Source organism: Pseudomonas sp. ICMP22404, from assembly GCF_006227205.1.
In the GTDB taxonomy this organism is placed as follows: Bacteria; Pseudomonadota; Gammaproteobacteria; order Pseudomonadales; family Pseudomonadaceae; genus Aquipseudomonas.
The window spans coordinates 345,412-395,628 of the sequence record NZ_VCNG01000005.1; the positions used below are offsets into that span (position 1 = coordinate 345,412).

50 protein-coding genes and 1 tRNA gene (1 of these 51 only partly in view) are annotated in these 50,217 nt (G+C 60.4%); 36 read left to right on the plus strand and 15 right to left on the minus strand.

Annotated features, from left to right (window positions below):
• On the plus strand, positions 1 to 647 hold the final stretch of the coding sequence (gene sbcB, locus FGE05_RS12185; protein WP_139645195.1) for an exodeoxyribonuclease I. The gene continues 781 nt to the left of window position 1, outside the view; the window shows 647 of its 1,428 coding nt (coding positions 782–1,428); its start codon lies off the left edge, out of view; its stop codon occupies positions 645 to 647.
• A gap of 91 nt (positions 648 to 738) precedes the next feature.
• Here the strand turns inward: sbcB and mvaT are convergent, their stop codons facing one another.
• Complete coding sequence (mvaT, locus tag FGE05_RS12190) at positions 739 to 1,119, minus strand: histone-like nucleoid-structuring protein MvaT (RefSeq protein ID WP_139645197.1); 381 nt, start codon at positions 1,117 to 1,119, stop codon at positions 739 to 741.
• Between the two features lie 294 nt (positions 1,120 to 1,413).
• Between mvaT and purU the strand changes: the two genes are divergently transcribed.
• Together purU and FGE05_RS29835 are read left to right on the plus strand one after the other, a co-directional pair.
• A complete protein-coding gene (purU, locus tag FGE05_RS12195) occupies positions 1,414 to 2,262 on the plus strand; it encodes a formyltetrahydrofolate deformylase (protein ID WP_041022929.1) in 849 nt (282 codons plus the stop codon).
• Between the two features lie 244 nt (positions 2,263 to 2,506).
• The gene (locus FGE05_RS29835; RefSeq protein WP_176563004.1) at positions 2,507 to 2,671 is read left to right on the plus strand and encodes a hypothetical protein; all 165 of its coding nucleotides are present in this window, start codon (positions 2,507 to 2,509) and stop codon (positions 2,669 to 2,671) included.
• A gap of 12 nt (positions 2,672 to 2,683) precedes the next feature.
• Here FGE05_RS29835 and FGE05_RS12200 read toward each other — a convergent pair whose 3' ends face one another.
• The 4 genes from FGE05_RS12200 to FGE05_RS12215 form a co-directional block, all read right to left on the minus strand.
• Positions 2,684 to 3,679 carry a lysylphosphatidylglycerol synthase transmembrane domain-containing protein gene (locus FGE05_RS12200; RefSeq protein WP_139645199.1) on the minus strand — a complete coding sequence of 332 codons (996 nt, stop codon included), beginning with the start codon at positions 3,677 to 3,679 and terminating at the stop codon, positions 2,684 to 2,686.
• Positions 3,676 to 4,443, minus strand: a complete 768-nt coding sequence (locus tag FGE05_RS12205; RefSeq protein WP_139645201.1) for a DUF2334 domain-containing protein — start codon at positions 4,441 to 4,443, stop codon at positions 3,676 to 3,678. The genes FGE05_RS12200 and FGE05_RS12205 overlap by 4 nt, the downstream gene beginning before the upstream one ends.
• Positions 4,444 to 4,459: 16 nt before the next feature.
• Positions 4,460 to 5,581: a glycosyltransferase family 1 protein gene (locus FGE05_RS12210; protein WP_139645203.1), complete on the minus strand. Its 1,122-nt coding sequence runs from the start codon at positions 5,579 to 5,581 to the stop codon at positions 4,460 to 4,462.
• Positions 5,582 to 5,774: 193 nt separating this feature from the next.
• The gene (locus tag FGE05_RS12215) at positions 5,775 to 7,664 is read right to left on the minus strand and encodes a methyl-accepting chemotaxis protein (RefSeq protein ID WP_139645206.1); all 1,890 of its coding nucleotides are present in this window, start codon (positions 7,662 to 7,664) and stop codon (positions 5,775 to 5,777) included.
• Positions 7,665 to 7,852: 188 nt separating this feature from the next.
• On the opposite strand from FGE05_RS12215, the gene FGE05_RS12220 reads away from it, so the two are divergent.
• Positions 7,853 to 9,334 (plus strand): helicase HerA-like domain-containing protein, encoded by a 1,482-nt coding sequence (locus FGE05_RS12220; RefSeq protein ID WP_139645209.1) that lies wholly within the window; start codon positions 7,853 to 7,855, stop codon positions 9,332 to 9,334.
• 113 nt (positions 9,335 to 9,447) lie between these two features.
• On the opposite strand, the gene FGE05_RS12225 is transcribed toward FGE05_RS12220, so the two are convergent.
• Entirely contained in the window at positions 9,448 to 9,903 is a 456-nt protein-coding gene (locus FGE05_RS12225; protein ID WP_024776505.1) for a DUF721 domain-containing protein, read from the minus strand.
• A gap of 307 nt (positions 9,904 to 10,210) precedes the next feature.
• Here FGE05_RS12225 and secA point away from each other — a divergent pair, with 307 nt between their 5' ends.
• The 4 genes from secA (at position 10,211) to FGE05_RS12245 (ending at position 16,018) form a co-directional block, all read left to right on the plus strand.
• Positions 10,211 to 12,952 (plus strand): preprotein translocase subunit SecA, encoded by a 2,742-nt coding sequence (gene secA / locus FGE05_RS12230; RefSeq protein WP_139645211.1) that lies wholly within the window; start codon positions 10,211 to 10,213, stop codon positions 12,950 to 12,952.
• A gap of 100 nt (positions 12,953 to 13,052) precedes the next feature.
• Positions 13,053 to 14,270: a bifunctional glutamate N-acetyltransferase/amino-acid acetyltransferase ArgJ gene (argJ, locus tag FGE05_RS12235; RefSeq protein WP_139645214.1), complete on the plus strand. Its 1,218-nt coding sequence runs from the start codon at positions 13,053 to 13,055 to the stop codon at positions 14,268 to 14,270.
• Positions 14,271 to 14,444: 174 nt separating this feature from the next.
• Positions 14,445 to 15,077: a glutathione S-transferase family protein gene (locus FGE05_RS12240; RefSeq protein WP_139645216.1), complete on the plus strand. Its 633-nt coding sequence runs from the start codon at positions 14,445 to 14,447 to the stop codon at positions 15,075 to 15,077.
• Positions 15,074 to 16,018, plus strand: coding sequence for a Nudix family hydrolase (locus FGE05_RS12245; RefSeq protein WP_139645218.1), 945 nt, complete (start codon positions 15,074 to 15,076; stop codon positions 16,016 to 16,018). The genes FGE05_RS12240 and FGE05_RS12245 overlap by 4 nt, the downstream gene beginning before the upstream one ends.
• A gap of 105 nt (positions 16,019 to 16,123) precedes the next feature.
• Here FGE05_RS12245 and FGE05_RS12250 read toward each other — a convergent pair whose 3' ends face one another.
• From FGE05_RS12250 to FGE05_RS12260, 3 genes are read right to left on the minus strand one after another with little or no spacing between them, the layout of a single operon-like run.
• Positions 16,124 to 16,705 (minus strand): cob(I)yrinic acid a,c-diamide adenosyltransferase, encoded by a 582-nt coding sequence (locus FGE05_RS12250; RefSeq protein WP_139645220.1) that lies wholly within the window; start codon positions 16,703 to 16,705, stop codon positions 16,124 to 16,126.
• Between the two features lie 2 nt (positions 16,706 to 16,707).
• Positions 16,708 to 18,744 (minus strand): HAMP domain-containing sensor histidine kinase, encoded by a 2,037-nt coding sequence (locus FGE05_RS12255; protein WP_139645223.1) that lies wholly within the window; start codon positions 18,742 to 18,744, stop codon positions 16,708 to 16,710.
• Between the two features lie 45 nt (positions 18,745 to 18,789).
• A complete protein-coding gene (locus FGE05_RS12260; RefSeq protein ID WP_139645224.1) occupies positions 18,790 to 19,707 on the minus strand; it encodes a putative 2-dehydropantoate 2-reductase in 918 nt (305 codons plus the stop codon).
• A gap of 126 nt (positions 19,708 to 19,833) precedes the next feature.
• Between FGE05_RS12260 and FGE05_RS12265 the strand changes: the two genes are divergently transcribed.
• Positions 19,834 to 20,319, plus strand: coding sequence for a YajQ family cyclic di-GMP-binding protein (locus FGE05_RS12265; RefSeq protein WP_055126711.1), 486 nt, complete (start codon positions 19,834 to 19,836; stop codon positions 20,317 to 20,319).
• Positions 20,320 to 20,405: 86 nt separating this feature from the next.
• Complete coding sequence (locus FGE05_RS12270) at positions 20,406 to 21,248, plus strand: mechanosensitive ion channel family protein (protein WP_139645226.1); 843 nt, start codon at positions 20,406 to 20,408, stop codon at positions 21,246 to 21,248.
• A gap of 161 nt (positions 21,249 to 21,409) precedes the next feature.
• On the opposite strand, the gene FGE05_RS12275 is transcribed toward FGE05_RS12270, so the two are convergent.
• Positions 21,410 to 22,735 (minus strand): OprD family porin, encoded by a 1,326-nt coding sequence (locus tag FGE05_RS12275; RefSeq protein ID WP_139645228.1) that lies wholly within the window; start codon positions 22,733 to 22,735, stop codon positions 21,410 to 21,412.
• 866 nt (positions 22,736 to 23,601) lie between these two features.
• Here FGE05_RS12275 and FGE05_RS12280 point away from each other — a divergent pair.
• Positions 23,602 to 24,027, plus strand: coding sequence for an HIT domain-containing protein (locus FGE05_RS12280; RefSeq protein WP_139645230.1), 426 nt, complete (start codon positions 23,602 to 23,604; stop codon positions 24,025 to 24,027).
• A gap of 3 nt (positions 24,028 to 24,030) precedes the next feature.
• On the plus strand, positions 24,031 to 24,237 hold the full coding sequence (locus tag FGE05_RS12285) for a SlyX family protein (protein ID WP_041021693.1): 207 nt from the start codon (positions 24,031 to 24,033) through the stop codon (positions 24,235 to 24,237).
• 70 nt (positions 24,238 to 24,307) lie between these two features.
• Here FGE05_RS12285 and FGE05_RS30220 read toward each other — a convergent pair whose 3' ends face one another.
• A complete protein-coding gene (locus tag FGE05_RS30220) occupies positions 24,308 to 24,913 on the minus strand; it encodes a cold-shock protein (RefSeq protein ID WP_139645232.1) in 606 nt (201 codons plus the stop codon).
• A gap of 454 nt (positions 24,914 to 25,367) precedes the next feature.
• Here FGE05_RS30220 and FGE05_RS12295 point away from each other — a divergent pair, with 454 nt between their 5' ends.
• The 5 genes from FGE05_RS12295 (at position 25,368) to FGE05_RS12315 (ending at position 29,585) form a co-directional block, all read left to right on the plus strand.
• Positions 25,368 to 25,841: a Dps family protein gene (locus FGE05_RS12295; protein ID WP_047701202.1), complete on the plus strand. Its 474-nt coding sequence runs from the start codon at positions 25,368 to 25,370 to the stop codon at positions 25,839 to 25,841.
• Positions 25,842 to 26,116: 275 nt separating this feature from the next.
• Positions 26,117 to 26,467, plus strand: a complete 351-nt coding sequence (locus FGE05_RS12300) for a ribbon-helix-helix domain-containing protein (RefSeq protein WP_139645234.1) — start codon at positions 26,117 to 26,119, stop codon at positions 26,465 to 26,467.
• Between the two features lie 180 nt (positions 26,468 to 26,647).
• Positions 26,648 to 26,869 (plus strand): FmdB family zinc ribbon protein, encoded by a 222-nt coding sequence (locus tag FGE05_RS12305; RefSeq protein ID WP_024776474.1) that lies wholly within the window; start codon positions 26,648 to 26,650, stop codon positions 26,867 to 26,869.
• Positions 26,870 to 26,944: 75 nt separating this feature from the next.
• Positions 26,945 to 28,720 (plus strand): aspartate--tRNA ligase, encoded by a 1,776-nt coding sequence (gene aspS / locus FGE05_RS12310; RefSeq protein WP_024776475.1) that lies wholly within the window; start codon positions 26,945 to 26,947, stop codon positions 28,718 to 28,720.
• Positions 28,721 to 28,838: 118 nt separating this feature from the next.
• A complete protein-coding gene (locus FGE05_RS12315) occupies positions 28,839 to 29,585 on the plus strand; it encodes a YebC/PmpR family DNA-binding transcriptional regulator (RefSeq protein WP_039591693.1) in 747 nt (248 codons plus the stop codon).
• On the opposite strand, the gene FGE05_RS29840 is transcribed toward FGE05_RS12315, so the two are convergent.
• The gene (locus FGE05_RS29840) at positions 29,562 to 29,711 is read right to left on the minus strand and encodes a hypothetical protein (protein ID WP_175363047.1); all 150 of its coding nucleotides are present in this window, start codon (positions 29,709 to 29,711) and stop codon (positions 29,562 to 29,564) included. The two genes, FGE05_RS12315 and FGE05_RS29840, sit on opposite strands and share 24 nt — an antisense overlap.
• Before the next feature lie 18 nt (positions 29,712 to 29,729).
• Between FGE05_RS29840 and ruvC the strand changes: the two genes are divergently transcribed.
• The 13 genes from ruvC (at position 29,730) to FGE05_RS12380 (ending at position 39,191) form a co-directional block, all read left to right on the plus strand.
• Positions 29,730 to 30,254, plus strand: coding sequence for a crossover junction endodeoxyribonuclease RuvC (gene ruvC / locus FGE05_RS12320; RefSeq protein ID WP_024776477.1), 525 nt, complete (start codon positions 29,730 to 29,732; stop codon positions 30,252 to 30,254).
• 112 nt (positions 30,255 to 30,366) lie between these two features.
• Entirely contained in the window at positions 30,367 to 30,975 is a 609-nt protein-coding gene (gene ruvA, locus FGE05_RS12325) for a Holliday junction branch migration protein RuvA (RefSeq protein ID WP_024779454.1), read from the plus strand.
• Complete coding sequence (gene ruvB, locus FGE05_RS12330; protein WP_139645236.1) at positions 30,976 to 32,037, plus strand: Holliday junction branch migration DNA helicase RuvB; 1,062 nt, start codon at positions 30,976 to 30,978, stop codon at positions 32,035 to 32,037.
• Positions 32,038 to 32,162: 125 nt separating this feature from the next.
• The gene (ybgC, locus tag FGE05_RS12335; RefSeq protein WP_139645237.1) at positions 32,163 to 32,630 is read left to right on the plus strand and encodes a tol-pal system-associated acyl-CoA thioesterase; all 468 of its coding nucleotides are present in this window, start codon (positions 32,163 to 32,165) and stop codon (positions 32,628 to 32,630) included.
• Positions 32,620 to 33,315, plus strand: a complete 696-nt coding sequence (tolQ, locus tag FGE05_RS12340) for a protein TolQ (protein WP_042728759.1) — start codon at positions 32,620 to 32,622, stop codon at positions 33,313 to 33,315. Before ybgC ends, tolQ begins: the two co-directional genes overlap by 11 nt.
• 23 nt (positions 33,316 to 33,338) lie before the next feature.
• Entirely contained in the window at positions 33,339 to 33,791 is a 453-nt protein-coding gene (gene tolR / locus FGE05_RS12345) for a protein TolR (protein WP_161796096.1), read from the plus strand.
• Complete coding sequence (gene tolA / locus FGE05_RS12350) at positions 33,791 to 34,849, plus strand: cell envelope integrity protein TolA (RefSeq protein WP_139645239.1); 1,059 nt, start codon at positions 33,791 to 33,793, stop codon at positions 34,847 to 34,849. Before tolR ends, tolA begins: the two co-directional genes overlap by 1 nt.
• Positions 34,846 to 36,147, plus strand: coding sequence for a Tol-Pal system beta propeller repeat protein TolB (gene tolB / locus FGE05_RS12355; protein ID WP_041021168.1), 1,302 nt, complete (start codon positions 34,846 to 34,848; stop codon positions 36,145 to 36,147). Before tolA ends, tolB begins: the two co-directional genes overlap by 4 nt.
• Before the next feature lie 52 nt (positions 36,148 to 36,199).
• Positions 36,200 to 36,700 carry a peptidoglycan-associated lipoprotein Pal gene (gene pal, locus FGE05_RS12360; protein WP_024779460.1) on the plus strand — a complete coding sequence of 167 codons (501 nt, stop codon included), beginning with the start codon at positions 36,200 to 36,202 and terminating at the stop codon, positions 36,698 to 36,700.
• Between the two features lie 6 nt (positions 36,701 to 36,706).
• Positions 36,707 to 37,543, plus strand: a complete 837-nt coding sequence (ybgF, locus tag FGE05_RS12365) for a tol-pal system protein YbgF (RefSeq protein ID WP_139645240.1) — start codon at positions 36,707 to 36,709, stop codon at positions 37,541 to 37,543.
• A gap of 167 nt (positions 37,544 to 37,710) precedes the next feature.
• The gene (gene queE / locus FGE05_RS12370) at positions 37,711 to 38,358 is read left to right on the plus strand and encodes a 7-carboxy-7-deazaguanine synthase QueE (RefSeq protein WP_041021787.1); all 648 of its coding nucleotides are present in this window, start codon (positions 37,711 to 37,713) and stop codon (positions 38,356 to 38,358) included.
• Between the two features lie 19 nt (positions 38,359 to 38,377).
• Complete coding sequence (gene queC / locus FGE05_RS12375) at positions 38,378 to 39,052, plus strand: 7-cyano-7-deazaguanine synthase QueC (RefSeq protein ID WP_176563005.1); 675 nt, start codon at positions 38,378 to 38,380, stop codon at positions 39,050 to 39,052.
• Between the two features lie 63 nt (positions 39,053 to 39,115).
• Positions 39,116 to 39,191, plus strand: a tRNA-Lys gene (locus FGE05_RS12380).
• A gap of 119 nt (positions 39,192 to 39,310) precedes the next feature.
• Here the strand turns inward: FGE05_RS12380 and FGE05_RS12385 are convergent.
• Positions 39,311 to 40,246: a LysR family transcriptional regulator gene (locus tag FGE05_RS12385; RefSeq protein WP_139645244.1), complete on the minus strand. Its 936-nt coding sequence runs from the start codon at positions 40,244 to 40,246 to the stop codon at positions 39,311 to 39,313.
• 170 nt (positions 40,247 to 40,416) lie between these two features.
• Here FGE05_RS12385 and FGE05_RS12390 point away from each other — a divergent pair, with 170 nt between their 5' ends.
• Genes FGE05_RS12390 through FGE05_RS12415 form a run of 6 tightly spaced genes read left to right on the plus strand, consistent with a single transcriptional unit; the run spans position 40,417 to position 47,319 of the window.
• Positions 40,417 to 41,034: a thermostable hemolysin gene (locus FGE05_RS12390; protein ID WP_139645246.1), complete on the plus strand. Its 618-nt coding sequence runs from the start codon at positions 40,417 to 40,419 to the stop codon at positions 41,032 to 41,034.
• Positions 41,031 to 42,593 carry an AMP-binding protein gene (locus tag FGE05_RS12395; RefSeq protein ID WP_139645248.1) on the plus strand — a complete coding sequence of 521 codons (1,563 nt, stop codon included), beginning with the start codon at positions 41,031 to 41,033 and terminating at the stop codon, positions 42,591 to 42,593. Before FGE05_RS12390 ends, FGE05_RS12395 begins: the two co-directional genes overlap by 4 nt.
• On the plus strand, positions 42,568 to 43,449 hold the full coding sequence (locus tag FGE05_RS12400; protein WP_139645250.1) for a TauD/TfdA family dioxygenase: 882 nt from the start codon (positions 42,568 to 42,570) through the stop codon (positions 43,447 to 43,449). The genes FGE05_RS12395 and FGE05_RS12400 overlap by 26 nt, the downstream gene beginning before the upstream one ends.
• A 9-nt stretch (positions 43,450 to 43,458) precedes the next feature.
• Positions 43,459 to 44,583, plus strand: a complete 1,125-nt coding sequence (locus FGE05_RS12405) for an aminotransferase class III-fold pyridoxal phosphate-dependent enzyme (RefSeq protein ID WP_139645252.1) — start codon at positions 43,459 to 43,461, stop codon at positions 44,581 to 44,583.
• Positions 44,561 to 45,901 carry an aspartate aminotransferase family protein gene (locus tag FGE05_RS12410; protein ID WP_139645254.1) on the plus strand — a complete coding sequence of 447 codons (1,341 nt, stop codon included), beginning with the start codon at positions 44,561 to 44,563 and terminating at the stop codon, positions 45,899 to 45,901. The genes FGE05_RS12405 and FGE05_RS12410 overlap by 23 nt, the downstream gene beginning before the upstream one ends.
• Positions 45,902 to 45,903: 2 nt before the next feature.
• Positions 45,904 to 47,319, plus strand: a complete 1,416-nt coding sequence (locus tag FGE05_RS12415; protein ID WP_139645269.1) for an amidase — start codon at positions 45,904 to 45,906, stop codon at positions 47,317 to 47,319.
• A 43-nt stretch (positions 47,320 to 47,362) separates the two neighbouring features.
• Here FGE05_RS12415 and FGE05_RS12420 read toward each other — a convergent pair whose 3' ends face one another.
• Both FGE05_RS12420 and FGE05_RS12425 read right to left on the minus strand, forming a co-directional pair.
• Positions 47,363 to 48,274: a DMT family transporter gene (locus FGE05_RS12420; RefSeq protein WP_139645256.1), complete on the minus strand. Its 912-nt coding sequence runs from the start codon at positions 48,272 to 48,274 to the stop codon at positions 47,363 to 47,365.
• A gap of 129 nt (positions 48,275 to 48,403) precedes the next feature.
• Entirely contained in the window at positions 48,404 to 49,591 is a 1,188-nt protein-coding gene (locus tag FGE05_RS12425) for a cyanate transporter (protein WP_139645258.1), read from the minus strand.
• Between the last annotated feature and the right edge of the window lie 626 nt (positions 49,592 to 50,217).

Here is a 50,217-nt window from a genome sequence, read left to right on the forward strand (position 1 = left end):
TGTTGGACCACGATGCGGACTTCTTGCGGCAACGTTTATATACCCGCCGCGACGAACTGCTCGAGGGAGAGTTGCCTGTGCCCCTCAAACTCATTCATATCAACAAATGTCCGGTGGTCGCGCCGCTGTCGGTGCTGCGTGCCGAGGACCGGCAGCGACTGCAACTGGACATGGATGGACTGCAGCAACGGGCGTTGCAACTGAGTGATGCCCAGCAAGTTTGGCAGGATAAACTTCAGGCTATTTATGGTCGCGAGGATTTCACGGCCAGCGAGGACCCCGAGCAACAGTTATACACAGGCTTCCTCGGTGATCGCGATCGGCGTTTATGTGAACAAGTCCGCATGGCAGACCCGGCTCATTTGGCGCAAGAGCGCTGGCCTTTCGATGATGAACGTTTGCCGGAATTATTGTTCCGATATCGCGCACGTAACTTTCCAGATACGTTGAACGCCGAAGAGCAGGGGCGCTGGAAGCTGTTCTGTCAGCAACGCCTGTCATCACAGCAATGGGGCGCACCCAATACCCTGGAAAGTTTTGATGAGGCGATGGGAGAGTGGCTGGCGCTTTCCACGCCATTGCAGCGAGAGGTGCTTCTGGAGTGGCAAGGTTATAGCCAGCAACTGCGCAAACGTTTAAGCCTTTGAACGGCAATGCAGTGAAAAACCCACAGGCATGAAAAACGCCAGCAATGGCTGGCGTTTTGTGTGCGTAGAGAACGCTGAAACCCGACGAGGCTTAGCCCAGCAGGGTTGCCCAGCCCTCAACCACATCACCGCCCCACTTGGCTTTCCACTCTTTCAGAGTCTTGTGGTTGCCACCTTTGGTTTCGATGACTTCGCCGTTGTGCGGGTTTTTGTATTGCTTAACTTTGCGAGCGCGTTTGGTGCCGGTAGTTTTCACGGCGCCGCCACGAGGTGCTTTACCCGACTTGGCTTCTGGATCCAACAGGGCAATGATGTCGCGCAGGGACTTGGAGTACTCGCCCATCAGAGTGCGCAGTTTGCCTTCGAATTCCAATTCTTTTTGCAATTTATCGTCTTTGGACAGGTCGGCCAGACGCTGTTGCAGTTCTTCAATGGCTTGTTTTGTAGCGTTGTATTCAGTGATCAAGGACATGGGGACTACCTTATGTAGGGCACTGCGGACAAGGAGACAGTGTGGCAATAGTAATCAGACAGTTTCATCAAGTAAACATTTAAGCAGGCTTTTATTTAATTACTTAGTACCAGGCCACAAAAAAGGGCCTTGCAGTTAAATACCCTCACGGCTTTTCACATCCTTTCACAATATAAGCGCTTGCCCCGGCCCCGCCCCGCTCGGTGCCCGCAGGGGCTCGGTCTGTCATCAATACTGCAGTTTTGCGGCGTAATGGCTAGAATGGCGGCCTTTGCGAAGTTCTGGAGTTCCCTAATGCGCACTTTTCGGCTGGTGATTGCTTGCCCGGACCGCGTCGGTATCGTTGCTAAAGTCAGTAACTTTCTGGCGTCCCATAACGGTTGGATCACTGAAGCAAGCCATCACTCGGACAATCAGAGCGGCTGGTTTTTCATGCGTCACGAGATTCGTGCCGACTCGCTGCCCTTTGGCATCGAGGCTTTCCGCGAGGCGTTCGCGCCGATTGCCGAAGAATTCTCGATGGACTGGCGCATCACCGACACCGCGCAGAAAAAACGCGTGGTGCTGATGGCCAGTCGTGAATCCCACTGTCTGGCAGACCTGTTGCACCGCTGGCACAGCGACGAGCTCGACTGTGACATCGCCTGTGTGATTTCCAACCATGACGACTTGCGCAGCATGGTCGAGTGGCACGGCATCCCGTACTACCACGTACCGGTCAACCCGCAGGACAAGCAGCCGGCGTTCGCTGAAGTCTCGCGGCTGGTCAAGCAGCACGATGCCGAGGTGGTGGTACTGGCCCGTTACATGCAAATCCTGCCACCGGACCTGTGCAGCGAATACGCTCATAAGGTCATCAACATCCACCACAGTTTCCTGCCGTCGTTCGTCGGTGCCAAGCCATACCACCAGGCCTCGATGCGAGGCGTGAAGCTGATTGGCGCCACTTGCCACTACGTGACCGAAGAGCTGGACGCCGGCCCGATCATCGAGCAGGACGTGGTACGTGTCAGCCACAGCGACAGCATCGAAGACATGGTGCGTTTCGGGCGCGATGTGGAGAAGATGGTGCTGGCGCGGGGCTTGCGTTACCACCTTGAAGACCGGGTGCTGGTGCACGGCAACAAGACTGTGGTGTTCTGACCGAACGGCTGGCGATCAACAATGGGGATAAACCCGCGCACCTGTGGCGAGGGGATTTAGCGAAACGTCGCACCGCCCCGCTGGGGCGCGAAGCGGCCCTAAAATCGACACCTCGGTGTGTCAGGCGGGCCGATTGATTATCTTGGGGCTGCTGCGCAGCCCAGCGGGGATAAATCCCCTCGCCACAAAGTTCTGTGTTGTCTGTTATTTGACGGACAGGGCTCTTTTCATGATGAGGCACACCATGACCGATCCACTGGACAAAGCCACCTCCAAGGCCCCGGCCACCCTCGGTGAGGGTTGCCTGAGCCGCTACGATCCTGAAGAGCTGAGCCCGGAGGACGGTACGGAGTTTCCGGACGCCGCCGAACTGTGGAAACAGACCCATCCCCAGGACGATGCCGAGTAGGCATCGACCGCTTCAAACCTCTCGGAGCTTCATCAGCTTCTTGATCAACGGGCGTCCCACCATCAGGAAGAACACCGGTCCGCCCGCCACCAGGTAAAAGTAGTAGGTCACCGCCCGCCAGATCAGGATCGCCGCCGCAGCGGTGGACTTGCCCACCATCGGCGCCAACAGGGCGGCCGATGTCACCTCCGCCGCTCCGGCACCGCCGGGCAACAGGCTGAATTGTCCCGCGCTCAGGGAGAGCATCTGGACCAGGAAGCTCCAGGCCCATTGCAGATCCGCCCCCAGCCCTTTCAACGCCAGGTACAGCACGCTGTAGCGCAGGGCCCAGTGCAGGCATGTCAGGCCGAAGACCTGGAGGAGCGTCTGCCGTGGCAGTTTCAGCGTTGCGGTAAACGCAGCCAGGAAACGCAGGATCTTGCGCCCCCAGCGGTGGCGGGTACTGGCCTGCACGCGCAGATGTCGCAGCAACCTGGCGCCCAGCAGGATCAGCCGGCGATGGTAGCGAGCCATCAATGCACAGCCGATCAGTCCGCCAAACAGCGAAAGCGCGCTCAGCACCAGCATCGATTCCATGCGCTGGCTGAGATTCTGGAATAACGCATACAGCAGGATGCCCACCAGGGCGCAGAGAAAGAACAGCAGGTCGCTCAACTGGTCCATGGCGAACACCGCACTGGCGTGGGCCGGGCGCACGCCGTTACGGGCCAGCAGGGCCATCAGCGTCAACGGCCCGCCACTGCCGCCGGGCGTTGCGCACATGGCGAACTCGGTGGACATCACCACGCCGATGCTTTTCAGCCCGCCGATGCGTTCACGTTGTTCACCCAGCAGCAGGCGCAGGCGAAGGGAGTTCAGGACCCAGCACAGCCCGATCATGCCCAACATGCTCAACAGCAACGACAAGGGAAAACGCTGTACCCGCGACCACATTTCCCCGCCACCCACCAGCAGCGGCACCAACAACGCCGTGAGCAGCGCCGCCGCCAGCCAGATCAGCCGTTTCATGCGGCGCGGCTGACCCGCAGGCCTTGGGTGGCCAGCCAGTCGATCTTGGTCATCGGCACGCGACCGTCATTGAGCAGGCGCTTGAGGGTCCGTAGCCAATAGTTTCGGGAAAACCCGTGGCGCATGTCTACCGGGTGCAGGCCCAGGCGAATCACCGGCGCTTGGCGCCAACGCTGTTCACGTTGGTCGCTGAGCACTTTCGATAACCCACGGCGCCAGGCGCTACGGGCGCTCCAGACCAGCCCCGGGGCGTCGATGGGGGTGAAGTCCGGCAGGCGATACAGGTGCTGGGTATCGCTGGTGTAACTCAACGGCAACTGGCGCAAGGCCCGGCGTGTGCCTTCGCTCATCAGCCAGGCCGGGGCGACGAAACCCTCCAGCGGCCACTGGTAACGCTCAAAGGTTTCGATGCCGGCGTGCAGGCGGGTGAGGGCGGCTTCCTCGGACAGGTCGTAGAACTCACCTTCATGGGTGTAGACCCGACGCATGAACCAATCCCGGGGGTGGAGGGCCGGTGGACCGTCGTCGCAATGGTAGTAGCCATGCAACACCAATTCATCGCCACGCTCGACCCGGCTATCGAGCAGGCGTCGAAACTCCGGGTGATCATCCAGCGCGTTGGTGTGATGGAAGTCCGGCACCACCAGCCAGGTCATCGGCACGTGACCAAGCGCGTCAACGGCTTCGACGAAGGGTTGGTAGTCGGGCCAGGTTTGCGGGGCCACGTCGTGCAGTACCAGTAATACGCTGGGCGAGTGATTCATCTGCACGGACCTCGTCTCAACCATTGGCCTGTAGCGGCATCTGTTCACCGAGCACGGCGTAATAATGCCCCAGCAGGCTGTTGACCACCGAATCCCAGGCGTAGTGACGCTCGACATGACGGCGCGCGAGCAAACCGCGGCGCTGGCAACCTTCGGAGAAGAGCTGCCGCACGGCATTGGCCATGGCCTGTGGATTGTTCGGCGTGCACAACAGGCCGCAGTCTTCCTGGACGATCTCGGTGAACGCCCCAGCCGCGACCGCCACCACCGGAATGCCGCTGGCCATGGCCTCGAGGATCACCAGACCGAAGGTTTCCTGATCGCCGGCATGCAGTAGAGCGTCGGCGCTGGCCATCAGCCGGGCGACTTGCGGCGCCGGGCGGAACGCATCGATCACGGTGACGTTGTCCGGCACCACGGCGGGCATGGACGAGCCCACGAGCAGCAGATGGTAGCGCTCGCCCAGGCGCTTCATGCATTTGAGCAGCACCGGCAGGTTCTTTTCCTTGGACCCACGCCCGGCGAAGATCAGCAGGCGAGTGTCTTCGGCGATGCCCAGCTCGGCCCGCAGTTCTGGATCGCGGGCGCCGGGGTGGAAGGTCTGCAGGTCAACGCCCAAAGGCTGCACATGGACATTGCGCACCCCCAGACCGGTCAGCTTGTCGGCCATGACCTGGCTCGGCGCCAGGACCCGGTCGAAATTGCCGTACAACTTGCTGACGTAGGCTTCGATATTGGGGGTGAACCAATTGCCCATGCGATTGCTCACCAGCAGGGGCAGGTCGGAGTGATAGAACCCGATGACGGGCACGTCCAGCTGGCGTCGAGCGTCCAGTGCGGCCCAGGCGGTGAGGTAGGGATCGCCGACTTCGATCAGGTCCGGTTGCAGATCGCGCAGGGCGTTACGCCAGGGCGCGAGGCGCAGCGGGAAGCGGTAGCCCTTGCCGAAGGGCAGCGCAGGGGCGGGCACCTTGTAGATCCCATCCTGCTCGCTCAAATGCGCGCCGGGAATCAGCAGACTGTGGCGGATACCGGGCCGATCCCCCAGGCGACGGTGCTTGGCATCCAGGTAAGTGCGCACGCCTCCGCTGGCGGGGGCGTAGAACATGGTTATGTCCGCTATATGCACGATGAACATCCCTCCGGTCTGTGTTCTCCTGTGTTGACCTTTATGAAGAATAGATGTTCGGTTGGGTTGTGGTGGGGCCGAGGTGTCAGTGGAGTATTACTTTGTTTGATAGGCCCTCATCGCGAGCAGGCTCGCTCCCACAGGGGATTGCATTCCAACTGTGGGAGCGAGCCTGCTCGCGATGGGGCCAGTCCAGGCGCTGTCAGATACGGAAACTGCCTACCAACTGTTTGAGCCGCGCCGCCTGCCGTTCAAGATCGGAACACGCGCGCAAAGTGGATTGCAGGTTTTCCACGCCTTCCTGATTCAGGGTGTTGATTTCGGTGATGTCCACGTTGATCGACTCCACCACGGCTGTCTGTTCCTCGGTTGCCGTAGCCACCGACTGGTTCATGCCGTCGATTTCGCCGATGCGCTGGGTCACGCTGTTCAGACGCTCGCCGGCCTGGTTGGCGATCTCCACGCTCTCCTGGCTGTGACGCTGGCTGTCATTCATGGTCGTGACCGACGCTCGCGCGCCAACCTGCAATTCCTCGATCATGGTCTGCACCTGTTGCGCCGATTCCTGGGTGCGATGGGCCAGGTTGCGCACCTCATCGGCCACCACGGCAAATCCGCGCCCGGCCTCGCCGGCCCGGGCGGCTTCGATGGCCGCGTTGAGGGCCAACAGGTTGGTTTGCTGGGAAATGCTGGTGATCACTTCCAGGATCTGGCCGATGTTCACGGTTTTGCTGTTCAGCGATTCGATGTCGCTGCTCGACGTGCTCAGCAGGTCGGACAGCCGGTTCATCGCGGCAATGCTGCGGTCCACCACCTGCTGGCCGTCTTCCGCCAGGCCACGGGCATCGCTGGCCTGATGGGAAGCCTGGGCGGCATTGCGGGCGATTTCCTGGGCGGCGGCGCCTAGTTGGTTGATGGCCGCGGCGACGCTGTTGGTCCGGCTGGACTGTTCGTCGGAATTGACCATCGACGAGTTCGAGGCGCTCACCACGCGCAAGGCGACTTCGTTGACGTGCTCGGTGGCGGAGGACACTTCGCGGATCGAACCATGGATCCGCTCCACGAAGCGGTTGAACGCGGTGCCCAGGATGCCGAATTCGTCCTGGTTCTGGATCGTCAGGCGCTTGGTCAGGTCGCCCTCGCCGTCGGCGATGTCCTCCATGGCCCGGGTCATGACATGCAATGGCTGGATCAGGAGACGAATCAGCATGCTCAACAGCGCAATGATGAAGACCACGGCAATGACCGTGGCAATCACCGCCGAGGTTCGGAAATTGCTGAGCATCGAGTAGGCCTGATCCTTGTCGACCGACACACCGACGTACCAGTTCACCGAGGGCAGGCCCTTGATCGGTGTGAAGGTGACGATGCGGGTATGGCCGTTGACCTCGACTTCGTTGATCTGATTGCTGATTTTCGGCGTGTTTTGCGGATAGGCATCGTTCAGGGTCTTCATGACCAGGGCTTTATCGGGGTGCACCAGGATCTTGCCATCGGCACTGACCAGGTAGGCGTAGCCCATGCCGTCGAAATCCACGGTCTTGAGGTTGTCGATGATGGTTTGCAGGCTCAGGTCGCCACCCACCACGCCGACACTTTGCCCGTTGTTTCTGGATGCGCTGGCGATGGAAATGATCAGTCCGCCGCTGGCGGCGTCGATGTAGGGTTCGGTCAGGGTGGCGGTACTGCTGTTTTCGGCGCCTTTATACCAGGGGCGTACCCGGGGATCGAAGCCGTCGGGCATCTTTGCGTCGGGGCGTATGATAAAGCTGCCCTTGGCATCGCCCAGGTAGGACGCCATGAAGGTGGAGGTCAGCGCCTTCTGTTCCAGCAGGCGGGTGACGCTGGCCTGATCCGGAGTGACGGCGATGTTCTGGGCCAGGTTTTCGATCAGCAGAATGCGGCCGTTCAGCCAGGTCTGGATGTTGCTCGCCGTGACGTCGCTCATTTCATGCAGGTAGCCGTCGAGGTCGTCACGAATGGCGTTACGTTGCAGGTAATCGTTGTAGGCGGTGAAGGATGCAAAGGCCGCGATGACGATCAGGGCGGCGGCAATCAGGATTTTGTGGCTGAAACGCAGGTTTTTGTTCATGGCTCGGGGTTCCGCGGAGTCTTATAGCTCTGGGCGTGCTTTTATATGAAAAGTTCGAAAAAAGGCGCCGTGTTGAAAGTTCTGATATTTCCTTCTCTCCCTGGGGAATTATCCGACCGTGTTTTCACTGAGGTCTGTCGCTTCTTATATCGGCCATACTTGTTCAAAAATTAATCACAGGTGACCCCATGCCTGACTCACTGCAACTCGTTATCGGGGCCGACCTCGCCGGCCAGCCCATTGGCCAGGCCATGCGCCTGGCGAACCGTCATGGCCTGGTGGCAGGCGCCACCGGCACCGGCAAGACTGTCACCCTGCAGCGCCTGGCCGAAGCCTTCAGCGACGCCGGCGTGGCGGTGTTCGCGGCGGATATCAAGGGCGATCTGTGCGGACTCGGCGCCGCCGGCAACCCCCAGGGCAAAGTTGCCGAGCGTATCGCCGGCATGCCCTGGCTCGAACATAAGCCCCGGGCTTATCCAGTGACCCTGTGGGATGTTCACGGCCAGTCCGGTCACCCGCTGCGCACCACCCTGAGCGAGATGGGACCGTTGCTGCTCGGCAGCCTGCTGGAGCTGACCGACAGCCAGCAGGCTGCGCTGTACGCCGCGTTCAAGGTGGCGGATCGTGAAGGCCTGTTGTTGCTGGACCTCAAGGATCTGAAGGCCCTGCTCAATCACCTCAAGGACAACCCGGCACTGTTGGGGGACGATGCGGCCCTGATGACCACCGGCTCCAGCCAGGCGCTGTTGCGGCGCTTGTCCACCCTGGAACAGCAGGGGGCCGACGCGTTGTTCGGCGAACCGGCCTTGCAGCTCGAAGACATCCTGCAACCGGACAGTGACGGTCGTGGCCGCATTCATTTGCTGGACGCCAGTCGTCTGGTCCACGAAGCGCCCAAGGTCTACGCGACGTTCTTGCTGTGGCTGCTGGCCGAGCTGTTCGAGCAATTGCCCGAGCGCGGCGATGCGGACAAACCGCTGCTGGCGCTGTTCTTCGACGAGGCGCATTTGCTGTTCGCCGATACGCCGAAGGCGTTGCAGGAGCGCTTGGAGCAAGTGGTACGCCTGATCCGTTCCAAAGGCGTCGGGGTGTACTTTGTCACTCAATCCCCGGGCGACTTGCCGGACGACGTCCTGGCGCAGCTGGGATTGCGCATCCAGCATGGCCTGCGGGCCTTTACCGCCAAGGAACAGAAGTCCCTGCGGGCGGTGGCCGACGGGTTTCGGCCGAACCCTCAGTTTGACACCCTGGCTGTGCTTACCGAGCTGGGCATTGGCGAGGCCCTGGTGGGCACCCTGCAGGAAAAAGGCACGCCGGAGATGGTCCGACGGGTGTTGGTGGCGCCCCCGCAGTCGCGCATCGGGCCACTGACCGAGGCCGAGCGCGCCGGCTTGATCGCCCGCTCGCCGTTGCAGGGACGCTACGATAAACCCATTGATCGCGAATCGGCCTACGAAGTGCTGATGGGTCGCAAGGGCCTGGAGCCCGAGGTTGCGCCCGGCAAACCGGCGGTCGAGGAGCCGAGCTTTACCGAGAAGGCCGGAGAGTTTCTTGGCACGGCGGCGGGCCAGGCATTGAAGTCGGCGATGCGCCAGGCGGCCAATCAATTGGGGCGGCAGTTAGTGCGGGGGTTGATGGGGTCGTTGCTGGGAGGCAGCAAACGGCGGTAGCTGAGAACCGAGGTGTCTTCATCGCGAGCAGGCTCGCTCCCACAAGGGATCACATGCGGTTCACTGTGGGAGCGAGCCTGCTCGCAATGGCTGCCTGCCGGGCAATGGAGGTCTCAGGGCTTGGCCCTGGCATGGGCCGCCAACCGCTCCAGTGCTGCCCTGAGGCTCGGGTCGCTGATGCCGTCCGCGGTGGCCTGGATGGTTTCGGCGGCGTCGGTGGACAGGTCCAGGGTATGCCCCTTGGCCCCGACCTGTACGGTGGGTGGCTGTACCTTGAAGAGAATCCGCGTCAGACTGGCAAACTCCTCGAATGCCTGTAATTGACGCAGCAGGCGTTTCTGCTGGTAGCGCAGGCGCGTGGCCCAGTGACCATCCGTGACGATCAGCAGCAAACTGCCTTCACGCCAGGACGCCACGTGGCAGTGTTCGCGCGCGGCGGGTTGCAACTGGCTGTCCAGCAGGCGTTGCAGGTGGCCCAGGCGCTTGGCGTGGCCGAAGATGGCTTTCAGCGGTTTGGCTTCGCGCAACAGAACGGCAGGAGCCTTGGCTGGGAGAGGGCGGAAGGCCATGAACGAATACCGCGAGTGACAGAGGCGCCATGGTAGCAGAAAGCGCCGGGTACGCCTCGACCCCAACGGCCAATGGCTACTTGCTGACACAAACAGTAGGAACTTATGCGCTTTGTGGGTTGAACTTCGCGTAAAAGCCCTTATTTTAGGAGGGCCCCGTCACAGCGCTGTGCCAGCATCGTGGAATAACGCCACTTTCCTCACCATCGTTTCCGGGTAGAATGCTCGTTCGCATGCGGCCATGAGGGCTGCACGGGCGACCCACGGGGCCGCCCTCCATCCCTTTAGTGTGGAAGATCCTGCCGATATGTTTGCGCCTTTGTTAAAGAAACTCTTTGGAAGCAAGAACGAGCGTGAAGTCAAGCGCATGCTCAAGACGGTACAGATCGTCAATGCCTTCGAAGAGCAAATGGTGGCCCTTTCGGACGATCAGTTACGCGCCAAGACCGCCGAATTCAAGGACCGCATCGCCAAGGGGGAAACCCTCGACCAGCTGCTGCCCGAAGCCTTTGCGGTAGCCCGCGAAGCCGGCAAGCGGGTCATGGGCATGCGCCATTTCGACGTCCAGTTGATCGGCGGCATGACCTTGCACGAAGGCAAGATTGCCGAAATGCGCACCGGTGAAGGTAAAACCCTGGTGGCGACCCTGGGCGTCTACCTCAACGCACTGTCCGGCAAGGGCGTGCACGTGGTCACGGTCAACGACTACCTGGCCCGCCGCGACGCCAACTGGATGCGCCCGCTCTACGAGTTCCTTGGCCTGACCGTTGGCGTGGTCACGCCGTTCCAGCCACCGGAGGAGAAACGTGCCGCCTACGCTGCCGACATCACCTACGGTACCAACAACGAATTCGGTTTCGATTACCTGCGCGACAACATGGCGTTCAGCCTGGAAGAGAAATTCCAGCGTGAACTCAATTTCGCGGTCATCGACGAAGTCGACTCCATCCTCATCGACGAAGCCCGTACGCCGCTGATCATTTCCGGTCAGGCCGAGGACAGCTCCAAGCTGTACATGGAGATCAACAAGCTGATCCCGCAGCTCAAGCTGCACGTCGAGGAAGTGGAAGGCGAAGTGACCCAGGCCGGGCACTTTACCGTTGACGAGAAGACCCGCCAGGTCGAACTCAACGAAGCCGGCCACCAATACATCGAGGAAGTGCTGACCCGCGTCGGCCTGCTGGCCGAAGGCGAAAGCCTGTATTCGGCCCATAACCTGGGCCTGCTGACCCACGTCTATGCCGGCCTGCGCGCCCACAAGCTGTTCCATCGCAACGTCGAATACATCGTGCAGGACGGCCAGGTGGTGCTGGTTGACGAACACACCGGTCGTACCATGCCGGGTCGTCGCCTGTCCGAAGGTCTGCACCAGGCCATCGAAGCCAAGGAAGGCCTGAACATCCAGGCCGAGAGCCAGACACTGGCCTCGACCACCTTCCAGAACTACTTCCGCCTGTACAACAAGCTGTCCGGCATGACCGGTACCGCCGACACCGAAGCGTTCGAGTTCCACCAGATCTACGGCCTGCAAGTGGTGGTGATCCCGACGAACAAGCCGCTGGCGCGTAAAGACTACAACGACCTGGTGTTCCTGACCGCCGAAGAGAAGTACGCGGCGATCATCAACGACATCAAGGACGGCATGGCCCAGGGTCGTCCGATCCTGGTGGGTACCGCCACGATCGAAACCTCCGAGCACATGTCCGCATTGCTCAACAAGGAAGGCATCGAGCACAAGGTTCTCAACGCCAAGTTCCACGAGAAGGAAGCCGAAATCATCGCCCAGGCCGGTCGCCCGGGTGCGCTGACCATCGCCACCAACATGGCCGGTCGCGGTACCGACATCCTGCTGGGCGGCAACTGGGAAGTGGAAGTCGCCTCCCTGGAAAATCCGACACCCGAGCAGATCGCGCAGATCAAGGCCGACTGGCAGAAACGTCACCAGCAGGTGCTCGAGTCCGGTGGCTTGCAGGTGATCGCTTCCGAACGTCATGAGTCGCGTCGTATCGACAACCAGTTGCGTGGCCGTGCCGGTCGCCAGGGTGACGCCGGTTCCAGCCGCTTCTACCTGTCCCTGGAAGACAGCCTGATGCGTATCTTCGCCTCTGACCGGGTGAAGAACTTCATGAAGGCCCTGGGCATGCAGCCAGGCGAAGCGATCGAACACCGCATGGTGACGAACGCCATCGAGAAGGCCCAGCGCAAGGTCGAAGGGCGTAACTTCGATATCCGCAAGCAGCTGCTCGAGTTCGACGACGTCAACAACGAACAGCGTAAAGTGATCTATCACATGCGTAACAGTTTGTTGGCTGCCGATAACATCGGTGACACCATCGCCGACTTCCGCCAGGAAGTGCTCGATGCAACCGTCAGCGCCCACATTCCACCGCAGTCGCTGCCGGAGCAGTGGGACATCGTCGGCCTGGAAGCTGCCTTGCGCAGCGACTTTGGCGTGTCGTTGCCGATCCAGCAATGGCTCGACGAAGACGACCACCTGTACGAAGAAACCCTGCGCGAGAAGCTGCTGGCCGAACTGATCGCCGCGTACAACGAGAAGGAAGACCAGGCCGGCGCCGAAGCGCTGCGCTCCTTCGAGAAGCAGATCGTGTTGCGGGTACTGGACGACCTGTGGAAAGACCACCTGTCGACCATGGATCACCTGCGCCACGGTATCCATCTGCGCGGTTATGCCCAGAAGAACCCGAAGCAGGAATACAAGCGTGAATCCTTCACCTTGTTCTCCGAGCTGCTGGACTCGATCAAGCGCGACTCGATCCGCGTGCTGTCCCACGTTCAGGTTCGCCGCGAAGACCCGGCCGAAGAGGAAGCCCGACTGCGTCAGGAAGCCGAGGCCCTGGCCGCGCGCATGCAGTTCGAGCATGCCGAAGCCCCAGGCCTGGAAGTGTCCCAGGCCCAGGAAGAGGGGGTCGATGTGGATGTCGCCCTGGCGACCGCGCCGGTGCGCAACGAGCAGAAGCTAGGCCGTAACGAACTGTGCTATTGCGGTTCGGGCAAGAAATACAAGCATTGCCACGGGCAGATCCAGTAACGCCCGTCTCAAACGCTGAACGACCCGCGCCGCGACAGGCCACCTCTGTCGCGGCGTTTTGCCATTTGATTCAGACATACATTTATTGAGGAGCGCATTCATGGCTGTTGGTCTTGGTCCGTTGCCAACGTTGCACCCGGTTGCCGGTTTTGAACTCGGTATTGCCTCGGCGGGCATCAAGCGCCCGGGGCGCAAGGACGTGGTGGTCATGCGTTGCGCCGAAGGCTCGACGGTTGCCGGTGTGTTCACCCTCAACGCCTTTTGTGCCGCACCGGTCATCCTCGCCAAGCAACGTGTCCAGGGGCCGGTGCGCTACCTGCTGACCAACACCGGTAACGCCAACGCCGGCACCGGTGCGCCGGGCCTGGCCGCCGCCGAACGCACCTGCGCCAAGCTGGCCGAGCTGACCGGCGTCGATGCCGCCCAGGTGCTGCCGTACTCCACGGGTGTGATTGGTGAGCCGCTGCCGGTCGAGAAGATCGAAGGCGCGCTGCAGGCCGCCCTCGATGATCTGTCGGAAAACAACTGGGCCGCCGCCGCCACCGGCATCATGACCACCGACACCTTGCCCAAGGGCGCGAGCCGTCAGTTCCAGCACGATGGTGTGACGGTTACTGTCACCGGCATCAGCAAGGGCGCCGGCATGATCCGCCCGAACATGGCGACCATGCTCGGCTACATCGCGACCGATGCCAAAGTCTCCCGCCAGGTGCTCCAGGACCTGATGCTCGACGGCGCCAACAAGTCGTTCAACCGCATCACCATCGACGGTGATACGTCGACCAACGACTGCTGCATGCTGATCGCCACCGGCAAGGCCAACCTGCCGGAAATCACCGAAGCCAGCGGCCCGCTGTTCGCGGCCCTGAAACAGGCGGTGTTCGAGGTGTGCATGGAAGTGGCCCAGGCCATCGTCCGTGACGGCGAAGGCGCGACCAAGTTCGTGACTGTGCAGGTCAATGGCGGTGGCAATCACCAGGAGTGTCTGGATGTCGGCTACACCGTGGCGCACTCGCCGCTGATCAAGACCGCGCTGTTCGCCTCGGACCCGAACTGGGGTCGGATCCTCGCAGCCGTCGGCCGTGCCGGCGTGCCGGACCTGGACGTGAGCAAGATCGACGTGTTCCTCGGCGAGGTCTGCATCGCAAGCCAAGGCGCCCGCGCCACGACCTACACCGAGGCCCAGGGGGCAGCGGTGATGCAGCAGGAAGAAATCACCATCCGCATCGAACTGGGGCGCGGTGAGTGCAGCGAGACGATCTGGACCACCGACCTGTCCCATGAATATGTGAAGATCAACGCCGAGTACCGGACTTAACAAGGCTTGGGGCCGAGTTGCGCCTATCGCGAGCAGGCTCGCTCCCACAGGGGATTTGTGCTGGAAACAGGCTTATGCCAGCCTGCAGATATCCTTGTGGGAGCGAGCCTGCTCGCGATGGCGTCGGAACAGACCTGTACTATTTCTGAATAGCCACAAGAAAGGACTCCATACATGCGCCTGCATCTGATCATCGGTGACAAAAGAATATCTTCCTGGTCCCTGCGCGCCGCGTTGGCCTTGGACTTGACCGGTGCGAAGTACACCGAGGAGCTGATCAGGCTCTTCCAGCCCGACACCCGGGAAAAACTGCTCAAGTATTCAGCCACCGCCAAGGTCCCGTTGCTCCAGACCGAAACGGGTGTCGTCGCCGACTCCCTGGCGATTGCCGAATACCTGGCCGAACAGTTTCCCGACGCCTGCCTATGGCCCAAGGCTGTGGCGGCCCGGGCCCAGGCGCGTTCGGCCTGTGCGCAAATGCACAGTGGTTTCTTCGCGCTCCGCAGCAACCTGCCATTTGACCTGGCTCACGACGCGCCGTTGTCGCCCATGCCAGCCGATGTCCAGGCGGAAATCGAGCGGATGTTGGCGCTGTGGGCCGAATGCCGGGCTGTGGCGACCGAAGCCGGTCCGTACCTGTTTGGCACCTTGTGCCTGGCGGACGCGTTTTTCGCGCCGGTCGCCGTGCGCCTGCGTACCTATCAGGTGGAACTGCCGGAGGTCGATGCGGCCTATGTTGAAACCCTATACCAATGGCCGGCGTTCAAGGCGTGGCAACAAGCCGGCCTGGAGGAGACAGCGCGGTGAAACGAGTACATGTAGCGGCAGCGGTCATTCGCGACGCTGCCGGCAAGATCCTGATCGCCCGGCGCGCCGACACCCAGCATCAGGGCGGTCTTTGGGAGTTTCCCGGCGGCAAGGTCGAGGCGCACGAGTCTGTCGAGACAGCCCTGGCCCGGGAGCTTCATGAGGAACTGGGGATTGTGGTCGACGCAGCTCGGCCGTTGATCAAGGTGTGTCACGATTATGCGGACAAACAGGTCCTGCTGGATGTCTGGGAGGTCTCGGCATTCTCCGGCGAACCCCATGGCGCCGAAGGGCAACCGCTGGCTTGGGTCACGGTCCGCGATCTGACCCACTATGAGTTTCCGGCCGCCAACCAGCCGATCGTCGCGGCGGCACGTTTGCCCGGCGAATACCTGATTACCCCGGAAGGCCTTGAAACACCGGCCCTGTTGCGGGGCATGCAGAAGGCCATCGCGGGTGGAATCAAGCTGGTCCAGTTGCGGGCGCCCAATGGCTACGATCCGCAATACCGTGATCTGGCGGTGGATGCGGCGGGCCTGTGTGCCGGTAAGGCCCAGCTGATGCTCAAGGGACCTTTCGAATGGTTGGGAGACTTCCCTTCCGCCGGTTGGCACGTCACCGCCGCGCAACTGCGCAAGCATGCGGCGGCCGGTCGCCCCTTTGGCAAGGACCGTTGGCTGGCCGCTTCCTGCCATAACGCCGAGGAACTCTCCCTGGCACAGCAAATGGATGTGGACTTCGTGACGCTCTCGCCCGTGAAACCGACCCAGACTCATCCCGAGGCCCAGCCATTGGGTTGGGCAGAGGCTGCGCGGCTGATCGAGGGTTTCAACCGTCCGGTGTATCTGTTGGGCGGAGTGGGGCCTGCCGAACGGCAGAAGGCCTGGGAGGCGGGAGCGCAAGGTGTGGCGGGGATTCGGGCGTTCTGGCCAGAGGCTTGATTCTGTGGTGTAAACGCTGACGCCATCGCGAGCAGGGATCGCATTCAACCTGCAATCAACTTTGGGAGCGAGCCTGCTCGCGATGGCGTCCTCACGGACAACGGATCACTCCCCAGGCTTGGCCGCCGCCACCCAAAGCACCTCCGCCACGCCCTGGCGCCGGGCAATCACCCGCGCCGCCACGAACAACAGATCCGACATCCGATTGATATAGGCCAGCCCCGGCCCGGCCAGCGGCTCGACGGCGTTCAACTGCTGGCAACGGCGCTCGGCGCCACGGGCCAGGCTGCGGCAGACGTGGGCCTGGGCCACCAGGGTCGAGCCGCCAGGCAGGATGAAGTTCTCCAACGGCCCCAGTTCCTCATTCCACAAATCGATCGCTGCTTCCAGTCGCTCGACCTCCGCCGTGGTCAGTGCCTGGTAGGCCGGCATCGCCAGCTCGCCGCCGAGGTCGAACAGACGATGCTGACAAGGCGCCAACACTTCGATGACCTCTCTCAGTGCCGGGCATCGGCTCGCCTCGTCGCCGAGCCCTGCCAGCAGCAAGCCCAGCTGGCTGTTCAAGCTGTCCACTTCACCGATGGCCTCGACCCGTGGGTGGTCTTTCGCCACGCGACGACCATCGCCCAACCCGGTTTCACCCTTGTCGCCGGTGCGGGTGTAAATCTTCGACAGGCGAAAGCCCATGCTCAACGCTCCAGTTGCTTGTGTTCTTGGGGCATCATCGAAGTGCCTGCCAGGGGCAGGCGCAAGGTGAAGCAGGTGCCTTGGCCCGGCGCCGACTGCACTTCCATCTGGCCCTTGTGATTGTTGGTGATGATGAAATACGAGACCGACAGCCCCAGGCCCGTGCCCTGGCCGATTTCCTTGGTGGTGAAGAAGGGCTCGAAGGTGCGTTTGCGCACGTTCTCGCTCATGCCGATGCCGTTGTCCTCGACCTGGATTTCCGCCCAGGGCGGGTTCAGCCGCGTACGCAGGATGATGCGCCCGGGTTCGCTGTCGTCCTGGCGTTGGTGGATGGCCTGGGCGGCGTTCTTCAACAGGTTGAGCAGCACCTGCTCCAATTCGTTGGCGGTGCCGGGCACAGGGCCCAGGTTCGGGTCGAACTGACGGATGATCGCCTGGCCCTTGAAGTCGAAGCCGATCGCCAGGTCGAAATCGTTGCCGGCGATTTCCACCGCCTGGTCGATCAGGGCTGGCAGGTCGCAGGGGGCCATCTGTCGTGTACTGCGACGGCTGAAACTGAGCATGTGAGTGACGATTTTCGCTGCCCGGGCGCCGGCCTGCTGGATGCCATCGAGCAACTGCGGGATGTCCCGGCCCTGGAGGTATTGATTGACCACCTGCAGTTCGATACCCAGTTGCTCGGCCTGTTCGAGGTTCTTGGGCAGTTCCGGTGACAGGCGTCGGCGGATGTTCTGCACGTTGTGCAGGATGGCCCCCAGCGGGTTGTTGATCTCGTGGGCCATGCCTGCCGCGAGGCCGCCGACCGAGAGCATTTTTTCCGACTGCACCATCATTTCTTCCAGCGACAGGCGCTGGGTGATGTCATCGATCCGGATCACCACCCCGCGCCCGGCCCCCCCCATCAACGGGTAGAAGGTCAGGGCATAGTGCCGGGCTTCATCGTCCTTGGTCCAGGTGACACGCTCGATCTTGGCCACCGTGTGCTGCTCGACCGTTTGCTTGAGCTGCGGCAGGTAGGGTTTGAGGGGTTCGAACGCGAGGAAGATCGGCTGATTCAGTGCTTCGTCCAGCCGGGTGCCGGACAGGGCGCTGGCCTCCTGGTTCCATTGGGTGACGTAGAGCTGTTCATCGAGGGCGATCAGGGCCGACGGCATGGAGTCGATGATGCTGTTGAGGTAGTTCTGGAAGCCGGTGAGCTTTTTCTCGATCTTGCTGCGCACCTGGACTTCGAGCTCCAGCTTGCGGTTGGTGTGTCGGGTTTCTTCCGCCAGGCCCTGGGCCTGATCGTAGGCCGCCTGGGAGTCGTCCCGGGCGCGCTTGAGCTGCTGCTCCCGGGCCTCGATCCGTGACAGCATGGTATTGAAGGCTTCGGCCAGGCTGCCGATTTCGTCATGGTTGCCACGTGCGGCGCGCAGGGAATAGTTTTCCTCTCGGGTGACCTGGCGCGACAGCTCTTCCAACTGATGAATCGGCTGGGTGATCAGGCGTTTGATCTGCTGGGCGATGACCAACCACAGCAGCACGCTGAAAATCAGGATGCCGAGGCTGGCGGTCAGGGTGCCGGTGTAGAACGCCGTAGGCAGTTCACTGCTGGCGACCAGCAACAGGTGGCCCGGCGCCGTGCCGGGGCGGGGCAGGGTGATGACCTGGTTGCTGCGGAATTCACCGGCCTGCCAGGCCTGCACACTGCGGAAATGATCTGGCAGCTTGAGCTTCTCACCCTGTTGCAGTTGTGCCAGGCGCTCGCCCTCACCGTCATACAGCGCCGCCGCCCGCAGCGGGGTGTAGCTGTTGAGTTCGTCGAGCAGACGCTTGGCGCCTTGCGGCGACTGCAGGGCATCGGAGATCAGGCTCGGGTTGGCGATCAGCCGGCCGATGGTCTGCAGGGCCTGGGGGGCCATGCTTTCCTGGGAAATGTAATAGGCGGCGCTGATAAAGGTCAGGTTGGCGACCAGCAGGACAGTGGTCAACAACACCAGCAGGGCGGCCAACAGTTTCTGGCCGACCGGGAGGTTTTCAAGGCGCTGGCGCAATGGCATCAGATTCGTCGCTGAAAAGGAACACGAGGCCAGCGTAGCCGCTGCTCAGTCGCTGGGCAATCCGAGGTTGTTCAAGTGGCCGATCAGCCGCTGGCGCAGCTGTTCCAGATGCGGTAGCGCCAGCTCGTGCCGTCGGGCGACCTTGCAGGCGTGGCCGAGCAGATAGCTGATTTCGGTGCGGCGCCTGTTAGTGACATCCTGGTGCATCGAGGAGTAATTGGCGGCGGTGGCCTGGATCACCCGTTCGACTTCCGGCTGCAAGTCTTCGGCCGCCGCGGGCTGGCCGCAGCGTTCGAGCAGGTCGGTGAGTTCCGCGCACAGGGTCGCCACTTCGCAACGATGTTCCTGCAGGCCGCCATTCTTGCAGTGATACAACACGGTCAGTGGGTTGATCGCGCAGTTGAGCGCCAGTTTTCGCCAGAGCCGGGTGAGGATGTCCGCGCTCCATTCGTGGGGAATACCGGCGGCGCTCAGGTCGTCCAGCCAGAACGGTGCAACGGGGTGAGCGGGGTCACCGAGCCAGGTGTAGCCGTGACCGGCGAACACCACGCGCCAGTCACCGTCGCGGAACGCGCCTTCAGTGCTGGAGGCGCTGATGCAACGGGCTTGGGGGACGCGGTTCGCCACCGCGTCCTGGCTGCCGAGGCCATTCTGCAGCAGGATCAGTTCCGACTCGGCGTCCAGGCGATGGGCCACCGAGGCCACCGCTGCTTCCGCGTCATAGGCCTTGCAGGCCAGCAGCAGGCGCCTGATCGGCCCGGGGCCGTCAGCTGTTTCACCCGGCACCGGATAGCACTGCGGCTCGCCCTGTTCCACCAACGTCAGGCCACCGGCGCTCCGATAGGCCTGCAACCGGTCCTCGTCGCGCAGCACCAGTCGTACCGGCAGACCGGCCCGGGCCAGGCGCGTGGCCCATAATGTGCCGAGACTGCCGGCCCCCAGGACGTGCCAGGTGGTGGACATCAGCTTTTTACTCGGTTTGGTGCGGGCATCTTGGGTGCTCACAGTATCGGCTGGGAAAGACTCGTTATAATGAGCGCGATTTTAACCACAGGCCACCTGTGCGCCTTTTTTATTGGAGAACTCTACATGCCGTCATTCGACGTGGTATCCGAACTGGACAAGCACGAAGCCACCAACGCGGTTGAAAACGCCATCAAGGAGCTCGACCGTCGCTATGACCTCAAGGGCAAGGGCAGCTTCGAGTTCAAGGAAAAGGACCTGACCGTCAACCTGACCGCCGAAGCCGAGTTCCAGCTCGAAGCGATGATCGAGATCCTCAAGATGGCGCTGGTCAAGCGCAAGATCGACGTGCAATGCCTCGAGATCAAGGATGCCTATGCTTCGGGCAAGGTAATGAAACAGGAAGCCGTGCTCAAGGAAGGCATCGACAAGGAGCTGGCAAAGAAGATTGTTGCTCACATCAAGGATGCCAAGCTCAAGGTCCAGGCCGCCATCCAGGGCGAGCAGGTGCGGGTTACCGGCAAGAAGCGCGACGACTTGCAGGAAGCCATCGCCGCACTGCGCGCCAAAGAATTCGGTATGCCGCTACAGTTCAATAACTTCCGCGACTGACAGGACGCCAGGCTGTTCAGGAATAGGGTGGTGGGGGAGCGGGCTTCCTCGCCACATGCGTGCTTATGGTTATAAAGGAGAGTCGAATGGACTTGAATGCAGAAGTGGATCACCTGATCAAAACCTCCCAGGCCGCGATACCGATGGTCATGGAATATGGCAGCCGCGTGTTGCTGGCACTCATCACCCTGGCCATCGGCTGGTGGTTGATCAACAAGGTCACGCAAAAACTGGGTGCATTGCTGGCCCTGCGTAACGCTGACCTGGCACTGCAAGGGTTTATCAGTACCCTGGCCAATATCATCCTGAAGATATTGTTGGCGATTAGCGTTGCCTCGATGATCGGCGTGGAAACCACCTCGTTCGTCGCCGCCATTGGTGCGGCGAGCTTGGCAATCGGCCTGGCATTGCAGGGCAGCCTGGCAAACTTCGCCGGCGGCGTGCTGATCCTGTTGTTTCGCCCGTTCCGTATTGGCGACTGGATCGAGGCCCAAGGCATTGCCGGCACGGTCGACAGCATCCAGATCTTCCATACCGTGCTGCGCACCGGTGACAACAAGACGGTGATCGTGCCCAACGGCAACCTGTCGAACGGCATCATCACCAACACCAATCGCCAGCCGACCCGCAAAGTGGTGTTCGATGTGGGGGTGGATTACCAAGCGGATCTGCAAAAAGCGCGCGAAGTTTTGTTGAATCTGGCCAAGGATGAGCGCGTGCTGGCCGATCCGGCGCCTGAAGCGGTGATTTCCACCCTGGGTGACAGTTCGATCACGGTGTCGTTGCGAGTGTGGGTCAAGACTGCGGATTACTGGAGTGTCATGTTCATGTTCAATGAACAGGCGCGAGATCGCTTGAAAGATGCCGGGATTGATATTCCGTTTCCGCAGCGGGTGATTCGGGTTGTTCAGGAAGAAACGGTGAGATAGCAAAGATAGATATAACCTGTCGATCGAGTCAGGTTGTATTTAGTTAGCTAGCTATTTATGAAGTTGCGTCAGGTTGTTCTATCGGCGCATAAAAAAAACCGCTCACCTTGATCAGTGAGCGGTTTTTTATGTTGCGGTACAGCTATTGAATGACCGCTGAGTTACAGGATGCTCAGTGGGTATTCGACAATCAAACGGGTGTCATAGACGTCAGAGGAATAGCCGCTGTACGCGCCGTTCGAGCGGTAGTTAGCGAAGCGCAGACGGAACGACAGGTCTTTAGCCGGACCTTCTTGCATGACGTACTTGGACTCAACGTTCCACTCGTTTTCCTTACCTTCGCCCAGACCGTTAGTGGTGATGTGGTCACCCATTACGTAGCGGGTCATGAAGCTCAGGCCTGGAACACCGTAGGTTTTCATGTTCAGGTCGTAGCGAGCTTGCCACGAACGCTCATCGCGGCCCACGAAGTCGGAGATCTGAATGGAGTTGGCGACGAAGATCGTACCGTTGCCGTCAACGCCATAGTAGTAGCCATTGTCACCGCTGGAACGCTGGTGAGCGATGGTGAACTTGTGAGCACCAATGCTATAGGCTGCGGCCAGGGACCACAGGTTGTTATCCACACCCAGGGTGCCATCGCCAATTGCATCAACCAGGTCGCCGCGGCTCTCGCCTTTGGTTTTATAGCCGTTGAAGTCGATGTTCAGCGACTGATCTTCGCTGATTGGCATCGTGTAGTTCAGGTTGACGTAGTACTTCTTGAAGTAGTCGTCAGCATCGGATGCAGCCAGGGCACCGGTGAAGTTATCGGTGAAGGCGTAGCTGGCACCGAAAATGTTGATGTTGGTCAGGCCTTTGCCGCCATTGCCGTTTTCATCGGCCAAGCCACCGATGCTGTCACGGCCCATGCCGGTTTGTTTGCTCAGCGAGGTGAAGCGACCTGCGCTCAGTTCCAGGTTCTTGATCTCTTTGGAGGTGATCAAGGTACCGGTAGCAACTTCTGGAATCAGACGGCTGTCGTCAGTAGCGAAAACCGGGCTGGCAACGAATTGCTGGCCATATTTCAGGACGGTATCGGAAAGGCGCAGTTTAACGGCACCGCCGATTTTGCCTTGGGATTTTTCAGGATTGCCGTCGCTGTCGTTCGCGAACAGGCCGTTACCACGGCGGCCCGAGCCACCGTCCAGTTTGACCGAACCCATTGCCATGGCATCCAGACCGAAACCGACAGTACCTTGAGTGAAGCCCGACTCGTAGGTCAGCAATTCGCTCAGACCGGAGTCCTGGCGGTAGCCGCTGGTGCCCGAAGAAGGGTTGCTGGCACCATTCTTATAGTCACGGTTCATGTACTCGAAACGAGTTTTGGATTTCAGGCTCTGATCTTCAAAAAAGCCTTTGGACTCGTCTTGGGAGGACGCCACTGCGAACTGCGAAACACCGGCCGAAACAGCCAGTGCGATCATGCTCCACTTCATCACGCGCATCGTGATTTGCTCCTTTGGTTTTAGAAGAGTACTGCCGTCCCACCTGTTTTATTATCTGGGCGGCTCTTTCTTTTTGTGTCGGCGCAAACTTATATCACGCCGACCCTATTGGCGATACTTGCCCATCCAACCTTTCAGCTTCTTTACGACCATGTCGCCAATGGCTCGATCCATGTCGTAATGGGGCTGCTCCGACGCAATCGGGTTTCGCAACTTGAATGTTGCTTTTTCTTTCTTCGGCGTCGGCGTAAAGAGTCCTTCGTTACTGCGCTTGAAGCTCCGTGAGGGCAACCTTGCCACTTTATTTATAGGCCAGCAGGTTCTCGTTCCTACGATTCCCTGAAGGCGATGTCCGGGATGAATGCAACAAGCATGCACAAACCCGAATTTTGTTCACATTTTTTTCACACTCTTCCGTTTGACGCGGTGAAACCTCATGAAACCGGGGCTCAAAGGCCTTGTTTTAAATAGGGTTGACTGCTATGCCACTATCGTGTTGGAAATCCGTAAACGGCCCGCGACAACCAAAAACGTTACCGGTTCACCCTGTCAGTGAGTAAATCCCGGATACTTCGAGCACTGAGCGTAGACGCTTTGTGCGGTTTTGGTGCAAAAAAAATCGTGAATTGCACAAGGCTCGGTGTTTCGCTGGATCCCGGGGCCGTCGTATCCGTGCTTCGGGATGCTGGTTGCGCCAATTTGGTGCGTGTGCCTGTCGGGCGTCAAGGCGTTCAGCCCGCAAACAAGCGTTGTCGTCATGCCTGGGAAGGGTACGCAGTGAACGTTCGGCTATTCGGGGGTATGCTGCGAATAGGCGATACAGGCCCAAACCGGGCTGCCCTGATAACGAGCAAGGAGTACGCGCGGTGTTTGTTTTAGATTCACGACTGCAACAGGACACATTGCCCATTGGCGATTTCCCGCTATGCCGGTTGCTGTTGTCCAATGATTCGAATTACCCGTGGTTCATTCTTGTACCAAGACGGGAAGATATCAGTGAGTTGTTTCAGCTCGATGACCTTGATCAACGCCAGCTGTGGAAAGAGACCACTGCGCTGGCCGAAATTCTCAAGGACTCCTTTGACGCCGATAAGTTGAACGTTGCGGCGTTGGGTAACGTCGTCAGCCAGTTGCACATGCACGTCATCGTGCGCAGGCATGAAGACGCCGCCTGGCCGTCGCCTGTCTGGGGCAAGCATCCGGCCCGGCCTTATAGTGCGGAACAGGTGACAGCCATTCGCGAGCGGTTGCGGATGGCGCTGACCGACGATTTCAAATTTATGGAGGGTTGAACCGTGGATCTTGAGGCGCGTGTTACCGATCTGGAAACTCGCCTGGCATTTCAGGATGACACCATCCAGGCGTTGAATGATGTGTTGGTGGAGCAGCAGCGAGTCGTCGAGCGTTTGCAGTTGCAGATGGCGGCGTTGCTCAAGCGGCAGGAGGAAATGGCTGGGCAGTTCGAGTCCGTCGAGGAAGAGGCGCCGCCCCCGCATTACTGATCGCCCGGGCGACAGGTCATAAAAAAACCGCGATGCAGCCTGGCTGCTCGCGGTTTTTTCGTGCCTGGGATCAGCGTCGCGGCAGCGCGGCGATGACGTCTTCGGCTTGCAGGCCTTTGTCGCGGTGCATCACGGAAAACTCCACGCGCTGACCTTCGACCAGTACGCGATGGCCTTCGCCGCGGATGGCCCGGAAATGCACGAAAATGTCATCGCCGGAATCGCGGGAGATAAAGCCAAAGCCCTTGGAGGTGTTGAACCACTTCACGGTGCCGGTATCGCGGTTGGACATGTCGTAGTTCTGGGTCGCTGCAGACGGCGACGACTTCTTGTAGAAGCTGACGGCCAGGTGCAGTGCTACGGCAAGCAGCGCCGCAGCGAGGCTGAACAGGATGGCCGGTTGCCCACTGATTTCCGGCATGGGCGCCAGCAGGCTCAGGGTTTGCAGGGCGACGGCCAGCACCAGTAGTGCGCTGACCAGGTTTTGCAGTTGATGACGAGGACCTTTGTGCCAGTAAGGGATGACAGGTGCGAGGGTCAGGTTGAGCAGGCCGAAGAAGGCCAGGTAAAGCGCATCGGGATGTTGCAGGTAAGGTGTGGCTTCGGAACCCAGGCTAGGGATGAAGGACAGCAGCAGGGCAGCTGCGCCCATTAGCAAGTGGACGATTTTCAACATTTTGATTGACTCACGGTTAAGACGGATCACAAGGAAGAGCTGGTCGGGGACGGTTCGCTTCAGAACAATGAGAGGCGCTGGACACGGACCCGAATCAGCCTATGCGCTACACCCGGGAAAATAGGTGTAGCGACACACTGCCTATTTAACAGCAAAGACCAGGCCTTCTCAAACTCGTAACAGGTGCGTGCCGCGCTGTTCGTCGGCCGGAGAGCTGCACGCCCGTGGGAGCGAGCCTGCTCGCGATGGCGGCGGGTCAGCAATACCTTCAGCAACTGACAGACCGCCATCGCGAGCAGGCTCGCTCCCACAGGAAGGGGCGCTTATCCTTCTGGCTGCGGAACCGTCCGGCGTCCTGGCTTGTCGGTTCAGCAGGGCTGGCGATTTGTCGCAGGCTACTGGCGACAACACCCGCTACGCTGTGGAACTCATCACCGTCAGGAGATCAACCAACATGGCAATTGATATCGGTATCAGTGAAGAAGATCGCAAGTCCATCGTCGACGGGCTCTCACGTTTGTTGTCGGACACCTACGTGTTGTATCTCAAGACCCACAATTTCCACTGGAACGTCACGGGGCCGATGTTTCGGACCCTGCATCTGATGTTCGAGGAGCAATACAACGAACTGGCGCTGGCAGTGGATCTGATTGCCGAGCGTATTCGTGCGCTCGGTTTTCCCGCGCCGGGGGCCTATTCGGTGTATGCACGCTTGTCTTCCATCAAGGAAGAGGAGGGCGTGCCCGGTGCCGAAGACATGATCCGTCAACTGGTCGATGGCCAGGAGGCGGTGACGCGCACGGCCCGCGGTATCTTCCCCTTGCTGGACAAGGTCAGCGATGAGCCGACCGCCGACCTGCTGACCCAGCGCATGCAGGTTCACGAAAAAACCGCGTGGATGCTGCGCTCCCTGCTGGACGAACGGTAAGCCCCTGGCGGGCGATGGTGGGGTCGGTGCATCATCGCCCGTGTGTCGCAACCGTTAGTCTTTCCTTGTATCGGGCTTTCCGATCAGTCTTGCGCCTGCTGTTGGGGTAACCCATCGTGTGTAGGACGATGTAATTCATCGTCTGCCAGCTGTTGGCTTGTCCTACGTTGCCGGTCAAAAAGTCATCTGGATCTGGCGACTCCGTTGAGCTTCCATAGGGCACCAGATTGGTTGTCCTGACTGAGAGGTTCGTATGGCAAAGGAGTGTCAACGGTATGATTCAAGGAAAAGAATCGAGGGAGGGCGCGCAGCCCATCGCTATCGACCCGTTCGTCAGTGGGTTCGATATGCAGCTGGCCCGGCCCTTGTCCCGATCCATCCGTTTGAACGGGTTCGCCACCTGTCTTCGGCTGGAGCGGGTCTATTGGGAGATCCTCGGCGACATGGCCCAGCTCAACAACTGCTCCATCAACACGCTGTTGTCCCATGTCGACAGGGAGGTGCATCTGCGCCATGGCGGAGTCCGTAACTTCAGCGGCCTGGTTCGTGTGGTCTGCGTGGTGCACAGTTTGAAGGAGGCCGGCATGGAGGCCGTGGAGCGTCATTGGCGTGGAGCTCCACAGTGAGTCAGTCGGGCCGGTAGGTGCCCTGTGCAGCCTTGGGGGCTTCCAGATTCGTTTCCCCATCCCGTGGAAACGAATGGAGAACGCCCCTACGGCTGCACAGGCTGCATTTAATGGATATAATCCCGCTCTTTGCCGCAAAGCCCAGCTTTTGCGCGATTAACCTGATCGCCGAGACAACCCATGCCGATGTACGACTATCAATGTGCTTCCTGTGGTCATCAGATGGAAGCCATCCAAAAGATCAGCGAAGCACCGCTGGTCGACTGCCCTGCCTGCCAGGCGCCGGAACTGAAAAAAATGCTGTCCATGCCAGGTTTCCGCCTCGGCGGTACGGGCTGGTATGAAACCGACTTCAAGACCGGCGCCAAGAAAAACCTCGCCGGTGGCGACAAAGCTGACTGAGATGAATACGCGCGGGTTCTTGCATGGGCAGGGCCTCCAACCGAATGTCGAATTACGAGAAGTGAAACCACTACCATGATGCGCAGCCATTATTGCGGCCAACTGAACGAAAGCCTGGAAGGTCAGGAAGTTACTCTTTGCGGATGGGTCCATCGTCGCCGTGACCATGGCGGGGTGATTTTCCTCGATATCCGTGATCGTGAAGGCCTGGCCCAGGTGGTGTTCGATCCGGACCGTGCTGAAACCTTCGCCACCGCCGACCGCGTGCGCAGCGAATACGTGGTCAAGATCACCGGCAAGGTGCGTCTGCGTCCGGCCGGTGCCGGCAATGCCAACATGGCGTCCGGCATGATCGAAGTGCTGGGTCATGAGCTGGAAGTGCTCAACGAAGCGGAAACCCCGCCGTTCCCGCTCAACGAGTTTTCCGACGTGGGCGAAGAAACCCGCCTGCGCTATCGCTTCATCGACCTGCGTCGTCCGGAAATGGCCGAGAAGCTGCGCCTGCGTTCGCGCATGACCACCAGCATCCGTCGCTACCTGGACGAGAACGGCTTCCTCGACGTCGAGACGCCGATCCTGACCCGTGCCACGCCGGAAGGCGCTCGCGACTACCTGGTGCCGAGTCGTACCCACCCCGGCAGCTTCTTCGCCTTGCCGCAATCGCCGCAGCTGTTCAAGCAACTGCTGATGGTGGCCGGCTTCGACCGTTACTACCAGATCGCCAAGTGCTTCCGCGACGAAGACCTGCGTGCCGACCGTCAGCCTGAGTTCACTCAGATCGACATCGAGACCAGCTTCCTCGACGAAAAAGACATCATGGGCCTGACCGAAGGCATGATCCGCAACCTGTTCAAGGAAGTGCTGGGTCTGGAATTCGGTGATTTCCCGCACATGACCTGGGACGAGGCCATGCGCCGCTACGGTTCCGACAAGCCGGACCTGCGTATCCCGCTGGAACTGGTGGACGTGGCCGACCAGCTCAAGGATGTCGAATTCAAGGTTTTCAGCGGTCCGGCCAACGATCCGAAATGCCGCGTAGCCGCCTTGCGTGTGCCGGGTGCGGCGAGCATGCCGCGCAGCAAGATCGACGACTACACCAAGTTCGTCGGCATCTACGGTGCCAAGGGCCTGGCGTACATCAAGGTCAACGAGCGCGCCAAAGGCGTCGAAGGCCTGCAATCGCCAATCGTCAAGAACATCCCTGAAGCCAATCTGAATGTGATCCTCGATCGCGTTGGCGCGGTCGACGGCGATATCGTGTTCTTCGGCGCCGACAAGGCCAAGATCGTCAGCGAAGCCCTGGGTGCGTTGCGGATCAAGGTTGGTCACGATCTCGAGCTGCTGACTTGCGAATGGGCGCCGTTGTGGGTCGTTGACTTCCCGATGTTCGAAGAGAACGACGATGGCAGCTTCACCGCCCTGCATCACCCGTTCACCGCGCCGAAATGCACGCCGCAAGAGCTGGAAGCCAACCCGGCTACCGCTTTGTCGCGCGCCTACGACATGGTCCTGAACGGCACCGAGCTGGGTGGCGGTTCGATCCGTATCCACCGCAAGGACATGCAGCAGGCGGTGTTCCGCCTGCTGGGCATCGACGAAGCGGAACAGGAAGAGAAATTCGGCTTCCTGCTCGACGCCCTGAAGTTCGGCGCGCCACCCCACGGTGGCCTGGCCTTCGGCCTGGATCGCCTGGTGATGCTGATGACCGGCGCCCAGTCGATCCGTGAAGTGATCGCATTCCCGAAAACCCAGAGCGCGGCCGATGTCATGACCCAGGCCCCGGGTGCGGTGGATGCCAAGGCGCTGCGCGAGCTGCACATCCGCCTGCGTGAACAGCCAAAGGCTGAGTAAGGCTGACACCTGAAGGCGCATCTTCGGATGCGCCTTTTCGTTGGTGTCGATATTTCTGCTTGTCCGCCACTGCGCGAGCGCGGGGCGGGCAACGTTTCAAGAAGAACCGGAGCGAGTTATGGCAGGTCATTCCAAGTGGGCGAACATCAAGCACCGCAAAGAACGTCAGGATGCCAAGAGGGGCAAGATCTTCACCAAGTGGATCCGTGAGCTGACGGTCGCGGCCCGCCAGGGTGGCGGCGATCCAGGGTCCAACCCGCGTCTGCGCCTGGCTCTGGACAAGGCGCTCGGTGCCAACATGAGCCGCGACATCATCGATCGGGCCATTGCCCGCGGCGCCGGTGCGACCGAGGCTGACAACGTTGAAGAGCTGACCTACGAAGGTTACGGCCCAGGCGGCGTGGCAGTGATGGTCGAATGCATGACCGACAACCGCAACCGTACCGCGGCAGCCGTGCGTCACGCCTTCAGCAAATGTGGTGGCAACCTCGGTACCGACGGTTCGGTGGCTTATCTGTTCGAGCGCAAGGGGCAGATCAGCTTCGCGCCGGGCCTGGATGAGGACGCCCTGACGGAAGCCGCCCTGGAAGCCGACGCCGATGACGTGGTTGGCCATGAAGACGGCTCATTCGACGTGTTTACGTCGTTCGCCAGTTTCTATGCCGTGCGCAACGCCCTGGAAGCGGCCGGGTTCAAGCCGGCCGACGCGGAAATCGTCATGCAGCCGACCACCAGCGCCGAACTGGATCTTGAAGGCGCCGAGAAAGTGCTCAAGCTGATCGACATGCTCGAGGACCTGGATGACGTGCAAAACGTCTATTCCAATGCCGATATTCCGGAGTCAGTGGCCGAGCAGCTGGGCTGACTCGTCGTCGCCGTTCTGAATGTGGGAGCGAGCCTGCTCGCGATAGCGATCGTCCAGTTTGCAAAAAAGTTGCAGGAGGATCGCCATCGCGAGCAGGCTCGCTCCCACAGGTTCAAATAATTCCATCTTCAAACCGCAGGCGTTATGACTTTAATCCTTGGCATCGACCCCGGTTCGCGCATTACCGGCTACGGCGTGGTTCGCGATACCGGGCGCGGCTGTGTCTATGTCGCGTCCGGCTGCATCCGCACCGGGGCGGGCGAGTTGCATGAGCGCCTGCAGATCGTTTATCGCGGTGTGCGTGAAGTCATCCAGACCTACGGCCCGGTCACCATGGGCATCGAAAAGGTATTCATGGCGCGCAACGCCGATTCCGCCTTGAAACTGGGGCAAGCCCGGGGGGCGGCGATTGTTGCGGGCGCCGAGGAGAGCCTGGAGATCGCCGAGTACACCGCGACCCAGGTCAAGCAGGCGGTCGTCGGAACGGGGGCGGCAAACAAGGAACAGGTGCAAATGATGGTGATGCACCTGTTGAAGCTGGTCAGCAAGCCGCAGATTGACGCCTCCGACGCCCTGGCCATCGCCATTTGCCATGCCCATACCCGTTCCAGCCTGTTGCCTCATGGTCTGGGAACCGCACGCAGTCGTGGCGGGCGCCTGCGTCTCTGATAGCATCAGCGCACTCATTCATGCCCGAGTCTGTTGCGCCTGTGTTGTCGGCCTTCATGCCCGGGCTGTTATTCGCCAGCCAGCGGCTGGTCAATGCCCAAGGATCTGAAACGTGATTGGACGCTTGCGCGGCACCCTGGCTGAAAAACAGCCGCCGCATCTGATTCTGGATGTAAATGGCCTGGGCTATGAGCTGGAAGTGCCCATGACCACACTGTATCGCTTGCCGTCGGTCGGTGAGCCGCTGACGTTGCACACCCATTTGGTCGTGCGCGAGGATGCACAGTTACTCTATGGCTTTGTCGGCAAGCGTGAGCGGGATTTCTTCCGTGAGTTGATCCGCCTCAATGGCGTTGGCCCGAAACTGGCCCTGGCCTTGATGTCGAGCCTGGAAGTCGACGAGCTGGTGCGTTGCGTGCAATCCCAGGACACGTCGGCTCTGACCAAGGTGCCAGGTGTCGGCAAGAAAACCGCCGAACGCCTGCTGGTGGAGCTCAAGGACCGCTTCAAGGCCTGGGAAGCGGTACCGGCCATGTTCGCGCTGGTGCCGAACCAGCCGGATGCACCGGTGCCAGCGGCCAGTGCCGAGAACGACGCGGTCACTGCGCTGATCTCCCTGGGCTACAAGCCGCAGGAAGCCAGCAAGGCGATTTCCGCCATCAAGGAAAAAGGCTTGAGTACTGAAGACATGATTCGTCGCGCCCTGAAGGGAATGATCTAAGTGATTGAAGCTGACCGTCTGATCGCCGCCACGGGTGCGCCCCGTGACCGCGAGGAAGTCCAGGACCGTGCGATTCGCCCCGTCAGCCTGGCTGACTACATCGGCCAACCGACTGTGCGCGAGCAGATGGAGTTGTTCATCCAGGCGGCCCGGGGGCGTAGCGAGTCGCTGGATCACACCTTGATCTTCGGCCCGCCGGGCTTGGGCAAGACTACCCTGGCCAACATCATCGCCCAGGAGATGGGCGTGTCGATCAAGAGCACCTCCGGTCCGGTCCTCGAGCGTCCGGGCGACCTGGCGGCGTTGTTGACCAATCTCGAGCCTCACGATGTGTTGTTCATCGACGAAATCCATCGGCTGTCGCCGATCGTCGAGGAAGTGCTGTATCCGGCCATGGAAGATTTCCAGCTCGACATCATGATCGGCGAAGGCCCGGCGGCGCGTTCCATCAAGCTGGATCTGCCGCCCTTCACCCTGGTGGGTGCCACCACCCGCGCTGGCATGCTCACCAACCCGCTGCGCGACCGTTTCGGCATCGTCCAGCGCCTGGAGTTCTATAGCAACGCGGACCTGGCCACGATCGTCAGCCGCTCGGCGGGCATCCTCGGGTTGCCACTGGACCCGGATGGCGCCTATGAAGTGGCGCGTCGGGCCCGGGGTACGCCGCGGATCGCCAACCGGCTGCTGCGCCGGGTCCGGGATTTTGCCGAGGTCCGGGCCGAGGGCCACATCACCAAGCCGATTGCCGACCTGGCGTTGAACCTGCTGGACATCGACGAGCGTGGTTTCGACCATCAGGACCGACGCCTGCTGCTGACCATGATCGAGAAGTTCGACGGTGGTCCGGTGGGGGTGGACAGCCTGGCCGCGGCCATCAGCGAAGAGCGCCATACCATCGAGGATGTCCTGGAGCCGTACCTGATCCAACAGGGCTATATCATGCGCACCCCGCGCGGGCGGGTGGTGACGCGCCATGCTTACCTGCACTTCGGCTTAAACATCCCGACACGAATGGGCGAGATGCCGGTGGTAGACGAATTCCTCGATGCCGTGGACGATTGAACGACTTTTGTGCAGCGACTTTTTTCCGGATTGTGCTGTCCCAGACGACGTCCGGAGCGTCTATGCACTCGAGAATGAAAAAACAGTTGCCGCCGATTGGCAACCTGAGGAGTAAGCACTAGAGTATGCGCGCGCAAAACGGGCTGGAGTCGTTCGCACATCGCTGTCGCGTTTATTACGAGGACACCGATGCTGGCGGCATCGTTTACTACGTCAATTACCTCAAGTTTATGGAACGGGCTCGAACCGAACGGCTGCGGGAACTGGGTTTCGCCCAATCCGCGCTGGCAGGGGAGGATCTGTTATTCGTCGTGCATTCCAGCGAAGCGCGTTACCACGCGCCGGCGCGACTGGACGACGAGCTTCTGGTAAGTGCCGATGTCATCGAGTTGAACCGTGTCAGCCTGCGCTTCAAGCAGCAGGTCAGGCGGGCTACGGATAATGCGCTGCTCTGTGAAGGGCAGTTTTTGGTGGCCTGTGTGCGCACCCATAGTTTGAAACCCCGGGCCATTCCCGAAGCTCTACGTGCGGCCTTTGCCGGCGTGAGCGGCGCGGGTACACACTCAGAGCAGGAGATAAAGCGTGGAAGCTAACGTCGTCGACCATACCTCCATGTGGAGCCTGGTCAGCAATGCCAGCGTCGTGGTGCAACTGGTAATGCTGACCCTGGTAGCCGCATCGGTGACTTCATGGATCATGATTTTTCAGCGCAGCAACCTGCTGCGCGCCGGTCGCCGTGCCCTGGAGAGCTTTGAAGAGCGCTTCTGGTCGGGTATCGACCTGTCCAAGCTGTACCGCCAGGCGGGCAGCAACCCGGATCCGGATTCGGGCGTAGAGCAGATCTTCCGTGCCGGTTTCAAGGAGTTCTCCCGTCTGCGCCAGCAGCCGGGCGTCGACCCTGAGGCGGTGATGGAAGGCGTGGCCCGTGCCATGCGCGTCGCCATTTCCCGTGAGGAAGAAAAGCTCGAGCAGAGCTTGCCGTTCCTGGCCACCGTCGGTTCGGTCAGTCCGTACATCGGCCTGTTCGGTACCGTGTGGGGGATCATGAACTCCTTCCGCGGCCTGGCCTCCGCCCAGCAGGCCACCCTGGCCACCGTGGCCCCGGGTATCGCCGAGGCACTGGTCGCTACCGCCATTGGCCTGTTCGCGGCCATCCCGGCCGTTATCGCCTACAACCGCTTCGCTGCCCGCAGCGAGACGCTGATCGGCCGTTACTACACCTTCGCCGATGAATTCCAGGCGATCCTGCACCGCAAAGTGCACACCAGCGAAGAATAAGCAGGTATTTCCCGATGGCTTTAATCGCTCGAGCCCGAAACAAGCGCAAGCCGGTTGCCGAGATGAACGTGGTGCCCTACATCGACGTGATGCTGGTGCTGCTGGTCATCTTCATGGTGACCGCGCCGATGCTCAATCAGGGCGTGAAGGTCGATCTGCCCAAGGTTTCCAGCGAAGCCTTGCCGCAGGACAACAACACCCAGGTCCTGACCATTTCGATCAAGGCTGACAAGACCTACTACTGGAACCTTGGCAGCGAAGTCGATACCGAGAAGCAGCAGGACCGGGCCATGACCCTGCCCCAGATGACCGATGCGGTGACCAAGATCATTCGTGTCGGCAACGATGCCGGCAAGCGCACTCAGGTCTTCATTCGCGGCGACAAGACCGTCGACTACGGTGCCGTGATGGGCGCGATGGGCGGTCTGCAGAAAGCCGGAGTCGGTAATGTTGGCTTGATCACCGAGGCGCCCTGATGCAGCAACAGCGAGAGCCGTCCGCCTCGGAAAGCTACTTCTGGCCCAGTGTCCTGGCAATCGGCCTGCACGTGCTGGTGTTCGGCATGCTGTTCGTCAGTTTTGCCATGACGCCGGAGCTGCCGCCGGCCAAGCCGATCGTGCAGGCGACCCTTTATCAGCTCAAGTCGAAGAGCCAGGCCACTACTCAGACCAACCAGAAGCTGGCCGGCGAGGCGAAGAAGTCCGCTGCGCGGCAGACTGAAGTCGAGCAGATGGAGCAGAAGAAGGTCGAGCAGGAAGCGATAAAGGCGGCGGAACAAAAGAAAGAGGAAGCCGCTCAAAAGGCCGAAGAAGCGAAGAAGGCCGACGAGGCGAAAAAAGCTGACGAGGCCAAGAAAGCCGATGAGGCGAAAAAAGCCGAGGCCAAGAAGGCAGAAGAGAAACAATTGGCTGATATAGCCAAGAAGAAAGCCGAAGAAGAAGCCAAGAAAGCCGCTGAGGAAGAGGCCAAGAAAGCGGCCGCCGAAGAGGCCAAGAAGAAGATTGTCGAGGACGCGAAGAAGAAAGCGGCCGAAGACGCCAAGAAGAAAGCTGAAGCTGACGAGGCGAAAAAGAAAGTCGCCGAAGACGCGAAGAAGAAAGCCGCCGCCGACGCCGCCAAGAAAAAGGCCCAGGACGCAGCGCGCAAATCTGCCGAAGAGAAGAAGGCCCAGGCCTTGGCAGACCTGCTTTCCGACACGCCGCAGCGCCAGCAGGCCTTGGCCGATGAGCAAGGCGATGAAGTCGCCGGTAGCTTCGATGATCTGATTCGTGCCCGGGCGGCAGAGGGTTGGGCTCGTCCACCTTCGGCGCGCCAAGGCATGACGGTGGTATTGCAGATCGGCATGTTGCCGGATGGTACGGTGGCCTCGGTCAGCGTGGCCAAGTCCAGCGGCGATGGACCTTTCGATGCTTCGGCGGTTGCAGCGGTCAAGAACATTGGACGATTGACGGAAATGCAAGGAATGAAGTCGAGCGATTTCGCTCCCTATCGTTCATTCAAGATGACATTCACACCTGAGGATCTAGCCTTGTGAGAAACCTTCTTCGAGGAATGCTTGTCGTTATCTGCTGCCTGGCAGGGATAGCGGTGGCAGAGGAAAAGAACATTCTGGTCACCAGCGGCAGCGATCGGGCGACCCCGATCGCCGTCGTACCGTTCGGCTGGCAGGGCGGTAGCGTCCTGCCGGACGATATGGCGGAAATCATCGGCAACGACCTGCGCAACTCTGGTTACTACGCGCCGATTCCGAAGCAGAACATGATCAGCCTGCCCACCCAGGCCAGCGAAGTCATCTACCGTGACTGGAAGGCCCTGGGCGCCCAGTACATCATGGTCGGCAGCATCGTTCCGGCCGGCGGCCGCCTGCAGGTGCAATACGCCCTGTTCAACGTCGCCACCGAGCAGCAGGTGTTGACCGGCAGCGTGTCGGGCAGCACTGATCAACTGCGTGACATGGCGCACTACATCTCCGACCAGTCGTTCGAGAAACTCACCGGCATCAAGGGTGCATTCTCTACCCGCATGCTCTACGTGACGGCCGAACGTTTCTCCGAGAAAAACACCCGCTACACCCTGCAGCGCTCCGACTACGACGGCGCCCGCGCGGTCACCCTGCTGCAATCGCGCGAGCCGATCCTGTCGCCGCGTTTCGCTCCCGATGGCAAGCGCATCGCCTATGTGTCGTTCGAGCAGAAGCGTCCGCGCATCTTCGTGCAGCACATCGACACCGGTCGCCGCGAGCAGATCACCAACTTCGAAGGCCTGAACGGCGCGCCAGCCTGGTCGCCGGACGGTAACCGCCTGGCGTTCGTGCTATCCAAGGACGGTAACCCGGACATCTATGTGATGAACCTGGCCTCGCGTTCGATCTCCCGTGTCACCAACGGCCCGGGCATCAACACCGAACCGTTCTGGGGCAAGGATGGCTCGACCATCTACTTCACCTCCGACCGTGGTGGCAAGCCGCAGATCTACAAGACCAGTGCCGGTGGCGGCGGTGCCGAGCGCGTGACCTTCGTCGGTAACTACAACGCCAACCCTAAATTGTCGGCGGACGAGAAGACCCTGGTGATGATCCATCGCCAGGACGGTTTCACCAATTTCAAGGTGGCAGCCCAGGATATGCAGCGCGGTAGCGTAAAAATCCTCACTGATAGCACTCTGGACGAGTCACCTACTGTTGCGCCCAACGGCACCATGGTAATCTACGCCACCCGCCAGCAGGGCCGGGGAGTCTTGATGCTCGTGTCCATTAATGGACGCGTGAGGCTCCCGCTTCCTACCGCTCAAGGCGAAGTCAGAGAACCGTCCTGGTCCCCTTACCTGAACTGACGCGGCGCAATACGTTTTACTTAACACACTGGGGTTCATTAGGAGTTTCACGATGGAAATGCTGAAGTTTGGTAAATTTGCTGCGCTGGCTCTGGCCATGGCTGTAGCTGTAGGTTGCTCGTCCAAAGGCGGCGACAACGCCGGTGAAGGCGCTGTTGATCCAAACGCTGGTTACGGCGCTAACACCGGTGCAGTTGACGGCTCCATGAGCGAAGAAGCTGCTCTGCGCGCAATCACCACCTTCTACTTCGAATACGACAGCTCGGACCTGAAGCCAGAAGCCATGCGCGCTCTGGACGTTCACGCCAAAGACCTGAAAGCAAACGGCGCTCGCGTTGTTCTGGAAGGCAACACCGACGAACGTGGTACTCGTGAGTACAACATGGCACTGGGCGAGCGTCGTGCGAAAGCCGTTCAACGCTACCTGGTACTGCAAGGTGTTTCCCCAGCTCAGCTGGAACTGGTTTCCTACGGCGAAGAGCGTCCAGTTGCTACCGGCAACGACGAGCAGTCCTGGGCTCAAAACCGTCGCGTCGAACTGCGTAAGAACTGATTCGTCATGCGAACGTGCCGTCGTGCTGTAACTGTTCTGGCTCTCAGTCTCGCACCGCTTGCGGTGTGGGCTGCGGTTCCTGTGGTCGATAACGATGCCGGCTATAACAATAGCGGGAGCAGTTATCCGCCTGCAGGTTACGGTACGAACGGCGCCTATGCCGGGGGAGGGGTTTCGGCCCCTGTCTCGGCACAGGGCGAGCTGTTCAACCAACTGCAGCAAATGCAGGATCAGCTTTCACGCCAACAAGGCGCGATTGAAGTTCTGCAAAACGAAGTATCGCGCATGAAGCAGGAAAACCTGGAGCGTTACCAGGATCTTGATCGGCGCATAGGAAGCGGTGTTGCACCTGCCGCGACTCCTGAGAATTCTCCTGCCGGTGGCGACTTGAACGCCCCCGGTGCTGCCGCAGGCGCGGGCGCGGGGGCAAGCGCTCCGGCACCTGCCGCCAGTGGCGAACCGGCTGATCCGGCGAAGGAAAAGCTCTATTACGATGCTGCCTTCGACCTGATCAAGGCCAAGGATTTCGACAAGGCCAGCCAGGCCTTTGCCGCTTTCCTGCGCAAATACCCAAGCAGCCAGTACGCGGGCAATGCCCAATACTGGTTGGGTGAAGTGAACCTGGCCAAGGGCGACCTGCAGGGTGCCGGCCAGGCATTCGCCAAGGTGTCCCAGCTGTATCCCAAGCATGCCAAGGTGCCTGATTCGCTGTACAAGCTGGCTGATGTAGAACGCCGCTTGGGTCACACCGACAAGGTCAAAGGCATTCTGCAGCAGGTGGTCTCCCAGTATCCGGGAACTTCTGCCGCACAGCTGGCCCAGCGCGATCTGCAACGCATGTAAGCCGGTTTGACCCTGTAATGAAGAAACCCGCGCTTGTCGCGGGTTTTTTCGTTAGAATTCACGCCCTTTTTCTGAAACACGCTTTTTGGGGCCTGCGCGATGACGGGGTTCCTTGAAGTGCCTGACGGAGGCGGACGGCCTGTTTAGCTGTTACGCCCGTGGCGACTATGCAAGACACATTGAGAATCACCGAAGTTTTTTACTCGTTGCAGGGTGAAACGCGAACGGCCGGGCTGCCCACAGTATTTGTGCGCCTCACCGGTTGCCCGTTGCGTTGCCAATACTGCGACAGTGCCTACGCTTTCAGCGGCGGCACCCTGCGGACCCTCGACGACATCCTCGAGCAAGTCGCCGGCTATCGCCCGCGCTACGTCTGTGTTACCGGTGGCGAGCCACTGGCACAACCCAATGCCATTCCCTTGCTCAAGCAGCTGTGTGATGCCGGTTATGAAGTGTCGCTGGAAACCAGCGGCGCCCTGGATATCTCGGCCGTCGACCCGCGTGTCAGTCGCGTCGTGGACCTGAAAACCCCAGGGTCCAAGGAAGCGCATCGTAACCGCTACGAGAACATCGAACTGCTGACGCCCAACGATCAGGTCAAGTTCGTTATCTGTTCGCGGGAGGATTACGACTGGGCCGTGTCCAAGCTGATCCAATATGGGCTCGACAAGCGAGCCGGTGAGGTCCTGGTATCGCCAAGTCATCACGACTTGAATGCGCGGGATCTGGCGGACTGGGTGGTGGCGGATAACCTGCCGGTGCGCCTGCAATTGCAGTTGCATAAATATCTTTGGAATGACGAGCCGGGGCGCTGATATGACTGAGCAGACGAGCATTGTAGAAAAACGAGCGGTCATCCTGTTGTCCGGTGGCTTGGATTCGGCCACGGTCGTGGCCATGGTCCGTGCCGAAGGTTATCGCTGCTACACCATGAGTTTCGACTACGGCCAGCGTCACCGCGCTGAACTGCACGCTGCCGAGCGAGTGGCTCGGGACCTGGGCGTGGTGGAGCACAAGGTGATTGGCTTGAACCTCAACGGCATCGGTGGTTCGGCCCTGACCGACAGCTCCATCGCTGTACCCGAAGCTCCGAGTGAAGGCATACCGGTGACCTACGTACCGGCGCGTAACACGGTATTCCTGTCCTTGGCGCTGGGTTGGGCCGAAGTGCTGGAAGCTCGTGACATTTTCATCGGCGTCAATGCGGTGGATTATTCCGGCTACCCGGACTGCCGTCCTGAGTTCGTCGAAGCTTTCGAGCGCATGGCCAACCTGGCGACCAAGGCCGGCGTGGAAGGGCAAGGCTTCCGCATCCAGGCGCCGCTGCAAAATCTCAGCAAGGCCGATATCGTCAGGGCTGGTGTGAAGCTCGGTGTGAACTATGGATTGACCGTTTCCTGCTACCAGGCCGACGATCAGGGCCGCGCCTGTGGCAAATGCGACAGCTGCCGCCTGCGTGCCGAAGGCTTTGCCGCAGCGGGTGTGAGCGATCCAACCCCTTATTTTTGATTTATTTCAAATTAGGTGTTGAATAGTCCTTAGAAATCAGTATTATACGCGCCACCACACAGCGGGTCGTTAGCTCAGTTGGTAGAGCAGTTGGCTTTTAACCAATTGGTCGTAGGTTCGAATCCCACACGACCCACCATCTTTGCTGTTTTAAAAGTCTGGAAGGCCCACGAAAGTGAGGATTTCCGGATTTTTTTTTGCCTGTAGGAAAGCTCCAGGCCGGGAACCACGCGAAGATACGCGCGGTTCCCGGCCGGCTTAGAGCAAGCCGTCCTCGGCGCAGACCTTCACGATCTGCTCGCGAAACCAGACGTTGGCGTTGTCCTGGCCGGGTTTCTCGCTCCACATCATATCCAGCGTAAAGTTCGGTAATCCGGCTGGCGGGTTGCGGTGGCTGAATTTGGCCTCATCGCAGGTCAGTGCCTGAATGCGTCGGGGCAGGGTCAGCACGAAGTCGGTCCCGGTGACCATATTGAGCGCCGCCACGTAGCTGTTGGCTCGGGCGACGATCTGCCGGCTATAGCCCTGTCGGGCCAGCCAGCCATCAATCATGTTGGTGTCGGAGGTCCAGGGCGTCGGGAAAACATGCTGGCACGCGACGAATGTTTCCAGGCTGAGGGCCTCGTCCGGCAAGTTGGCGTTTCTGTCGACTACACAGACTAATTCATCTTCCAGTAATACTTGCGAGCGCAAGCCCTTGGCGCTGCGATGAAAGTTGGGGCCGAAACAAAACACTAGATCGAAGCGACCATCCGTCAGTTCGTCAACAGGAATATCCTTGTGAAATTTCGTTATATTGATGATGACTGGGAATTGGCTGCCAATAAAACGCTTGACCAACTTGGGCAGGATCAATAATTCGAAATATTCCGGTGCACAAATATTGAAGGTTATTTCTTTCTGTGTGGGATCGAAGGTTTGAATGCCGGAATGGCAAATATTAATAGTCTGAAGAATCTTGACGATATGACTGTACATCGCGGTGGCCTTGTTGGTCGGACGCATGCCACTGCGGGTATTAATGAATAATTCATCTTCGAAGCTGGTGCGCAGCTTCTTCAAGCAGTAGCTCACGGTTGACTGGCTGACGCAGAGGGCTTCGGATACCTCTGTGACGCTGCTCTGCTCGTACACCGCAACGAACACCATCAAGTCCTGCATGTCCAGCTTTCTAAGCAAATTGCTATTGAGCATAAGATCCTTCTTGGCACAATCCATGGGCTAGCGTCTCTGGTTTTTATGACAAAGACGTTTATTTATATATTAGCGGATGCAATTTATTTTTTAAATGGCTTGTAGGATTTTTCTTAAATATGCTCGCCTCGCTTTTATAGACATCCTGCACAGGGACGGAGGAGGACGAAATGCAAATACGTGTCGCGGAAACTAAAACGCCATTATGGGTACAGGCCGCAGAGGTAGTAAAAGACAAGTTTCGAAGTTCTTACGCGGCTTCGGTAGAACCGAATCCACAATACTTTGCGGTCACTCAGGACCAGGAAGATCGCATACTCGCGTGTGCCGGTATTACTTTTGCGGATCACCGCATTCTTTTTTCCGAACAATACCTGACACAACCGATTGAGGAGATCTTGTCCCAGCGTTTCGAGAAAACCATCGAGCGTTCGAACATTGTCGAGATCGGCAATCTGATTTCCCATCATCTCACAGCGGGAATGATTCTCGTTAATATGATTCCGTTGTTGTCCTGGTGCATGGGCGGGCATTACCTGTTGTGCACTGTTACGCCTCGGGTCCGGCAAATGATGGAAAGTTGCCAGATCGATTTCGAGCCGCTGTTGACCGCTGACCCCACCCGCCTGGCCGACGATAGCGGCAAGAACTGGGGGACCTATTACGCCAAGAAGCCGGTTACCGGTTTCATCCGGGTCGATCCTAAGCGCTCACGTTTCGCCGCCACGACGCTCAACACCTCGTTCACGCAATTGCCCGGTGAAACCCTGGCGAGGGCGCAGCCATGAGCGGTGGTTTTATCAATCTGCTGAAACAGGCACTGCAGGACAACCGCCAGGCGGTATGTGCGGTTGACTGGACGTCGGGCACCGAGTCTGTGGCGCTGACCTACGGCGAACTGGAGCACCGGGCGCTTAATCTGGCTGCTGAGCTGCAACGACGTTTCGCAACGCCGGCCCACGGCGATCAAGTGGTGCTGGGGATTGCGACGCGCAACAGCAGCGACTGGCTGGTGGCCGACCTGGCGTGCCTGTTTGCCGGGATTACCGCCTTGCCGTTGCCGCTGGCGTTCAGTCAGTCCCAGGCCGAGCATCTGGCCGAGCGTTGCGACGGATTTCTGGTGGATGCCGCCGGGCAGCGGACACTGGCGCAACGCTGGAAGCTGAATTTCCCTGATAGCCGCCTGCGCCGTCTCAGTGAGCCAGTGATCGAGCAGCCGCTGGCACACACACCGGACGCAGAGGGTGACTGGATCTGCAAGATCATTCACACCTCGGGCACCACCAGCCGGCCGAAAGGCGTGCGCTTGAGCAATCACGCGGTTGGCGCGGTGCTGACGTCGTTGCGCGAACGCATGCCGGTCAATGCCCATCGTCGGTATCTGTCGCTGGTACCGCTGAGCTTGTTGCTTGAACAGGTGACCGCCGCTTACCTGCCGCTCCTGGCCGGTGGGACCGTGCATTTCCTGCCGCCGAGCGAAGCATTGCTCGGCGAGCCTGGGGCTTCGCCGCAGCGTCTGGTCGACTGGATCCTGCAGGTCCAGCCGACGGCCCTGACGGTGCCGCCAGTCATGATCAATCGCTTCCTGGAACAATTGAACGATGGCGGCGAGGCGGGGGCGCGGCTGGCAAGTTACCTGAAGTCCGGGGCTCACATTACCTGCGGCGGCGCGGCGGTGAGTATCGACGCCCTGCACGATCTGGCCGAGCAAGGTATCGAGGTGTACCAGGGCTACGGACTGTCGGAAAACGCCTCGGTGGTCAGCATGAACACCTTTGAAGAGCAGCGCCTGGGCAGCGTCGGCAAGCCGCTTCCCCATGTTCAGGTACGGATCGGCGCCGACCAGACCATCGAGGTCAAGAGCAGTTCTCTGTTCAGCGGTTACTCGGGGACGGACCCCAGCGCGTGCTCCATGTCGGATGACGGCTGGATGGACACCGGGGACCTGGGGATGCTCGACGAAGACGGCTACCTCTACGTGCATGGCCGCAAGAAGAACGTGATCTGCCTGCCCAACGGCCGCAATGTCAGCCCCGAGCAGGTCGAGCTGGAGTATCGCAAATACCCGGGCGTGAACGACGCCGCGGTGTTCTTCGATGAGCAACACGGTCTTGTGGCGTTGCTGTGTGTCGAGTCGACGCCGGCCAGGGATGAACTGATTAGCTGGTCGACTGGCCGTTTCTCCGACATCGAACGACCGAACCGGCTCTGGTTGTTGGCCAAGGACGATCCGTTGATCGAACAACTCTACACCGTCACCGGCCGACCGAAACGCGCCGATATCGCCACTGTTTTTTCCACTCTGCAAGGGAACGCATCCAATGAGCACACCTGCCTTTCACTTTGAAAACCCGGACGTCTCCATCGTCGAGTCGCACCACTTCGCCAGCCTGGGCAAGGCCGAGTTGTATGAGCTGCTGGGACACTACGGTGTCGTGCTGTTTCGCAACTGTATCCACAACGCCGAGGCGTTCAGCGCCTACGTCAAGCAAAACAGTTCCCGGCTGAGCCTGGACCCTGCACGGGTCATGGTCGGTGGTGCCGCGCAGTTGGTGGATGCCGGACATCAGGCGGTCGGCCTGCATTGCGAAAACGGCAATTCACCGTTCTGGCCGGACATGACCTGGTTCTATTGCCAGGAAGCGCCGCGCAAGGGTTCGCAAACCACGATCTGCGACGGTGAGAAAGTGCTGGCGAGGCTGTCCCCGGGCTGCCGCAGCTTCTTCGAAAACAACCCTATTCGCTACAGCCGCACCGTGGCGGGGGAAAAGTGGCGCCGGCTGGTTTGTCATTATTCGCCGACTCTGTCGAACCCGGCAGACGTGGTCATCGAGGATCTGTTGCAGATCATTGGCAATGACCCGCAGACGCAGATTTCCTTCAACCCGGCCGATGACTCGATGCACTACGCCTTCAGCACGCCGGCGATCCTTACCTCTGCGTTCAGCCAGCGCCCGGCGTTTGCGAACAGCATCCTGGGGCCTTCGTTCAACTACGAGGCGCCGGTGATCGATACGGTGGATGGGCAGGTGATTCCCGCCGAGTTCCTGGCCGAAATCGCCGAAGTCTCCGCCCAGTACACCGTTCCGGTGGGTTGGCGTGACCATGACGTGGTCATGATCGATAACCGTCGGGTCATGCACGGTCGTGAAACCATCGTCGATGAACGTCGACGCATTTTCAATGCGCTGAGCTATCGCTGAGAGGGTGCCATGAATAACGATAAATATATTATTGGCGGGCAGTACGAGACGTACCTCGACGGCGATGGTCGGCAGATCATCGACCTGACCGGCGGGTTTGGCTTCCAGGTGCCAGCGCTGATCGATGCGGTCACCCGTCAGGCGCAGATCATGGGCTTGTCCAACCGGGTACTGATGTCTGCACCGCTGATTGCCTTGTGCCGCCGTCTGGCCGAGCTGCTGCCTGAGCCGTTGGTCAGTTCCTATGTGTGCAGTTCCGGTGATGAAGCGTTCGAGGGCGCCTTGAAGTTATGCAAGGGGCTCAAGCCGAAGGGCAACACCATCGTGTTTATCCAGGGGGGTGATTACGGCTCACTGACCTACGGGCGTTGCCTCAACGCCGCGCAGGGCGACCTGGACGTGCAACATTTCCAGGGCTTCAAGCGCGTGGCGATTCGTCATCTCGCGGACTTGGACTCGGTGGACTGGAGTGATTGCTTCGCGGTCTGCCACAGCAGTACCCGTCTCGATGCGAACGGTCGATTGCAAATGCTCGAACCGGCCCTGGTCGAGCGCTTGCATGCCCGTGCGGCGCAAGCCTCGGTGCCGGTGATCGCGGTGGATACCCAGACCTGCCTCGGCAGCCTGGGCACGCTGTTCGGTTTCCAGCGTTATCGTTGTGTCCCGGACATTGTCGTGCTCGGTGGAGCGCTGGGGGGCAGTGCGATTCCCATCGGCACCTATACCTGCAGCGAGCGCATGGCCTGGCAGGTCTATGGACGCAGCAGCCCGGCCAAGCATGGCAGCACCACGGCCGGTAATCCGATGGCCTGCGTGGCGGCCTTGGCCGCGCTGGATTATGTGCAGGCCCACGACTCGCCCCGCCAATGCCTGGAAAACGGTCAGCGACTGGCGCAGACCCTGGCGTCGTTCGGCGCCGTGGCCGAGGGCGGCTGGGTCAGCCTGCCGCTGGCCGATGACCTGCAGCCGAGTGTGCTGTGCGAGGCCCTTTACCAGCGAGGCGTCTATGTCAGTGTGCCCCGTGGCCGCGAATTGATCTTGCGTTGCCCGATCACCGCTCGCCCCGAACACGTTCAACGTGCCGCAAACCTCATCAAGGAGACCCTAAGCCATGTCCTTACTCAGGCCGCATGAACAACTGCTGGATGATTGCCAGCGGTACTGGAGCGCCTCGGCGGCCAAGCTCTATCGCCTGGGCAAGACCAGCGTCGAGCAACAGGCCGATGGCATTCACGTCACCGACCACACCGGCAAGCGCTTTATCGACTGTGCGTGCAGCTACGGCGTGTTCATCGTCGGCCATCGCAACCCGATGGTCCGCGAGCAGGTGCAAGCGCAACTGAACCAGATGGCCTGGGTACCGGAGGGTCGGCGTCATCCGCTCCAGGACAAATTGACTGAACGTCTGTGCCAACTGGTGCCGGGGGAGTGGGGGGACGTGCAGTACATGGTCTCTGGGGCCGAGGCCATCGAGCAGAGCCTGCGCTATGCGTTGCGTATCCAACCACACCGGCGCGGGATCGTGGTGATGAGCGGCTCCTACCACGGCAAAACCCTGGCGGCGATGAGCATCCTGGGGCAACGACAAAACCACAGCAGCTATGGCATCGCAGCGCCCTACGTGACCCATGTGCCCTACGGTGATTTTGCGGCCCTGCAAAAGGCCGTCGGCGAGGGCGTGTGCGCGGTGTATGTCGAACCGATCCTGGGCGGCGCGCACCTGCAGGTGCCACCGCTGGGCTACATGGCCAATCTGCGGGCCTTGTGCGATGCCACCGGAACCCTATTGGTGGCGGATGAGATCCAGACCGGTTTCGGTCGCTGCGGCAAATGGTTCGCCGTGCAATATGACGACGTGGTGCCCGATATCATGATCCTCTCCAAGGGCCTGACCGGCGGCTACACCTCGTTTGCCTGCGCCATGTACAGCAAGCGCCTGGCGACGCAGTTCCCGCTCAGTGAAATCGAGCCTGATACGCGCACCAATGGCGGGCATCCGGTGGCATGCGCCTCGGCGCTGGCGGCCATCGATTACATTGAGCAGAACAACCTGGTGGAGCAGTCACAGATCAACGGCGGCTTGCTGCGCCACGGTCTGCAACGCCTGGCACTGCGCTATCCGCACATCGTCGAGGACGTGCCGGGGGTGGGACTGATGACGGGGTTGCGCTTGCGCGGTTCGGTCTATGAGGCCCTGATGAGCATGGAGCTGAGCAAGCGCGGCATTCATGCCGGCCATTCGATGAATGAAAAGGCCAAGCGTCCGGTGCTGCGCTTTTACCCACCGTTGAACATCTCGCCCGATGCGTTGCGCCATGTCCTGGCAATGATCGAAGAGGCCCTGGAGGCCATCGACCGGCGGCCGAAGCTGGCGGTCAAGGCATTCTCCCTGGTGGTGCGCAACATGTACCAGTTGCCCAACAAGTGGCTGCGCAGCAAGGAGGCGTCGTGAATATGTTCAACCCCGACTCGCTGACCCTGCGGGAAATGGCTGGTCTGTTGCGACGTGGCGTGCTGACCAGCGTCACGCTGCTGGAGTTCTACCTGCAGCGGATCGCCGAGCGTAATCGGCAGATCAATGCACTGATCCAACTGGCGCCCGTGGAGGATTTGCGGCGCCAGGCCCGCGAAGCCGATGAGATGGCGCGCGTCGGCCAGATCAGTGGTCCGCTGCACGGTATTCCCATCACCATCAAGGACGTCCTCCACGTCCAGGGATTCAAGATGTCCCGAGGGCTGGAGGAGTTGCTGGGCGACGTCAGCCAGCAGGACGCCACGGCCGTCGCCCGGCTTCGGCAGGCCGGGGCGATCATCTTGGGCATCAGTAACGTGCCTGAGCTGTGCATGGCCTTCGAGACCGAAAACCTGATCTATGGCCGCACCCTCAATCCCCATGACTTGCAACGCTCCGCCGGCGGCAGCAGTGGTGGTGAGGCGGCGGCGATCGCCGCCGGGTGTTCGCCCGCCGGGCTGGCCTCCGATGCTTGTGGCAGTGTGCGGATACCCGCGCACTTCAACGGCATTTGCGGCTTGAAACTGACCCAGGGCCGGGTGCCATTAACCGGCCAGTTTCCCAACGACCGCTCCGGTTTGTTTCACATGACCTCGGCTTTTGGCGTGATGGGGCGCTACGTCGATGACCTGGCGTTGCTCGGGCCCCTGATCAGCGGTGCCGACGGACAGGATCCAGACACCGTCGACGTGCCGTTTGCCGAAAGTGAGCCGCTGGCCAGCCTGCGGGTCGCGCTGTTTTCGGAGTCGGACCGCACGCCCGTCAGTGCCGGGGTGAGCGAGGTGTTGCAGCAGGTCGAACGGTGCCTGAGTCAGGTCGTGGCGCAGGTGAGTCCGGTGGCACCGCCGATGCTCGAGGAGGCCTGCGATGTGCTATGGCGGGTGTTCATCACCGGTGCTGACGCCGGGCGCGGCTGGCGACAGCTGTTCGAGTCGATGAACAAGCGCCGTTTCACCCCGGCCATCGCCCAGTTGTTGGACATGAGCGAAGCGGCGGAATTGACCGTGGACGAAGTCAAGCGCGACTGGATCGCGATCGACACATTCCGCTATCAACTGGCGAAGTTCTTCAAGCAACACGACCTGTTCATCTGCCCGGTATTTCCGGACGTTGCGTTCCGTCATGGAGAATCCCTGGAGGATCGCAACCGCTATGCCTTCGTGTTCCCGTTCAGTCTCAGCGGTTCACCGGCGGTGGTGATCCGCGCCGGAACCGATGAGGCCACGGGAATGCCCATCGGCATCCAGATTGTCGGGCCGCACTGGCAGGAGGAGCGGTTGCTGGCAGTGGCGGCTTTCCTTGAACGGGAACTGGAGCGCTGGAGCCCGGTTGCACCTCGTTCGGCGTCGGCGTACTAGCGTTGCATGTACGTCGCGCCAGCGTACAAAGCCTGGGGCGATTTCAAGCCGTAACGGTTCTGGCATTGCGGCTTGAAATCACCAGCGCCATCATCCCCAGGCCTACCAGCCCGGCACCGATGATTTCGAGCGCCATCGGTTGCTGCCTGAGCCAGAACCAGTTGAGCAGCGTCACGAACAGGGTGTTGAGGTATACGTAGGAAATCACTGTGGACGGTGCGATCACCCCGATGGCCCGGTGCAACAGCCAGAACGTGGCGAGGGTGCCGAACAGGGCCAGGTACACCAGCCAGCCGATATCCAGCATCGACAATTGCAGGCCGCTGCGCCAGCCGCCGCTGAACAGGCAGAACACCAAGAGAAACAGTGAGCCGAACAGCATGTTCCAGAACGTCATCGCCACCGGATCTCGCCCCTTGAGTGCCTTGGCCTTGAATCGTTGACTAAGGGGCGAGTACAGCGCCATCGCCACACAACCGGCACCGAAGACCAGCACCGGATAAAGCGCCGGCATCTGCCCCGGCACTGCACCTTTAAGCGTCAGCAATACGGCGCCGGCCGCCGCGATCAGCATGGGCAGCAGGCGGCTCTTGAGGTTTGGACTGGGCAGCAGGAACACTTCGAAGAACAAGGTCATCAATGGCACCAGTGTGTACAGCGTCGCGGTATTGACCGCCGAGGTGTAGCGCAAAGCCTCGAACAACGAACCAAAATAGGTCGCCAGCAACAGGCCGAGCACTGCGTGGGCCAGCAACCCTTTGGCAGTGATGGGCGAGGTGTTTTTCAGCAACAACGGCGGTAGGAACAGCAAGGCTGAAAACAGCAGCCGCAAGCCCGTGAGCAGAATCGGGTCGATCGAATGGCTGACCTGAGCCGCTGCGAAGAACGACGAGGCGATCAGCATTGCCCAGATAAGCATGCCCCAGTGAGCGGCTGCAAAACCGACGTGTTTCATCAAGGTCTTATTCCTGTGTTCGAGAACTGGAACGTCATGATGGGCAAATCCGTCGGCCGTCATGGGTAGGTGGATAAAGACAGGGCCGCATTCATTGCGGCCCTTTTTTCAGCGACGCGACCGGTTCCGCTAGCTGATGTGCCGCGCGTACTGCTTGGGATTGAAGCGCAACACCATCAGGATCATCAGTGCCATGACCGCAGTGAGCGACCACCAGGCCCATTCGAAGCTGCCCAATTGATCGCGGATCATCCCGGCGATCAAGGGTGAAAGCCCAGCGATCAGATAGCCGATGCCTTGCACGAACGCCGTCAGGCCACCGGCCCGGCGTGGGTTGTCCAGGTGGTCGAGGGATACGATCAGGCTCATCGGGAACAGGCCGCCGATACCCAGTCCCAGCAGGCACGGCCACAGCAGGCTGAAGCGTTCAGGGCTGAGGATCAGGCCGCAGAAACCGCCCATGATCAGGGCCAGCAGAACGGCCAGCACCAGGCGCTTGTCCTGGCTGCGGTTGGCGATTGCCGGGGTGACGAGGCCCGATAGCACTTCCATCGCCGTGAGGAACCCCAGCAACAGGCCCGCGTGCTGTTCGCTCCAACCTTTTTCCACGTAGTACGGTGCCAGCCAGGCCAATACGCAGGTATAGGACGCGGTGCCCAGGCCAAAGAAAATCGCCAGCAACCAGGCCCGGCCATTGGCGAAGAACGACTCCTTGTTCTGGCTCGGGGCTTCGGGTAACGGTGTGACGGCCGAGCGCTGGGCGTACCAGCAACCCAGGGCAACCAGCGCCAGCACCGCCCAGATCGCCAGGCCGATACGCCAGCTGCCGGTCTGTGTCAGGACGAAGGGGGAAAATGATGCCGCCAGTGCTGCGCCGCCCATGATCGAGGTGACATACAACCCCATGAACAGCGAGACATTGTCGCTGAAACGCGATTTGATCAGCGCCGGCATCACCGCCTGAATCAGTGCGATCCCGACCCCGGCCACCACGGCGCTGATAATCAGCTCGGCGGCGCTGTCCAGATACAGGCGCGACGCCGTGGCGATGCCAATGATCAGCAGCGAGAGCACGATGGTGCGGTGTTCACCGATGCGCAGCGCAATGCGCATGCCCAGGAACATCGCCAGGCCCATGGCCATGACCGGTAGCATGGTCAGCAGCGAGGCGGTGCTGAAACTCAACGGCACCTCGCCGCGAATGGCTGACAACAACGGCCCCACCGCCGCCATCGAAGGTCGCAGGTTCAGCGCCACCAACACCACACTGACCATCAGCCAGACGGCGTGGGTGCTTGAAGTTCGAACATTTTCCATAACGGAGCCTTGGCTGATAAAAATGCCATTTAGGCCGGGAAACGAGGGCAGGGGCAAACTGAAAACTGGGCAGGAATATTGAAAGATTAAATGCTCATCAACCCTGTGGGAGCGAGCCTGCTCGCGATAGCGGTGGTAAGGCCAACATTGCCGCAAGCTGACCCACCGCCATCGCGAGCAGGCTCGCTCCCACATTGGAGTCGGGTGTAGGCAGCATTTGCCTACGCCAGCAGACCCTGTGGGGGCCGGGCTTGCCCGCGAAGACGGCGGCACAGTCAACATTGCCGCAAGCAGACCCACCGCTATCGCGAGCAGGCTCGCTCCCACATTGGAGTCGGGTGTAGGCAGCATTTGCCTACGCCAGCAGACCTGTGGGAGCCGGGCTTGCCCGCGAAGACGGCGGCACAGTCAACATTGCCGCAAGCAGACCCACCGCTATCGCGAGCAGGCTCGCTCCCACATGGATTCCGGGTGTATGCAGTATTTGCCTACGCCAGCAGACCCTGTGGGAGCCGGGCTGAACTGGCCTAATGATTTTGGACACTTCAATCGGGCGCTATGATGGCGCCCAAATCTGAGGTGTTTGGCTATGCGTAAATCTTATTCCAGTGAGTTCAAGCTCAAAG

Excerpts from the sequence above, each read along its gene's own strand:
- mvaT (WP_139645197.1), bottom strand. The coding sequence starts at position 1,119 with ATGTCCTTGATCACTGAATACAACGCTACAAAACAAGCCATTGAAGAA.
- purU (WP_041022929.1), top strand. The coding sequence starts at position 1,414 with ATGCGCACTTTTCGGCTGGTGATTGCTTGCCCGGACCGCGTCGGTATC.
- FGE05_RS29835 (WP_176563004.1), top strand. The coding sequence starts at position 2,507 with ATGACCGATCCACTGGACAAAGCCACCTCCAAGGCCCCGGCCACCCTC.
- FGE05_RS12200 (WP_139645199.1), bottom strand. The coding sequence starts at position 3,679 with ATGAAACGGCTGATCTGGCTGGCGGCGGCGCTGCTCACGGCGTTGTTG.
- FGE05_RS12205 (WP_139645201.1), bottom strand. The coding sequence starts at position 4,443 with ATGAATCACTCGCCCAGCGTATTACTGGTACTGCACGACGTGGCCCCG.
- FGE05_RS12210 (WP_139645203.1), bottom strand. The coding sequence starts at position 5,581 with ATGTTCATCGTGCATATAGCGGACATAACCATGTTCTACGCCCCCGCC.
- FGE05_RS12215 (WP_139645206.1), bottom strand. The coding sequence starts at position 7,664 with ATGAACAAAAACCTGCGTTTCAGCCACAAAATCCTGATTGCCGCCGCC.
- FGE05_RS12220 (WP_139645209.1), top strand. The coding sequence starts at position 7,853 with ATGCCTGACTCACTGCAACTCGTTATCGGGGCCGACCTCGCCGGCCAG.
- FGE05_RS12225 (WP_024776505.1), bottom strand. The coding sequence starts at position 9,903 with ATGGCCTTCCGCCCTCTCCCAGCCAAGGCTCCTGCCGTTCTGTTGCGC.
- secA (WP_139645211.1), top strand. The coding sequence starts at position 10,211 with ATGTTTGCGCCTTTGTTAAAGAAACTCTTTGGAAGCAAGAACGAGCGT.
- argJ (WP_139645214.1), top strand. The coding sequence starts at position 13,053 with ATGGCTGTTGGTCTTGGTCCGTTGCCAACGTTGCACCCGGTTGCCGGT.
- FGE05_RS12240 (WP_139645216.1), top strand. The coding sequence starts at position 14,445 with ATGCGCCTGCATCTGATCATCGGTGACAAAAGAATATCTTCCTGGTCC.
- FGE05_RS12250 (WP_139645220.1), bottom strand. The coding sequence starts at position 16,705 with ATGGGCTTTCGCCTGTCGAAGATTTACACCCGCACCGGCGACAAGGGT.
- FGE05_RS12255 (WP_139645223.1), bottom strand. The coding sequence starts at position 18,744 with ATGCCATTGCGCCAGCGCCTTGAAAACCTCCCGGTCGGCCAGAAACTG.
- FGE05_RS12260 (WP_139645224.1), bottom strand. The coding sequence starts at position 19,707 with ATGTCCACCACCTGGCACGTCCTGGGGGCCGGCAGTCTCGGCACATTA.
- FGE05_RS12265 (WP_055126711.1), top strand. The coding sequence starts at position 19,834 with ATGCCGTCATTCGACGTGGTATCCGAACTGGACAAGCACGAAGCCACC.
- FGE05_RS12270 (WP_139645226.1), top strand. The coding sequence starts at position 20,406 with ATGGACTTGAATGCAGAAGTGGATCACCTGATCAAAACCTCCCAGGCC.
- FGE05_RS12275 (WP_139645228.1), bottom strand. The coding sequence starts at position 22,735 with ATGCGCGTGATGAAGTGGAGCATGATCGCACTGGCTGTTTCGGCCGGT.
- FGE05_RS30220 (WP_139645232.1), bottom strand. The coding sequence starts at position 24,913 with ATGTTGAAAATCGTCCACTTGCTAATGGGCGCAGCTGCCCTGCTGCTG.
- FGE05_RS12295 (WP_047701202.1), top strand. The coding sequence starts at position 25,368 with ATGGCAATTGATATCGGTATCAGTGAAGAAGATCGCAAGTCCATCGTC.
- FGE05_RS12300 (WP_139645234.1), top strand. The coding sequence starts at position 26,117 with ATGATTCAAGGAAAAGAATCGAGGGAGGGCGCGCAGCCCATCGCTATC.
- FGE05_RS12305 (WP_024776474.1), top strand. The coding sequence starts at position 26,648 with ATGCCGATGTACGACTATCAATGTGCTTCCTGTGGTCATCAGATGGAA.
- aspS (WP_024776475.1), top strand. The coding sequence starts at position 26,945 with ATGATGCGCAGCCATTATTGCGGCCAACTGAACGAAAGCCTGGAAGGT.
- FGE05_RS12315 (WP_039591693.1), top strand. The coding sequence starts at position 28,839 with ATGGCAGGTCATTCCAAGTGGGCGAACATCAAGCACCGCAAAGAACGT.
- FGE05_RS29840 (WP_175363047.1), bottom strand. The coding sequence starts at position 29,711 with ATGGAATTATTTGAACCTGTGGGAGCGAGCCTGCTCGCGATGGCGATC.
- ruvC (WP_024776477.1), top strand. The coding sequence starts at position 29,730 with ATGACTTTAATCCTTGGCATCGACCCCGGTTCGCGCATTACCGGCTAC.
- ybgC (WP_139645237.1), top strand. The coding sequence starts at position 32,163 with ATGCGCGCGCAAAACGGGCTGGAGTCGTTCGCACATCGCTGTCGCGTT.
- tolA (WP_139645239.1), top strand. The coding sequence starts at position 33,791 with ATGCAGCAACAGCGAGAGCCGTCCGCCTCGGAAAGCTACTTCTGGCCC.
- pal (WP_024779460.1), top strand. The coding sequence starts at position 36,200 with ATGGAAATGCTGAAGTTTGGTAAATTTGCTGCGCTGGCTCTGGCCATG.
- ybgF (WP_139645240.1), top strand. The coding sequence starts at position 36,707 with ATGCGAACGTGCCGTCGTGCTGTAACTGTTCTGGCTCTCAGTCTCGCA.
- queE (WP_041021787.1), top strand. The coding sequence starts at position 37,711 with ATGCAAGACACATTGAGAATCACCGAAGTTTTTTACTCGTTGCAGGGT.
- FGE05_RS12385 (WP_139645244.1), bottom strand. The coding sequence starts at position 40,246 with ATGCTCAATAGCAATTTGCTTAGAAAGCTGGACATGCAGGACTTGATG.
- FGE05_RS12390 (WP_139645246.1), top strand. The coding sequence starts at position 40,417 with ATGCAAATACGTGTCGCGGAAACTAAAACGCCATTATGGGTACAGGCC.
- FGE05_RS12395 (WP_139645248.1), top strand. The coding sequence starts at position 41,031 with ATGAGCGGTGGTTTTATCAATCTGCTGAAACAGGCACTGCAGGACAAC.
- FGE05_RS12400 (WP_139645250.1), top strand. The coding sequence starts at position 42,568 with ATGAGCACACCTGCCTTTCACTTTGAAAACCCGGACGTCTCCATCGTC.
- FGE05_RS12405 (WP_139645252.1), top strand. The coding sequence starts at position 43,459 with ATGAATAACGATAAATATATTATTGGCGGGCAGTACGAGACGTACCTC.
- FGE05_RS12410 (WP_139645254.1), top strand. The coding sequence starts at position 44,561 with ATGTCCTTACTCAGGCCGCATGAACAACTGCTGGATGATTGCCAGCGG.
- FGE05_RS12415 (WP_139645269.1), top strand. The coding sequence starts at position 45,904 with ATGTTCAACCCCGACTCGCTGACCCTGCGGGAAATGGCTGGTCTGTTG.
- FGE05_RS12420 (WP_139645256.1), bottom strand. The coding sequence starts at position 48,274 with ATGAAACACGTCGGTTTTGCAGCCGCTCACTGGGGCATGCTTATCTGG.
- FGE05_RS12425 (WP_139645258.1), bottom strand. The coding sequence starts at position 49,591 with ATGGAAAATGTTCGAACTTCAAGCACCCACGCCGTCTGGCTGATGGTC.